Below are 49,333 nucleotides of genomic sequence, written 5' to 3'. Positions count from 1 at the left end.
GCGGGTTCTTTACGCCCGTGTCAGCACAAAAACCCAGTTGTTAGACCTTGACACACAAATAGAATTTTTAGGCAAAACTTACCCAGGATGTCGAGTCGTCAAGGATGTTGCTAGTGGCATGAACTGGAAGCGGAAAAACTTTCTTAAATTAATGACTCAAGTTGCCCAGAATCAAATCTCTGAAATTGTCGTGGGACATAAGGACAGGTTATGCAGATTTGGTTTTGAGTTCGTTGAGTGGTTTTGCAACCTTCACGGCTGCAAAATTGTTGTGGTGAACAATGCCAAGCTATCGCCGCACGAAGAGTTGATGCAGGATTTTATGGCTATCATGCACTGCTTTTCCTCCAAACTTTACTTTCTTCGGGCTTACAAGGAAAAAATAGCCGAAGAGCAAAATATTCATGAAACAAATAGTAGTCAATATGAGTCAATGGGGGTATAATGGTAAAAGACGTAGCAAACCAAGTCCATGAAACTCAAAGTAAAAAATCAGTTAACCGTTACGAGAATCGCTATTTTAGGGACTGAAAAACTAAATAACTGGAAATCTAACGAACTTGATTTAATCGCTTTGAGCTTGGGTAAACTGCGCTCTGACCTGTGGAATGAGTTCGGGTCGTTGAAAGCCTGGGGCATTTCTAAATTTGAGATTGACAAACAGCTACGCACGTAAAGACAGGCACAGGAAAAATTTGCGGAAGTTGAAGATTGGATTCATATCGGTAATGTATAAATTACTTACCCAATTCCTCAATATTCTTCATTGCTTGTTGATATAAGTCCTTATTTCCTTGTTTGTCAAAAATAGCTGCTGCCCGCTGTAAATCTTTTAATGCACCCCGTTTATCGCCAATTGCGGCATAGGCGTTACCGCGATTATTAAAAACAGCACCAAAATTAGGATTAATGCGAACGGCTTCATTATAATCGGAGATTGCTTTTTGCTGTTCTCCTCTTGCAGCATAAGCATTACCCCGATTATTATAGGCTACAGCATATTCCTGATCAATCCGAATCGCTTGAGTATAGTCCTCTAACGCCCCATTCTTATCACCTTGGTTAGCACGGGCATTACCTCGATTATTGTAAACCTCGGCAGATTTTGGTGCAATGCTAATTGCTTGATTATAATCCGCAAGCGCTCTTCTATAATCTCCGATAGAAGCAAAAGCATTAGCACGATTATTGTATGCTTCCGCATCCTTGGGATTGAGACGCAATGCCTGATTATAATCCGCGATCGCTCCCTCTTTATTACCAGTATCAAAATAAACTAATCCCCGCCCCTTAAATGCTGGTGCATACTCAGGATTAAGACTAATAGATTTACTATAGGCAGCAATAGCCGCTTGGGAATTACCTTTAAGATGTTGAGTTTGTCCCTGAACATAAAATTCCCCAGCTTTAGATGCTCTCCCTATCTGTGGATTGGGGGTACTTGCTCCCCTTTCCGTTACTAAAACATCTTGATTATTACTGCAAGAAACGCAAATAATACCACTGAAAATTGTAAACATTGCTATAGTGAATGCCCTGTTTACTCCTCGCTGTTTTTGTGTCAATAACTGCCATTTCATAATTTACCAAAAATTGCCATCTTACTGGGAGTAAATCATTCACTAAATTACTTACTTCTGCAATATGTTTGCTTTTTGATTAATATTCAAGTCAAATTATAAAATTCCCTGAAGTTATTGAGAATTAATGAATAAATTTATCCAGCCAATCACCGCATATTAGTAAATATTAAAAATAAAATCCTTACTATCTAGATTTAGATTATTACTAGATTCCCGCTGATAATTCTGTTAATTTTGTTAGCACTTTCATGAAAATTTTCATACCAGTATTCGGAAGTATGATTAAAGTTAGTTCACAGAGTTTTTCAATATTTGCTCTTAATCTTCCTGATCTTCCTGATTTTTAGGAGTGACTTTCCAATAAGTATTTGTATCAACATTTACAGTTAACTTTTCCAGATTTACCCCCAAATTTTTGCGAATATCTTCAGTTAAAGTAATAGTAAAATCTAAATCAACACCTTGATTTTCTACTAAATTTACCAATTCCTGAAACTGAGTTTTAAAAGTTTTTCGCTCATAACTTGTTAGTTTACAATGCGATGTTTCGGCAATATTTTGGACTAACATCGCTTTTTTTACCCGTTCTTGTAAATGCTCAAATTCTGACTTAAGTATTTTTTGTTGCTGTTCAATTTCTCTATATCTAGCAGTCAATAAGTTTAAATCTTCCTTAATTGGATCTACCTGAAAATTAGCCTCTAATTCTAATAATCTTAAATGTACTTGAGCCAAATAAATACAATCAAGATAAGCATATTCTAGTTGCGCTTCAGTTAATGGTCTTTTTCCCCAATCACTCCTTTGTTCTTGTTTATCAATATCATGAAAATTACAAAGTTCAGTTGCTAGAGTTTTCAGTTGATAATTAGGTAACGGTAGTAAATAAATAGGAATTTTCTTAGCCATTGCCAAAGTACAGGTAATATTTTTAGCTCTTTTACCTCCCAAATATTGCACATCATAACCAGCATTATGAAAAACTTTTTCAATAGCATCATTAGTCATAATCCTTTCCACAAAATCAGCAATTACATCTGATTTATCGAGAACATCTAACAAATAAACACTATTACCAGTCATATCCTCAGGATTATCCAACACCTGAATTAGTGATAATCTAGGATTACGAGTTTTATAATCAGCAACTTCTGTATCTATCCACAGAGTTTTAGCTTTGCTATGTTCAGTAATTAGGGAACGAATTTCCCCAGCAGTGATAAGATAAGGCATGGGTAGATGTCGGAAAATATGACTTAGTTATAGTTTTCTAAAGTAACATTTTATGACTAATCATGCTGACAAGTGCTGACCCCTAATTATGATAATATTTGTCCATAACTTGTGCCAATTTGCCAAAATATCTCTTTTGATGCCATTTTACCCTGGATTTATCACCAAAATTCTCAAACCCTCGTAAAATCTGGATTCTGGAGTTTCACACTGCATCAAAAATCAACCCAGTAAAAAATGCCGGAAACCGATTCTCTATACGGGTTATAGAAATTGCGATTACATTGTTCGTGAGAAATACGGGTTAAGTCAATATTGATCCTGTGCAGAAAATTTGCCATGAAAAAGCCCAGGAATTCACTCCTGAGCTTTTGTTAAACCTAATTATCCTCAAGGCGGATATTTATCGGCCTTAAATCTATGGATATTAGTAACGGTTACGGCTTCCACCGCCGAAGTTCCCACCACCCCGGTTTCCACCACCAAAAGGAGTACGTTCTTCTCTTGGTTTAGCTTTGTTCACTTTTAAATCACGTCCCATCCATTCAGCACCATCAAGTGCTTCAATGGCTTTTTCTTCTTCTGCTTCTGATTCCATTTCTACGAAACCGAAACCGCGAACTTTACCAGTTTCTCGGTCGGTAGGTAGCTGAACACGCTTTACAGTGCCATACTCCTTGAAAATTTCGCTTAAGCCGTCTTGGGTAACTTCATAAGAGAGGTTGCCTACATAAATTGACATAGATTTTCTCCAAAATCATAAGAGTGTAGAGATTTAGATTTCGGAGAAAAGTCTGTAAATACCAAAGGGAAAAAGCCTATCAATACTAAAAACAAACGAGGTCCACCGAATTACTTCTCGACTCCCATTATTGCATAATAAATGATATATCAACGGGTAAATTCCAAAAACTTGATAAAATATTTTTTTATACCTCAATTAGCGAACTGCTTGCAGCAGCACTTCCCTATCGCCGCATCAGCTTTTTAGTGCATTCTCTCGTTATACTAAATTTAACTATTTTTAGATGACAATTCCGAGGTTTTCAGCCTATTTCCTCATACAATTGTCAATAATGAATCTAAAGGCTCAATTTTAGGTTTTTTGTTCATGTTGCACTTTAAACATTCCTCAATCATTAACGCACCAGTTGAAGTAGTTTGGAAATTCCACGAAAGACCAGATATAGTCCAAATACTCACTCCACCTTGGCAACCTGTACAAATCGTTAGACGTGAAGGTGGGCTAGAAGCCGGGGCAATTACAGAATTTCGGCTTTTTCTCGGTATTTTACCTTTAACTTGGTTAGCACGGCACACAGACTATGAAAAATATCGCCTATTTACCGATGAACAGATATCTGGACCTTTTGAGTCCTGGGTACATCGTCATGAATTTACAGAAGAAAACGGCAAAACTAAATTAACCGATAATATTACTTATGCTATGCCCGGTGGTGATGGCATAGAATTTATGAGTGGTTGGTTAGTGCAAGCACAGCTAGAAGCCATGTTTCGCTATCGGCATTATGTGACTAAACGCGAATGTGAAAAATGAACAAAAAAACGCTCCCCATAATTGGAGAGCGTTTTCTATTTAACTAAACCGATTAACCGTTGATTGCAGGAGCGCTCAAAGCAACAGGAGCAACATCAGCAGCAGCCAAGTCTAGGGGGAAGTTGTGAGCGTTGCGCTCGTGCATTACTTCCATACCTAAGTTAGCGCGGTTGATTACGTCAGCCCAGGTAGCGATAACACGACCTTGAGAATCCATGATGGATTGGTTGAAGTTGAAACCGTTCAAGTTGAACGCCATGGTGCTGATACCCAAAGCTGTGAACCAGATACCAATTACAGGCCATGCAGCGAGTAAGAAGTGTAGTTGACGGCTGTTGTTGAAGGAAGCGTATTGGAAAATCAAGCGACCAAAGTAACCGTGAGCAGCTACGATGTTATAGGTTTCTTCTTCTTGACCGAATTTGTAACCGTAGTTTTGTGATTCGTTTTCGGTTGTTTCTTTAACTAAGGAAGAAGTAACCAAAGAACCGTGCATTGCGGAGAACAAAGAACCACCGAAGACACCAGCTACACCCAACATATGGAAGGGGTGCATCAAGATGTTGTGTTCAGCTTGGAACACGATCATGAAGTTGAATGTTCCAGAGATACCTAAAGGCATACCGTCAGAGAATGAACCTTGACCGATTGGGTAGATCAAGAATACTGCGGTTGCTGCTGCTACAGGAGCAGAGAATGCTAGGCAAATCCAAGGACGCATACCTAAGCGGTAAGAAAGTTCCCATTCACGACCGAGGTAGCAGAATACGCCGATCAAGAAGTGGAATACTACCAACTGGTAAGGACCACCGTTATACAACCACTCGTCTAAGGAAGCAGCTTCCCAAATTGGGTAGAAGTGTAAACCGATAGCGTTGGAGGAAGGAACTACTGCGCCGGAAATGATGTTGTTTCCGTAGAGTAAAGAACCTGCAACTGGTTCGCGGATACCGTCAATGTCAACTGGAGGAGCGGCGATGAATGCAATTACGAAGCAAGCGATCGCAGATAGGAGGGTGGGGATCATTAATACACCGAACCAACCGATATATAAACGATTGTCTGTGCTGGTGATCCAACCGCAGAAGCGATCCCACACATTAGCACTTTCGCGCTGTTGTAAGGTAGTTGTCATTTTATGATTGCTTTATTTTCTTATGATGTTGGTAGGTTGTTTTGCCTACCTGAATACAACATTAGAGGATAAGTTTAAATTTGTAAAGATAATTAAAATTAGTATTAGTTATATCAGTTATATGTTTTCCTAATGTGATGAGATTTACAGGAATTGCAGCAGAAAATTCACCTCTAAAAATCAAAGTATATATAAGGTAAACTACCCTCAGGCGCTAGTAACCAAACTGCATAAAAACATAGGGGAACAAAAACAATTTTAATTGGCCAGCTAAATTCTAATTTCATGCCTCGCTTAAAAGTATATGCTATGAACATTATTAAAGCTATGCCTATTAACAAATAAGAAAGTTGGTACTGACTTATATTTAAGGCTTCTACATAGATTTTTTCTGAAAATTGTTGATCACCGGCATGACCCCAAAAGTTTTTGATCACTAAAGCGGAGTCTTGGAGGTTGGGGAGACGAAACCAAATCCAGGATGTGAAAACCATGATTTGTGTTAAAAGCCAAGCAAAAATAACTCCTAGCGGATTTTGCCAAAATGAATTAAGAATTGTCAAGCGATCGCTTAGTAGAACTGTGAGACGATGAACTACTAAAGCGACACCATGCAATAGACCCCAAATAATAAAACCCCAAGCTGAACCGTGCCAAATACCAGCCACTAACATGACTATCAATAAATTTCCGCAGGTACGCATTAATCCGCGCCGAGAACCGCCTAAAGGAAAGTAAAGATAATTACGTAGCCAATCACCTAATGTAATGTGCCAGCGTCGCCAAAAATCAGCAATACTTGTACTGAAGTAAGGAAAATCAAAGTTTTCCGGTAAAACCAACCCAAATAGTAAAGCACTACCACGAGCAATATCAACATAACCATTGAAATCTAAATATAACTGTAAGCCATAAGCAAAGGTAGCTAACCACAAATCTGTACTACCTGCCCTTTGTAAGTTACCAAAACATAAATCTACAAATATACCCAAATTATCAGCGAGGATACCTTTTTTAACTGCACCTCTAGCAATTAACCACATTCCTTCAGCAACTCTATCAATGCTGGGAAATCTGAGGGTATCAAATTGAATCGCTAAATTATGGTAACGAGTAATGGGTCCAGAAATTAGTTTAGCAAAAAATAATTTATATGTGGCAAATTGGATAAATTTAGTAGCAGCCTGAGCGCCACGATAAATATCTATTAAATAAGCAATACATTCAAAGGTAAAGAAAGAAATTCCTAGAGGTGCAACTAACTTAATCAATGATTCTGGTGAACTTGTTGGCTGATTAAAAACTAAATTTAGAAAATGATTTATGTATTTAAAGCCTAAAAGAATAAAAACATTAAAACCTATGCCAATCCACAATACTTTAAGACGGCGTTGATTCCAGTCAGCTTGAGCAAATTGCCATTCCTCATTAGATAAATTCCAGTTTTGAGAATGTTTTCCTGGTGAAGTATTACTGCCAATTTCTAAACCTAGATGGAAGTTGATAAAAGTTAGTGTTAAAAGCAATGGTAAATATTGAATATTCAAAGATGCGTAAAATAAAAGACTAGCTATTAACAGTATCCATAATCTTATATTTGCTAAATTAACAGTCCAGTAGATGCCTAAAACACTCAATAGAAACAACCCATAAAAAATTGATATAAATTTCATTGTTTGTTAATTGATAATTCTGAATTTGTGATGAGGAAGAAAGAATACAAGTATTTTGTTATTTTTCGTAAGTTAGGAATGAGGATGAAGAATATTTTCTCATCTATTCTCTATTTCCTATTTAATCATTTTGTTGGCCAGCTAATCATTGGATCTATAGCTAGTTTATTGGATACTTCATAAGCACCATAACGATTGAGGTGACTAGGATCTGAAAAGTAATCATTTGCTTTTGTCCATAGCTGACTTAAATCACGATAGATAAATTGAGGATGATTGGTAAAGGTTAATAAATACTCTTGAAACTGTTGCTCATATTTCATGCGTACGGGATCTAAATAATCTGAAGTGAGAGGCATATTCACAAAGACGAGAGAGATATTATTATTTTTGGTAAACTCTAACATGGAATGGAATGCCTGATCTTGTTTACCTGCTAATTGGAAAGATTTATAATCATTATCGTAATCTCCAGAAACTTTGGGATGTTTTTGATAGTATGTGGTGGGATTATAGCGAATAGATAAAGGTAAGAATCCATCAAAATCAACTCCTTGGAGAGAAGAATTATTGTCTATTTCTGAATCATGAGTGATGTGGACTTTTGATTTAACTGGGGAATGTTGATAGCTAAAAGGTAGATATTGAAGTTGTTTTTGGAGAAGAATTTTAATTTGATCACGGCTTTTATAACTAGCAGATAAATTAGCTACAGACTGATTTAACCAATCGTTAGTGGTTTGATAGATATTAGTATCTGCTGTTTTAGGTTTATTACTAACTTTTTCTGTGGGATCTTTTAGATTTTTATTACCTTCATTAGCTTTGACTTTTGTTGGAGATTTCTGCAATATTTGTTTGTATCCTGGTGAAGATTCAATTGCATTGAAAGTAATATCTTCTCTCCCATTGTTAAAGGCACGAGAACCATCTGCCCATAAAATTATTTTTGGTAGTTCTTGGGGTTCTAAAACCTGACGGATGAGAACATCAACGACTTGGGCTGTTGCTCCATTAATGCCAAAGTTAAATATATCAATATTGCTATGATTCTGGGAGGATAAAGCTTTAGAAAGGGCGACAGGATCAACTCCTCTCAGTGCGCGAGAAGAACCAACAATTAAGACATCTGGTGGACGTTTTTTTGTAGATAACCGCTGTTTATATAGAGCTAATTGTTCATCTAATTGCCTAGCATTAAAAGTGGGTATTTGCGATCTGGCTGCTAATAAAATAGCTGTAGAAGTGGCTTTTTCTTTTAATGGTCCGGCTGGCAAATTTCCTGATTGAGCATTATTATCATTAATAAATCCAGAAGCATTAAAGGCGGAGGGATCATTATTAAGTAATTCTGTTGTCCCTGGTTGATTTGAAAATGATGTTTTCTGATTATTTGGTGATAGTGAGGATGCTTGTGCTTGTGAGGATAATGGTGAAACAATATTATTACTAGCTTTTGGTGAATTTTTAACAGTATGTGCGACGACGTAGCCTAACATAAAATCACTTTGTAAGGCGAGAAGTAATCCTAATGCTAACCAAATCATCCCGCTGCCAATTCCTTGATTATCGGGATTTTCGTCTATTTCCTGATTAGATGGTGTAAATATTTGACTGTTTAAAAGTAAATTTCTGATTAATTTATTGGTGTTTAGTACCCAATTCTTTGATGCTTCTTTGAGAAAAATTTTTACTTTTTCATTGGTTAAATCGGGACGCAAAATTTCTTCACTGTTTTCATCTATCATTAGGGAATTTACATATTCTGATGTAGCGGCAAATTCTGGTGTTGCTTCAGGAACTAATCGAGAACGTTCTTCTAGATCAGCCCCATGATGCCATACGGGTTCTTTATCACCAGCACGACGACCATAAACACGGACACCAGTAATACCAGAAATTTTCAGTTGGCGGATAAATTGAGTCACTTTACTAGAAACTTGATAGCGTGTAGGACAAACGGGAGCATCACACATTATGTGTAATAAATCTTCTTTGCGAACTAGTAGTACCCGGATACCACCTGTTTTCAATCGCCAATCTAGGTTGGGATTGAGTAGTCGCTCTAGTAAAAAAATCATGGCTGGTTGATCACCTGCACGGGCAAGCTCCAATGCAGATGTGAGTAGGAATGGATGCTCAGATGCTGGTAAAGATACCCAATCTATCCAAGTTGGTTGTTTGTCTGTGGTTTTTTGTCCGTATATGGCGGCTGAGATAATGGCTTGAGGAGCAATACTTTCGAGTAGGGGGACAATGGCTTGTAGTGCGGTCGTTTTATCCGGTGCGGGTGCGGTTTCTAAGGGGTCAAAAGCTGGGGTACAGAAGATGTGCAAGGTAGATTCTTTGAGGGAAGTTTGCAATGCTATTTCGAAGCCTAATAATTCTTCAGTTAATATTCTAGCGATCGCTTGCACATCTCCCCATCGCGCCCATTCTTTTAACATCACCTCTGGAGGTGTCAAATCTACTCTTACCCGCCAATCTGGCTCTGTTTCCCCTCGAACTTGGGCAACAATAATGGCATCCTGATAACCGACAAGCTGCAAATGTCTGAGCTTTTGGGCTACCGTTTCTGCCAATAATGATGAATCAGGGCTATAGCTAGACTGACAAAATACCCAAAGACGATTAGCGACAATCTGAGAGTTATTTTTCGCCGCAGAGGGTTTAATTTTTACCTGTATTGCTATACCTAAATGGCTGAGATGTTCGCTCAAATAGCGAGCAATGGCATCCCCATCCCCTTGACGTGCCAAACTTTCATTAGAGATAATCAGCGAGCCTCCAGGGCTTATAGGCGTTTCTGTCTGTGCCAATAGTGCCTGTTCTAAATGTCGTTCCAGTTGATTTAAATATACCCGATGGCACCATTCAGGACGGTGTTCCCCTTTTTTTCGACCATAAATTAATACTTGGTATATTGACGGTTGTTCGTCATTGGTGAGGGTATCTACATCAGTTTGCTGTAGTGCCTGCAATAACTCCGATAAGGTTTGCCAGCGTTGTGGACATTCAGCGTTTTCACAGAGAATATGTAGGTCATTACCTAGCAATCGGACTTTTACCCCGAAAGTATTTATACCCGTTGCTTGGCTTACCCATTGCACTAAGGAATTTTGACGATCATCAAGTAATACTGTTTTCATGGGCGGTGGGATTTAACAGCAAGGTTGTATGGGGGAATTTCGGCTGTACTTGTCAACTAGAATCATAGAACTATCACATTTTGCCATTTTTTTAAATAATTTAGGACTTACGCAGCTTGCAAAATTGACAAAGATGGTCTTGGAGAATGTTTGAAAAGTGGTATCCCGTAATTTTCATCACATTGTTACCCCCCGTTCTCCTAAAGGGGGGTAACAATAAAAATCTAGTTCCCTCCCCTTTATAAGGTTTTATCAATTTCAGGATTAACCCAACAATCATCAGTAACAATAAAAATCTAGTTCCCTCCCCTTTATAAGGGGAGGGTTAGGGAGGGGTAAAATATTTGATACAGCAATCATGACTTTTCAAACACCATCTTATGGAAGAATTTAGGAATTAGGAGGTAGGGGCGCAGCAGGGTTAGCGCATCTCAACCCCTATTGACAAAGGGATTTACTCGATATGTGGGAGGATGTTCAATTGACACAACTCAAGGTAGTTTAAGAGATAACCCATCTAACCACTGTATCTAAGTAATGTCAACGGGATTTAAGAAGAAGTGCAAAACCAAAACATCTGTTATACCCAGTGTAGACAGCAAAGAGATTACCAGTAAGTTTCTGCACCACTTTACGGGAATAAAAGATCCTAGAGCAGAAAGGACTCGAGTTTCACCATAAGAATACTCGGTAACTGGGAAACTCAGGTTTTAACCGCTTTGAATATTTTTTCATTACCGCCTTGGAGTTGGGAAATTTGGGGTGCTTTTGTAATTCACTTCAACGGGACAATTACCGATTCAAATTTCCCAACTCTGTACGCATAATGTTTTGCTCACTCATAGCCTCCCATTTCTGGGGTAATGTTAGCTGATGCCTACGGCACGCTGCGCGAACGACCTGTTATAAGAGCTTTTTAGACTTGCAACACTGTTTCACTGACCTTAAAACTGTTTAGTTGCAAATGACAGCGCAGGGAACTAGCTATGCCTACGGCAGGCTGGCGCGAACGCATTCGGTGGGTGTCGTGACTCAAATAACGGCTACCCTTCGACTCCCTTCGACTTCGCTCAGGGCAAGCCCGCTCAGGGTGGCCTGGTCAGTACGGCTTGCTTGATTTCTCTTACAGGCCCAGTCCATTTAGGGCTGGGTTACTGACTAATCTTTCCTCAGTTCAGCAACAAGCGATCGCTCACCGCACCCTACAATCAATCATACCATCTCCTATAATTGATCGGATAACCTGCACACCTACATTGAAACTGTGACCGAAACTGGAAAATACAAAGATACCGTCAACTTACCCAAAACCACCCACCAGAATAAGTAGTCGGACAAAATTAAATTCACTTGTTGAGAGAGGGAACAGGTGACAAGTGACAGAAAAATAAGTTGTGCAATTAATTCTGTCCCATTACTTATTATAATTAATGTTGGGTTTCCTTACGTCAACCCAACCTACGGGGTAAAATCAAGATTATAAAACACAACTTTAATCACAGGATATTTATAGTATGGAATATCGCCGCGCTAAAGTGGCAGGAGGAACATACTTTTTTACAGTGGTGACAGAGAAAAGACGAAAAATATTATGTTTACCAAAAAATGTTTCTTTATTAAGATATGCTTTTGGTTATGTAATACAGAAACATCCATTTATTATAGATGCTGTTGTTATTTTACCTGATCATGTCCACTGTATTTGGACTTTACCAGAAAATTATCATGATTTTTCTACCCGTTGGCGGTTAATTAAAAGTTATTTTAGTCGTAAATGTGAAACTATTTCACCAGAAGAAATATCCGTATCTAGAAAAAAGAAAAAACAACGGGCTATATGGCAATATCGGTTTTGGGAACATTTAATTAGAGATGAAATAGATTTTCAATATCATGTTGAATATATTCATTATAATCCGGTGAAACATGATTTGGTAACAGCACCAAAAGATTGGGAATATTCAAGTTTTTATCGCGCTGTGCGTCAAGGTATGTATGACATGATGTGGGGTGCGGGTGAGGAAATTATTTTTGATGATGATATTGGCAACGAGTAGGTTGGATTGAATGAAATGAAACCCAACATTTATGGTATACTACTGATGAGTAGTGTCGGGTTTTCTCAACCTAATCTATTACTAAACAATAACATTTTAATAATCACAACCACCAAATTAATTAAGTTTAAAAAGGTTTCAAGCCATGACTACAACAGTTCAAGCAATCTTCAAACAATTCAACTCTATTTTTGGTCATTCAGTTATTAAGCGTCGTCAAGAGGAATGGGAACAAAGTCCGGAAGGTTGGGTAGAACAAAGTTAAACCCAACCCACAATTACTTACGCTGTAACCATTTCCGGTACTAAATTAGGGGATTTTGGCTCAAAATGTAAAACCATTATTTGCTCTGGACGTAAACTAACAGATTGATATGTTTGTCCATTGCGTGAAGCGAAGCTATCCCGAAGGGAATCGCTAAATTCTACTTCAAACGCAGCACCATCGGCTAATAATTCAACTATTGTACCAACTTGACCACGTAACAAGTTATATTCAGGTAAATCAACTGTGAGTGCTACTACGTCTAGTAATTGGGGCATACTTTTAGTCATCTAGAATTGTCTTTCCTTCTTCATATTGAGCTATTGCTTGTTCAATTATTTCATTACTCACATCTGTCAGATCAGATTTAGAATAAATTGTAGTGAGTATAATTCCTTGAGCATTTTTCAGATAATAAATCACCCTATATCCTCCACTTTTTCCTTTTTGAATGTTACTATTTTTAATACGAACTTTGAAAACTTGATATTTAATTCCCGCAATTCTATCTCCAGGAATTTCACCTGCTTGTAGTTGATCAATTAAAGGTTGAACATCACTACGAATTGAACGATAGCGTTTAGCCAGTTCTCTTAAATCCCTTTGAAAACGAGGAGTAAGAGCAATTTCAATTAGTAGTGGTTCATTATTATTCTGCATCTATTCCTTCCCACATTTGTGAAAGGGGTATAGTTTGTCCACTTAATGCTTCTTTTATTCCCTGATGAATACCTTCAATGACAATTTCTGTGGGTGTTTCTTCAAGAGATGAATTTTTCTCTAATTGGAAAATAGATTTTTGGATAAGTTCCAATGTGTATGTTTCCACAGAAAGTCCTTGCTGTTGTGCTTCTTGTATTAAATACTGTTCTAATTCTGGTGGTAAGCTGAGGGTTAGTGTCATAAGTCTATTGTGGATGACTTTATATATTGTAAACCTGCAAAAATAAAAAATTGTAAGTTAGGAGAAAATTATTTTCGATACTCATAAAATCTGTTATATTATAGTACATACGAATTAAAAACATCAAATCCAGATAACTTACAAAATTCATAACTGACTGAGGTTAAATCATCATGTCTAGTATAAACACAGGTATTGAGTGGACAGATAAAACTTGGAATCCCACAACTGGTTGTAACAAAGTTAGTCCAGGTTGTGTGCATTGCTACGCAGAAGCTATTACTAAACGCTTTCCTAATAATTTTAAAAATGGATTTGATTTAACTCTACATCCAGAAAGATTGACAGAACCTTTAAAATGGCGTACTCCTAGTAGAATTTTTGTTAATTCAATGAGTGATCTTTTTCATGAAGAAGTACCTTTAGATTTTATTCAAAAGGTCTTTAAAGTGATTCATGCTACGCCTCATCACATATATCAAATATTAACAAAAAGACCTGAAAGATTAGTTGAATTAGCACCACATCTAGACTTTCATAAAAATATCTGGTTAGGTGTATCAGTGGAAAATCAAAGTTATGTTTCTCGTATTGATTTACTTCGTCAAGTTCCTGCAAATGTGCGTTTTCTTTCCTGTGAACCATTGTTAGGTTCATTAAATCTTGACCTCACAAATATTGATTGGGTCATTGTTGGTGGAGAATCTGGTCAAAAACATCGTCCAATGAATATTGAATGGGCTGAAGACATTCGTGACCAATGCCAAAAAGCAGAGGTTGCATTTTTCTTTAAGCAAATCGGTGGTAGAACTTCTAAAGCTGGAGGTAAGTTATTAGATGGTAGAATATGGGATGAAATGCCAGAAGCTTGGCAAGAACATCAGAAAAAATGGGGTCAATCTCCACGAAAATTAGCATTAAAAAAAGAAAGTTTGCAACTTACGGCTTAGGTGGAAATGTGACTTTAACAGAATCTCCAAAGGTATTTTTTCTTCGTTCATTAACAGGTGGTTATGTAGTACAAAACACAATTTTATTTAAAATAAATTTACAAAAAAATAAAGTTTTCTTATGAAAGATAAAATGTTTGTGATAAAATTAATCTAGTTTTATCAACTTACCAAAATTTTTGATAATGGCGACAAAAAACTATGACTAATCTCTTACAACAAGCTTATGCTGTCGTCTCCCGGCTACCTGAAGATGAACAGAATGAAATTGCTCAACTGATTTTCCAACAATTAGCACAGCGTCAACAACTACTGCATCCAAAAACTATAGATTTTATGCAATTTGCTGGTATTGCGAATGCTGAAGAAACTATACTTTTACAAAACCTCGAACATGAGATTGCAGAACAAAGATTACTAGACTTGAAAAGGCAAATTGAACTGTGAAAAAAGCTTTACTAGATACTAATATCCTCTCATATTTTCTGCGAGGTGAAACACAAGTTGTCAAAAAATTCCGTGAATATCAACAATTTCATAGTTATCTAACTTTTTCTGTTCTTACCTATTACGAAATCAAAAGTGGATTGCTGTATAAAGATGCTAGAAATCTTTTGCAGCAATTTGAAATTCTTGCCAATAGCAGCGAGATTTTACCCCTTGATATAGATACAGCTAATGTTGCCAGTATTATTTATCAAGATTTACGTCAGAGAGGTTTATTAATTACTCCCCTCGACTTACTGACTGGAGCATCAGCAATTCATCATAAATGCGTTTTAATCACTGCCAATATTAAGCACTTTCAAAATATCCCTAATTTAGAATATGAAAATTGGATAACACCTCCCTTATCCTAAAAATGTAACACCATTATTTGCTCTGGACGTAAACCAATAGATTCATAAGTTTGTCCATTGCGTGAAGCGAAGCTATCCCGAAGGGAATCGCTAAATTCTACTTCAAACGCAGCACCATCAGCTAATAATTCAACTATTGTACCAACTTGACCACGCAATAAATTATATTCAGGTAAATCAATTGTGAGTGCTACTACGTCTAGTAAATTGGGTGTATTTTTAGTCATTTAATATTCAAAACAATAGCTAAAGCATTACTAATTTCCTGCATAATTTCTTCCGCAACTATTCCCACTTTTTTAATTAGTCGTTGTTGAGAAACTGAACGAATTTGAAAAGTATCTGCTGTGGATAATTTGCTTAAATTATTCTCTGCTGTTGTTTCAATACGTATCATCCAAGGTACTTGTGCAAAAACTTCGTTCCATCCGGTAATAGGTACAATAACCTTTAAGCGTAAAGTACCTATATCATCATTATTAACAATGATACAAGGTCGGGTTTTGCTAATTTCATCCCCTACTGTGGGATCAGCATTATACAGCCAGATTTCACCTCTACGCATAATCTTGGTACTCATAAAAATCTTCATTACAAGTATCAACAAATTCTGTTAAACTGCTTTCTGTTTCATAATAAGAACGCATCATTTCCGCAGCAGCAGTTAAGCTCAGTTTTTGAGGATTTTGCATTTCTTCACGCATGAGTTTTAAGGCAAATTCTATTATCTCTAGTCTTTCGACATTAGGCATTTGTTTAATAGCTTCTAAAATTTGGGGGTTGATCATAATTTGTGGCAATTGTAAGTAGTTTCTATTTTAAAGTAAGAAAAGTAAGATATACTGACTCTGCAACCTTCGTAGGTTGGGTTGAGGAACGAAACCCAACACCATCCACCAGAATATTATAATTAATGTTGGGTTTCCTTGCGTCAACCCAACCTACGGGGTAAAATCAAGATCATAAAATACAACTTTAATTACAGGATATTTATAGTATGGAATATCGCCGCGCCAATGTGGCAGGAGGAACATACTTTTTTACAGTGGTGACAGAGAAAAGACAAAAAATATTATGTTTACCAAAAAATGTTTCTTTATTAAGAGATGCTTTTGGTTATGTAATGCGGAAACATCCATTTATTATAGATGCTGTTGTTATTTTACCTGATCATCTCCACTGTATTTGGACTTTACCAGAAAATGATCAGGATTTTTCTACCCGTTGGCGGTTAATTAAAAGTTATTTTAGTCGTAAATGTGAAACTATTTCACCAGAAAAAATATCTATATCTAGAAAAAATAAAAAACAACGGGCTATATGGCAATATCGGTTTTGGGAACATTTAATTAGAGATGAAATAGACTTTCAAAATCACGTTGAATATATTCATTATAATCCCGTGAAACATGGTTTGGTAACAGCACCAAAAGATTGGGAATATTCCAGTTTTCATCGCGCTGTGCGTCAAGGTATGTATGACATGATGTGGGGTGCGGGTGAGGAAATTATTTTTGATGATGATATTGGCAACGAGTAGGTTGGGTTGTAGCTTGCTTCCCGAAGGGTATGAAATGAAACCCAACATTAACATCAAAATTGTTGGGTTTCGTTCCTCAACCCAACCTACAAAAATTAATTTAATTAATTCTTTTTAGCCATATTTTTAATGCTTCATTAACAAGATTTTTAGTTTCATCAACAAATGTTTGGTGGTATACTCGTCCTAAATGTATAGTTTCTGAAAATAATCTTCCTGAATTTTCTGAAACAACATAACAGCCATGACCACCGACTTCTTTATTAGACCAAGATGTACTTTTTTCTTTCATAGGAATATACGCCTTATATGTGAGATATTCCTCTGTTGTATCAAGTTGCATTCTCACAATAGTTTTATTTTTACGATGGTGCATAGTTAGCCATAAAAATAATATGATCTTTTTCGACTTCCTATCAAAAGAAAATTCTGCACACCGTCTCAGCTTATCCTTGCCATATTTACTAGCATACACAATACTTTTATTAACGATAATTTCTTCTATTCTCTGATCAAAACTTAATATTTGCTGCCTGATTTGCGTTAAATTTTCTAATTCTGTATTTGTTAACGCCCCTAACCAATCTAATAATAATCTTGGTGGTTCAGGAATATGATCATTTTGTTGATTTTGTAAATTAACTTGTTGATAATTAATTTTTATCAGTTTCTCTTCTGATTGGTTATGAATGTGAGATAAAGAAAAATAAAATTCACTTTCCTTATATAGAATCGAGAAAGTAAATAAATCAAAATTTAAACGACTGTGTTTTTTGTCTATTAAATTATGACGATGGAAATTAGGACATATTGCAAATAAATTAATTTCTTGATTGTAATCAACATTATCTTTAAAAGGTTGTTCTTCTGCTAAATTTTCATAATAGCGTGTGAGTTGATTAATAACATAACGATCTTCTGTATTTTTTAATTCAATAATAGTCAGTTGATTATTTTTGCTAATTGCCACAATATCACAAATCTCTCCTTTTATATATAATTGGCGTGTTAAGGGTTTTAGTTGAAATATTTCTTCTAAATTCTCCCAAACAAAGGTTTCTAATTCAGACTCATCAATAAATTTCCAGCCTTGATCAGTTTTCTGTAATGCTACGTTGTTTTTCATTGTGGTGATAGGAGTAATAATATATTTAATTTATAATAAAAAGTACCTCATTATACTTGTTCAGTCCTGTAGGTTGGGTTGAATAAAGTGAAACCCAACATTAACTCCAAAATACCAATAAGCGTTGTTGGGTTTTCTCAACCCAACCGACGACTTATAATTGATCGGATAACCTGCACACCTACATTTAGGCATGAGATTGTGACCGAAACTGGAAAATACAAAGATACCGTCAACTTACCCAAGACTAACTTCGATATGCGGGCAAACGCAATCAAGCGCGAACCCGAAATCCAAAAATTCTGGGAAGAAAACCACATTTATTCTCAACTGGCTGAAAACAACCCCGGTGAATTATTTATACTGCACGATGGTCCTCCCTATGCTAACGGCCAGTTGCATATTGGTCATGCTTTAAATAAGATTCTCAAAGATATTATTAACCGCTACCATTTGCTCCAAGGTCGTAAAATTCGCTACGTTCCTGGCTGGGATTGTCACGGATTGCCCATTGAGTTGAAAGTTCTGCAAAATATGAAACAGGCAGAACGGCAAAATCTCACTCCTTTGCAATTGCGTCAAAAAGCGAAAGAGTTCGCACTGAAGACGGTGGACGAACAACGGGAAAGCTTTAAACGCTATGGGATTTGGGGTGATTGGGAAAATCCTTATTTAACCCTCAAACCAGAATACGAAGCCGCGCAAATTGGCGTTTTTGGGGAAATGTTCCTCAAAGGTTATATTTATCGCGGTCTAAAGCCTGTGCATTGGAGTCCTAGTTCTAAAACAGCTTTAGCAGAAGCTGAGTTAGAATATCCTGAAGGTCACGTTTCTCGCAGTATTTACGCCGCTTTTTCGGTGGTGAAGGTTGCTGAAGGGTTAAAGGCTAGTTTGGATGGCTTCTTGCCTGATTTGGGCGTGGCTGTGTGGACTACTACACCCTGGACTATCCCCGGTAATTTGGCTGTGGCTGTGAATGCTGCGTTGGAATATGTGGTTGTGGAGGTCTCACGCAAAGGCGCAAAGGCGCAAAGGGAATGCAGATATCTGATTGTTGCGGCTGAGTTGGTGGAACGGTTGGGAGAGGTTTTAGATTGTGAGTTGACTGTAAAGGCTAAATTCTCTGGTCAGGATTTGGAAGGGACTATTTACCGTCATCCTTTGTTTGACCGTGAAAGTCCGGTGGTGGTTGGTGGTGATTATATCACTACTGAGTCGGGGACTGGGTTGGTGCATACTGCTCCTGGTCATGGTCAAGAGGACTATATTGTTGGTCAGCGTTACGGTTTGCCGATTCTTGCCCCTGTTGATGATAGTGGGAATTTTACGGATGAGGCTGGTAAGTTTTCTGGCTTGAATGTTTTGGGTGAGGGGAATCAAGCGATTATTGACGCTTTAAGCGAGGCTGGTTCTCTGTTGAAGGAGGAGGCTTATCCTCACAAGTATCCTTATGATTGGAGAACGAAGAAACCGACGATTTTCCGCGCTACTGAACAATGGTTTGCTTCTGTGGCTGGTTTTCGGGATGAGGCTTTAAAGGCTATTTCATCTGTGCGGTGGATTCCGGCACAAGGTGAAAACCGCATCACGCCGATGATAGCAGAAAGATCCGATTGGTGTATTTCTCGTCAGCGTTCTTGGGGTGTTCCTATTCCCGTGTTTTATGATGAAGCAACTGGGGAAGTTTTGCTGAATGCGGACACGATTAACCACGTTCAAGCTATTATTGCCGAAAAGGGTTCTGATGCTTGGTGGGAGTTGTCGGTTGAGGAGTTGTTACCGGAACAATACTGCAATAATGGCAAGAGTTACCGCCGGGGTACAGATACAATGGATGTCTGGTTTGATTCTGGTTCATCTTGGGCGGCTGTGGCCAAGCAAAGACCAGAGTTATGCTATCCTGCTGATATGTATTTGGAAGGTTCTGACCAACATCGGGGTTGGTTTCAATCTTCTTTGTTAACCAGTGTCGCGGTTAATGGCATTGCACCTTATAAAACTGTGTTAACTCATGGTTTCGTCTTGGATGAAAATGGACGAAAAATGAGCAAATCGGTGGGGAATGTGGTAGACCCTCAGTTGATGATTCAAGGTGGGACTAACCAAAAACAACAACCTGCTTATGGTGCGGATGTTTTGCGGTTGTGGGTTTCTTCGGTTGATTATTCTGGTGATGTGCGGTTGGGTGGTAACATCATCAAGCAATTAGCGGATGTCAGAAATAAGATTCGCAACACAGCGCGGTTTTTATTGGGTAGTTTGCATGATTTTGATCCTCAGAAGGATGCTGTAGCTTTTGATGATTTGCCAGATTTGGATAAATATATGCTGCACCGCATTCGTGAGGTGTTTAATGAGGTGACGGACGCTTTTGATAGTTTCCAGTTTTTCCGCTTTTTTCAAACTGTGCAGAATTTCTGCGTTGTGGATTTGTCGAACTTTTATTTAGACGTTGCGAAGGATAGATTATATATCAGTTCTGCTGATGCTTTCCGTCGTCGTAGTTGTCAAACGGTTTTGCAAATTGCTTTGGAGAATTTAGCGATCGCCATTGCTCCCGTTCTATGTCATACTGCGGAAGATATCTGGCAATTTATCCCCTACGAAACCCAATATAAATCAGTTTTCCAAGCTGGTTGGGTGCAAGTGGATGATAAATGGGATAATCCCGAATTAGCGGAATTTTGGAAAACACTGCGACGAATTCGTGGTGATGTAAATAAGGTTTTAGAACAAGCGCGGACAGAAAAGTTAATTGGTTCTTCTTTAGAAGCTATTGCATTGATTTATCTTAGTGATGAAAAATTACGCGCTGCTATTGAACCTTTAAATGTTAGCGGGAATGGAATTGATGAATTAAGATATTTGTTCCTCACTTCTGAAGTCCAATTATTAGATACTCCTGAGACATTAAAAGGATTGAAAACCCTGCGAGTTCAAGGTGAAGATAATTGGGATATTGGGGTAGTTAATGCCGCAGACTATGAGGATGAAGGGAAATCTTATCACAAATGCGATCGCTGTTGGAATTATTCTACCCATGTGGGTGAATCAGCAGAACATCCTTTACTTTGTGAAAGATGTGTTCCCGCTTTAGCTGGAGAATTTTAAAATCATGTAAGGGTTTAGCAATGCTAAACCCCTACACGCAACAATGTTTTCCCTATCATACATAATCAGGACTTACGCACGAATCACGGAATATCTAACCACAGAGGCACAGAGGACACAGAGGAAAGAGGTTTTGAGGATATTTTGTGTAAGTCCTAATAATATGAAAACAAAAACTATGAAAACTCAAACAACTGTAGTTATAGAAACCTTACCAATGGTTTTGAAAATGCAACCAAATATTATTATAAGTGATGAGCAATTCTTTGAGTTTTGTCAATTAAACCGTGATTTAAGAATTGAACGTAATCAATTTGGAGATTTATTAATTATGTCACCTACAGATTTAGAAACAGGTGAACGTAATTTTAATTTAATTGGTGAATTAGGTGTTTGGACAAAGCAAAATGGTACAGGAGTAGGATTTGGTTCTAGTGGTGGTTTTACCTTACCTAATGGTGCAGTGCGTTCTCCTGACGCAGCTTGGATAAACCGCACAAAATGGGAAGCAATACCAGCAGAACAAAGGAAAAAATTTGCTCCTATTTGTCCTGAGTTCATTATTGAATTGCGTTCAGAAACTGATAATTTAAAGATTCTGCAAGAAAAGATGCAAGAATATATAGATAATGGTACACAATTAGGATGGTTAATTGATAGAAAACAACGGAAAGTATTTATTTATCGTCCCAATTGTGTAGTTGAAGAATTAGACAATCCCCAAACATTAACTGGTGAGAATTTATTACCCGGATTTGTTTTAGATTTAAGTCAGATTTGGTAATAAATAACAGTAGAACATAGATATTGTAAAAACTAATAAATCCATTAATTCATCTGCGTTCATCTGCGTACCCTTCGGGAAGCAAGCTACAATCATTCTTGAAATTTTATTTGGTAATAAATAAATTATATTCCAGCTTTAGCGAGAGAATTTTCCCTCTAATCTTGATTGAAAAGAATTTGGTTGAATTAAACAATAAGAACCAAGACGATATTCTGGGGGGGCGATTTTTTTAGTTAACTTTGCTAAAATGGGTCTTGGGACTTCAGCGGTATGACGTTGGGTTAATACAGGCATTTCTTGCCAACAACTGCGGCAAAACCAATAAGATTCAGTACCACGAATATGGTGTAAGAGTGAATCGGAACAACAAGGGCATTGAGGCATAATAGTTTTAAGTCCTTCTTTGCAAGCGGTTGGCTAAATGTAGTCATGTAATGAATTGAGATAAAATAAAACTTCTTATGTACATTCCTGAATTTTAACTCTCAAGGATGGGGGGATTGTGAGAATATTTGCAAGAACAATATATTACGTAATATTTCGCTATATTGCCTCTATATTTATTTACACTCTAAACTAGAGTAATCTTAAATGGATGAGACATCTGGTAGTAAATCCCGTCCCCTCCTCTATATCCTCGCAACATCTTTAAACTGTCCGTGCATAAACAGAATGGGTTCTGAATTAAATAACAGTAGCTATTTAAGGAATCTCAGAATATGTTGGAAATTAAACGCAACCAAGAAAATAGCCAAATTCATCAAGAAGCTTTAGTATTACCCTTTAATGCCGTAGGAATTGCAGATATTTCCCTAGTAGGTGGTAAAAATGCCTCTTTAGGGGAAATGATTCAAGAACTCAGTTCCCAAGGAGTGAAAGTTCCCACTGGATTTGCCACTACTGCTTATGCTTATAGATACTTTATTACTGCGGCTGGGTTAGAGGAAAAACTGAGGAAGATTTTTGCAGATTTAGATGTGGAAGATATGGATAATTTGCAGGAATGTGGGAAAAAAGCCAGATCATTGATGTTGGAAACCCCATTTCCGCTAGAATTACAAGGAGCGATCGCTAAATCCTATCAAAATCTTTGTGAAGAATACGATATTAATACTGATGTAGCTGTTCGGTCTAGTGCTACAGCGGAAGACTTACCAGATGCTAGTTTTGCGGGACAACAGGAAACCTACCTGAATGTTCATGGCATCAAAGGTGTATTAGAATCTTGCCATAAATGCTTTGCCTCTATTTTCACAGACAGGGCAATTTCCTACAGACAAATAAGAGGTTTCGATCATTTTGAAGTAGCCTTATCAGTCGGTGTCCAAAAAATGGTACGTTCTGATTTAGCATCTTCTGGAGTCATGTTTTCCATTGACACAGAAACAGGGTTTCAAAATGCCGCTTTAATTACCGCTGCTTATGGTTTGGGTGAAAACATCGTTCAAGGTGCAGTTAACCCAGATGAATACTTAGTATTTAAACCAACTTTAAAAAAAGGATATAAACCCATTCTCCAAAAGCGGTTGGGAACAAAAGAAATTAAAATGGTTTATGATCTAGGCGGATCAAAATTAACCAAAAATATTTCCGTTTCTCAACTTGAACGTCATCAATTTGCCCTAAATGATCAAGAAATCCTCCAACTAGCGGAATGGACTTGTATCATTGAAGATCATTATTCCCAAATTCGGGGAATATCCACCCCAATGGATATTGAATGGGCAAAAGATGGCATAACTGGTGAGTTATTTATCGTCCAAGCTAGACCAGAAACAGTTCAATCACAAAAATCAAAAACCGTTCTCAGAAGTTATCAACTCCAAGAAAAAAGTCAAGTTTTATTAACAGGTCGCAGCGTTGGCGAAATGATTGGTCAAGGACAAGCTAGAGTAATTTTAGATGTTCCTGACATTAATCTCTTTCAAGCCGGAGAAGTGTTAGTTACTAACCGCACAGACCCCGACTGGGAACCGATTATGAAAAAAGCTAGTGCTATTGTCACTAACTCTGGGGGACGGACTTGTTTTGATGGAGAGACAAAAATTCTCACCAATCAAGGTTTTATGACCATTCAGCAGATTTATGAACAAGGATATCAAGAATTATCAACTTTAGCCCTCAACACCAAAACCCATCAAATGGAATGGAAACCCATTACAGATGCTATGAAACGGACATCTAAAACAATTGGTGTGAGTGTATCTCAAACTGGGAGAGTCACAGATAATATCCTGCGATTAACTCCTGATCATAAAATGGTCAACTTGCGGAATGGTGAATATACCAAAACTGAGATTCAAGAAATGTTAGATACTCAGGAAATGGTGCTTGTATCTCAGAATATTCCCACATTAGGTGACAACAAAAATCAAGAAGCTGATTTAGCTTATCTGATTGGGGGAATCATCACAGACGGTTCAATTTACACTAGTCGAACTCATGGAGAAGTCCAGTTTATTCAAAAATGTTTACCAGAAAAACAAGCATTCATAGCTACTATGAATGACAAAATGAATGCTGTTTATGGTAAATCTTTTACTCCTTGTGAGAAAGCAGTATCTTCAGGTTACATCCGAAGAAAACAGGTAAAAGGACAAGCTACAGCTTACGACTTAAAACAAAAAGAACAACAAATTACTCAAATTCTCCTAGAAAACACTTCAGAAGTTTCTTATCACTTTTTAGGAGGTGTGATTGATGGTGATGGCTGCTATGCTAATAATCGCATTAGCATCTATATCTCTGAGGAGAACTTACTACAAGCTGTGATTATTGCTTGTTTAAAAATCAATACTGTTCCTCAAGTTACTAAAAATCGTCATATCTACAATGTCCAAATTGTAGAAAAATTAGAGGAAATTTTAGAATATACCCAACGAGTTAAGGGAGAAGTTACTCCAAGAACTATTCAAACCCGGTTTTTTGCTACTAATCAACTATTTGCTAACAATGTTACCGGACAAATCAAACTTAGAAAAGATAAAAATTTATTGATTTCCGAGAAACAACTGCGGGAAATAAGCCAATTTGCAGACCTTTTAAAAGGTGATTTCCGAATGCAACGAGTTATTAAAGTTGCAGATGCAGTAGACGCTGAAGTTTATAATATTACTGTTGCGGATCATCATAATTATCTGGTTTTTACGGATAAATATACTCCTGTAGTTGTTTGTAACTGTCATGCGGCAATTATTGCTAGAGAAATGGGTATTCCTGCTATTGTTGGTTGTGGAAATGCAACAGAAATATTACAAACAGGACAAGAGATTACTGTTAGCTGTGCAGAAGGGGAAACCGGTCAAGTTTACTCAGGTTTATTAAACTTTGAAATTCAAGAATTACCATTAGATAACTTGCCTCGAACCCGCACCAAAATAATGATGAATGTGGGTAATCCTGAAGAAGCTTTAGGTTTAACCGCAATTCCTAATGATGGTGTTGGTTTAGCGAGAATGGAATTTATCATTGCTAATCATATTAAAGCCCATCCTTTAGCATTATTACATTTTGACGAATTAGAAGATGAACTTGCCAAATATAAAATTACTGAATTAACAGCCCAATATGAAGATAAAGCCGAATTCTTTATTGCTAAATTGGCGCAAGGTATAGGTACAATAGCCGCAGCATTTTATCCCAAACCTGTAATTGTCCGATTATCAGATTTCAAAAGTAACGAATATGCAAACCTTTTAGGTGGTAGACAATTTGAACCCAAAGAAGAAAATCCCATGCTTGGTTGGCGTGGTGCTTCTCGTTATTATGATCCCCGTTATCGTGAAGGTTTTGCATTAGAATGTCAAGCTATGAAACGGGTAAGAGAAGAAATGGGTTTAACCAATATGATTCTCATGGTTCCCTTTTGTCGCACTCCCGAAGAAGGAAAACGAGTATTAGCAGAAATGGCAAAAAATGGCTTAGTTAAAGGCGAAAATGGCTTAGAAGTTTACGTTATGTGCGAGTTACCAAGTAACGTTTTATTAGCTGATGAATTTAGCCAAGTCTTTGATGGTTTCTCCATTGGTTCTAATGATTTAACCCAATTAACATTAGGATTAGATCGAGATTCTGAATTAGTGGCACATTTATTTGATGAACGCAACGAAGCTGTTAAAAGAATAATTGCCAAAGCCATAACTACTGTTAAACAAAATGGTCGCAAAATTGGTATTTGTGGACAAGCACCCAGCGATTATCCAGAATTTGCTCGTTTTTTAGTTGAACAAGGTATAGATTCTATTAGTCTCAACCCTGATTCTGTGATTAAGACAATGTTAGAAATTGCGAAAGCAGAAACAGGGGAATAACTAAGGGACTTCCAAATAAAAAAATACTCAACCACCTAACGCAAAAATCTCTCAAACCCTTATTCCTCTGGAGGAAAGAGGTTAGGAGAGAATTTTTCAAGATTTTTACTTTTTTGAAAGGATTAGTTAACAGTAGGTAAAAAGTGAATTTAAATGTCCGTTATAGTCCAATACAATTCAGTCAAGAATTTTTCTTCTCTCTGTGACCTCTGTGCCTGAAGTGGTTCGTTAAAAAAAGATTTTTAAATTAGTGGAGTTGAATTTATTAATATGCGGTCTACTAATATAGAGTTGGATTTATCTGATCCTTGTATTTTGCTTACCACATTACAAGAACTTCGTCAATCTGTTGATGAGGAAGGAAAAGAAATATTTCAAAGATGGAAAAAGCAAATTCACCGACAATCTTTTATTAATAGTAGTCTCAATCTTGCCTATTATTTGGCACTAAGAAGACACGATTTGCGACAACTGCAAGCGGCTTTAATGCCTTGGGGTTTGTCCTCATTGGGGAGGATAGAAGCTAAGGTTTTACCGACTTTAGATGCGGTGATTGCCACATTACAGGCAGTTTGTGGCACAGATAAGGATTCTATGATTATACATCCACCTTTGGACGCATTTTTTGAAGGCGATCGCTTACTTCAACAAAATACCGAAGATTTATTTGGCAACACCCTCGATAACCGTCGCGTCAGAATCATGGTAACGTTACCCAATGCAGCCGCTACCAATTACGAATTCCTGCGGGATATCATTGGGCAAGGAACAAACTGTGTAAGAATTAATTGCGCCCATGATACCCCGGTTGAATGGTTAGCAATGATTAACAATGTCAAACAAGCAGAATTAGAATTAGAATTAGAATCTTCTTGTAAAATTCTCATGGATTTGAGTGGTCCCAAAACCAGAATTAAATCTGTTCTTACCCCCAGTCCCAAACAACGAATATTTAAAGGTGAATCTCTTCTCCTTACCCATGAGTTACCCACGACTATTGATTCTGCCTTTTTTCAAGCCACTTGCACAATTCCCGAAGTATTAAAACAACTGACAATTGGTACAATGGTTTGGATTGATGATGGACGGATTGGTGCTTGTGTGGAGTCAATTACATCTGAGGGAGTGTGGTTAAAAATTACCCATGCCCGTCTCAAAGGTGAGAAAATATTACCAGAAAAAGGCATTAATTTTCCTGACACTGAATTACATTTGAGTTCTTTAACCACAAAAGATCAAGAAGATTTAGATTTTATCACCACCCATGCCAATCAAGTTGATATTATCGGTTATTCCTATGTGCAAACACCCGCAGATATTCAACTTTTGCAACAAGAATTAGCGACAAGATTACCAGAAAATTCTCCCACACCTGCCATAGTTGCCAAAATAGAAACACCCTTAGCAGTGAGTAATTTGCCAGAATTAATTATTCAAGCCGCCGGGAAACAACCCTTTGGAATTATGATTGCCAGAGGAGATTTGGCGCTGGAAATTGGTTATCAACGGCTGGCAGAAATTCAAGAAGAAATACTATGGTTATGTGAAGCTGCCCATATCCCCGTAATTTGGGCAACTCAAGTCTTAGAAAATCTTGTTAAACACGGAATGCCGTCACGGGCAGAAATTACTGATGCTGCCATGTCAGAACGGGCAGAATGTGTCATGCTCAATAAGGGTGATTATATTATTGAAGCCGTAGGCATCTTAGATGATGTCCTCACGAGAATGCAAGCCCATCAAGTCAAAAAAACACCTCAGTTACGGGCTTTACATTCTTGGTAAGGGACTTCCAAATAAAAAAATACTCAACCACCTAACGCAAAAATCTCTCAAACCCTTATTCCTCTGTGTCCTCTGCGCCTCTGTGGTTCGTTAATCAGGATAATTTATTTCTTGGAAGTCCCTAAGTAGGTTGGCGTTGAAAATTGTGGTTATGGCAAGGGAAGATGCAAGAGGCAAGAGGCAAGATGCAAGAGGCAAGATGCAAGAGGCAAGAGGCAAGAGACAAGAGGCAAGAGACAAGAAGCAAGAGACAAGAGGCAAGAGGCAAGAGGCAAGAGGCAAGAGGCAAGAGGCAAGAGTAAAGAAGTTTTCAGCGATTTTACGTTTTTTTACACAGTTTGATTTTATTGTGTATTCTGACTCCTGACTCCTGACTCCTAGCCCTCACAGACAACTTTTTCAGCAAACCCTACTTACTTTATTACCAATTTCTCTATTATTGCCAATAAAGGTGTAGAATAGGGAATGCTGTCTTTCATTAGATTAGGGAATTCATGGCGAAAAAGAGTATGATTGAGCGCGAGAAGAAACGCGCCAAAATGGTAGCTAAGTATGCTGAAAAGCGAGAAGCACTATTAGAAGAGTTTAGAACAGCAGAATCTCCGTTGCTGAAGTTAGAAGTTCACCGTAAAATTCAACAATTACCCCGTAACAGTGCGCCTACTCGTAAGCACAACCGTTGCTGGTTAACTGGTCGTCCTAGAGGCGTTTACCGTGATTTCGGCTTGTCTCGGAACGTACTCCGGGAATGGGCCCACGAAGGTCTTTTACCTGGTGTTGTTAAGTCTAGCTGGTAGAGTTAGTTGTCAATGGTCAGTGGTCAGTAGAAGGAGGCAAGAGGCAAGAGGCAAGAGGCAAGAGGCAAGAGGCAAGAGGCAAGAGGCAAGAGGCAAGAGAAATATCAATATCCCCCTATTCCCTGTTCCCTGTTCCCTGTTCCCTGTTCCCTGTTCCCTGTTCCCTGTTCCCTATTACCAATGACCAATGACCAATGACCAAGGTATTATTGCCCACAACAATAATCAATTCCCAGGCTATCTAAGAGTAGATCGCTAACGGCGTTGGCGATCGCAAACTCTCCAAAAAAACTTTTAGAAAAATCAAATGATTGCATCTCTGTAACAATAGCAATTACCAGAGAACCTAAATCATTTTCTCCCTCCATGCGTTGTCTCACAAAAATCTGTGATGCCCGCTGGGCAATATTTTGATTGATTGCTTCAGGAATAAACTCTTCATCAAGCCAATGTAACAGGTTTTGTTGTAACCATTCACCTTCTTGCTGGGGATTTTCCGAAGGAGGTAAGGTAATAGATGGAACTACTGAAGTCATTTTTGTATATTTTATATAGAATTTGTTTGCTAGGGTAATCTTAGAAGAAGATAATGGAATATGATGTTGCTGCTATTGTTCGGGGTTATGCTCAAGGTTATTTTCTCATGTCTGATGAAAGTAATAACCTGGGATGGTATGGAAGTAAGGAACGGACTCTAATCCCTTTGGATGAACGCTTTCGCTATCCTAAGTCATTACAGCGCGTCATTAACCAAGAAAGGTTTACAGTCGCCATTAACCGGGACTTTTTAGGAGTGGTTGCTGGCTGTGCTAACCGGGACACAACTTGGATTTCTCTAGAATTAGTCAAGATTTATGAGTTACTTTACCAAAATGGTTACGCTTATAGTTTTGAAACTTGGTTTGATGATAAATTAGCTGGGGGAATTTTGGGAATTGTCATTGGTGGTGCTTTTATTGGTGAATCCATGTTTTTCAACATTTCCGAAGGTTCTAAAGTAGCAATGGTGAAGTTAGTGGAAAGATTGCGTCAACGGAAATTTAGAATATTTGACGCACAAATGATGAATCCTCATTTAGCTAGATTTGGCGCTTATCATATTAGTAGTGAAGAATATGCAGTTTTACTTAAACAAGCTGTATCAAGTTCTTGTAACTTAATTTAAGGAGTCAGGAGGTAGGGGCGCAGGGCCTGCGCCCAGTCAGGAGTTTGAACAAAAAAAATTCATAAGGATTGCTATGTATAAGAAATGAAACATATAGCAATAATATTTGATTTATGAAAAGATACGTAGGGTGCGTCAGATATTACAAATCTGTTTATTGATACAATTTATGCAGTCTGACGCACCCTACAATACCTAATTTTTTTCAAGAATCAAATATGAGTTCTATATTTTTGAATATTATGGCAAAATATTCTCTGTTCCCTGTTCCCTGTTCCCTGTTCCCTTTTTTTTTGAGATAATTATAGTTTTTAAACTTTTGAGATTTTTGTCAATCATCGGGGAGTCAAATGAAGATATTAGTGCTGAGTTGGGAATTTCCACCGAGGATAGTTGGGGGAATTGCTCGTCACGTTGCTGAGTTGTACCCGGAACTAATCAAGCTAGGTCATGATATCCACCTAATCACGCCAGAATTCGGTCCAGCATCCTTGTATGAGGTGGTTGAAGGAATTCATATCCATCGTGTCCCAGTACCTGCTAGTAACGATTTTTTCCACTGGGTGGTAAACTTAAATGAGAGCATGGGAAAACATGGTGGTCAGTTGTTGACCGACAAAAGTCCATTTGATCTGATTCATGCCCATGATTGGTTAGTTGGAGATGCAGCGATCGCTCTCAAGCATACCTTTAAAATTCCCCTCATTGCCACAATTCACGCCACCGAACATGGACGCTATAACGGCATTCATAATGATACCCAACGCTATATTCATGATAAAGAATATGCACTAGCTCACAATGCTTGGCGAGTCATTGTTTGTAGTGAATATATGCGTCAGCAAATGATCCAAACACTACATATTACTAATGATAAAATTGACGTAATCTATAATGGCATCCGTCCAGAAAAGAAAATACATCATCAAGATTTTCATGCTCAAGATTTTCGGCGACGATTTGCCGCAGATTATGAAAAAATTGTGTATTATCTTGGTCGCATGACCTATGAAAAAGGCGTACCCATATTACTTAATGCCGCCCCCAAGGTACTATGGGAAATGGAAGGTAATGTTAAATTTGTTATCGTCGGTGGTGGTAATACTGACCATCTTAAACGTCAAGCTTGGGATTTGGGAATTTGGCATAAGTGTTACTTTACTGGGTTTCTGACTGATGAATACTTAGATAAATTTCAAACAATTGCCGACTGTGCAGTTTTTCCCAGTCTTTATGAACCCTTTGGTATAGTTGCCTTAGAAAGTTTTGCCTCTCGCGTACCAGTCATAGTTTCCGATACTGGTGGTTTACCGGAAGTAGTTCAACACGCAAAAACGGGAATTACCACTTGGGTAAATAACTCGGACTCTGTAGCTTGGGGAATATTAGAAGTTTTGAAAAACCCAGATTATTGTCAATGGTTGGTAAATAACGCTTATGCAGATTTAGAAAAAAGATTTAGCTGGACAAAATTAGGTAAGCAAACAGAAATGGTTTATAAAAGAGTAGTGCAAGAACGAGCAGAAATTGTCTGGTAACGAGAATCAAAGATTACGCTGATAATTTGCCATAAAAAAACACTACAAACCCTGTACGCTAGGAATTTAGCCTTGGACAATGCGAAAGTTAGAAATGATTGCTGTTTGCTTGACAAGATTTTAATATGATAAAGGCATTCCTAAATACATCCAAGCGTTTGCATAATGCAAAAAACAGCTTATTGAAGATGATAAATCGTATCCTAGATCGTTTAACAGCCAAGTTAAAACGGTTCTTTGAGGATATCATCGCCGATAGTCAGACTCCCACCGCCAAACCAGCTTATAAACTCCCTAAATTAGCTGGTCCTGTTCATAACTTAGGTGGAGGTGGTCCTGATGTTGATGACGCTATCCAATGGATGATTAATCAAGTCAGGGGTGGTAGTTACAGCGACAATAAAGTTAATGTTTTAGTCATTCGGGCTGCTGGTAATGATGATTACAATCAGTTAATTTATCCCATGAGAGGTGTCAAATATGTAGAAACTCTCATCATTCGTAATCGTCAAGAAGCGAACAGAACCGATATTTTTGATAAAGTCAGAAATGCTGGCGTAATTTTCTTTGCGGGTGGTGATCAATGTGAATATATTCGCCACTGGAAAAACACTAAATTAGAAGTTGCTATCAAGTCAGTTTACGATAAAGGCGGTGCGATTGGGGGTACAAGTGCCGGGGCGATGATTCAAAGTGAATATGTTTATGATTCCTGTGCTTGTGAAGATAGTATTGAAACTCATGAAGCCCTTGATGATCCTTACGGGAATATTACCTTTACCTATAATTTTTTCCAGTGGAAATATTTGCGCGGAACTATCATTGATACCCACTTTGATGAACGCAAAAGAATGGGAAGAATTATGGTTTTTATTGCCCGACAAATTCAAGATGGTGTATCTTCAAAAGCGTTAGGGATAGCAATTAGTGAACAAACATCTTTACTAGTTGATAAATATGGTATTGCTAAAGTTGTGGGTAAAGGTTCAGCCTATTTTGTCTTAGGAGATCATCTCCCAGAAATTTGTGAAAAGGGGACTCCTCTCACCTATCACGACTACAAAATCTGGCGAGTTCCTAGAGGTGACACTTTCGACTTAAATAAATTACCGTCACGGGGTTATTATCTCAGAAGTGTGAAGCGGGGAAGGTTTGATTCCGATCCTTATTAATACCATTTCTCTACACAAATCTACCTCATAAGCCCACTCATGTAGTTTCTAGTGAGGGCTTCAGCCCTCAAATTTGGACTAAAGTCCTCACTACAAACTTTGGCTTTGTAATTATTGGTGTGTCATAATTTCTAGTGTATTTGCTATTGTGGCAACCAATTTTCATCTAAAATTAATTCTAAAGCATAAACATATTCTTCGGGAAATGTAGAAATTATCAATCCTGTTTGTTTAGCTGCTTGACGACGGGCTTTTTCATAGCTTTCTGATAATCAATAATCAGTGAGTCATTTCATTTAAAGCTATATTAATTATTTCTTCACTAACTCCATGATGTTTTAAATTTTCAATAAAAGTAGAAACTCCTTGATTACGACTTTCTAAATAATATAATATGGCTGCGATAGGAGATGGAGGATCAATAGGATAATTTTGTTGTTCATAAACTTCTACTAAAGTCGTTAAAATATCTAATTTTTCATATTCTGGTGTATCAGGTTCAGCGTTAAAAATTTGTTCGATTTCTTTTAATGCCTGTTGATAATCTGATTCTGTTCTAATGGGTTTTAAGTTCATAATATCAAACCTCCTTAAACAATAGTAGCATCTATTTTGTCATATTCTTGATGAGTACCAATAAAGCGAATAAAAATAATGCCAATTTCATAACGAATATGGATAATTAAACGATAATTATTACCTTTAATATTAAAAACTACTCGGTTATTGGCAATAATACTGACATTAGCATAAACTTCTTTAATATCTGATGGAATTTGCCAATTTGCACGGGAAGCATCATCAAACCATGCTTTTAAAGGCTGTTCTATATCAGGATGTTTTTGCCAATATTCTCTTAGGGTACTCCGAGCAATAATTCTCATTGTTATAATTTTTATTAAACTGAATTGTTGTTTTAGACTTGACAGGTTTTCAGGATCTAATTCTTGAGTTTTACCTGCTTGATCTTCTGCTAATGCTGCTGTTGCAAGTTTGGCAAGTACATCATGAGATTTAGCAAATGCTTGATCCCAACGAGTTTCATCTTCTATTTCTTCGAGGATGAGTAAAGCAATTCTATCTTGTTCGGTTTCAGGAAGTTGCTTTATTTGTGCAATGGCTTTTTCTAGTAATTGAGTCATAGTTTTTACTGTTAATCATTATCTATTGTAGTAGATATGAGACAGCCAGGGAATAAATTCCCTGTCTAAAAGCAAAAGTCGGTTTTAACCGACTAATAATTATCTCTTCCTCTTTGCGTCTCTGCGCCTCTGCGTGAGAAAACTCTAAAAATCCTCATCATCAACAAAAAACTCTGCATCTTCATCTATTCTAGATTGAGACTCTCCCAACCCCCAGAGAGGCTGCAAAACTGCTGTACCTAATAAACCGACAGCCACACTAAAAGCTAACATTAACCCAAAGGGAATTTGTATGGATTGAAAGACCAAAAACCGTAAAGATACAGGAGTAGCATTTTGGACAGAAATTAGAGCGATCGCCACTACCCAAACAGCTATAATTACTAATATGAAAAAATTTGCCAAAATTTTGAATATCATAACTGGAAAAATCTTTCCGTGATAGCGCAGCGTAACGTAAGTCATGGGTTAGGAGTCAGGAGTCAGGAGGAAGAAGAAAAAAATTTTTCCCCAAACAACTGACAACTGACAATTATTTGTATCCCTTCCAATACATAACTTTTAATTCTCCCTTGGGTGTAAATACTACCTGAAAATGAGCTAGAGGTTGTTTATTATCAGGTGCAGCTACATTTGAGCCATAAACTGATTGAAACATCTGAGGTAGAGGAGTTTCCCGGAAATGATCAAAAGCAACTTGATTAAGTGGTTCATAGTCAGCTATTACGCCTTCTTTATTCACCGCTACTCGATATTTTAAATCCTTAGCAAAGGTAGGAGTAACACTCCAATTTTGACGAATTGTACTATACAGCTTTTGATTTAAATCCTTAATTTTACTGGTATCAGTAATTTTTTCGCCAGTTACTTCTGGTGTTTTAGCGTATCCTAACCAGGGACTAATTTCTAGAAACCCTTTTTGGGTAAATACGACTTTGAATTGAGCAATAGGTTCATTAGGGACGCGATTAGCAGGATTATAAAGTAGTTTAGGCAGTGGTGTTTTCTCGATTGCGTCACTAGCTTTCTGATTTACTGCTTTATAACCAACGACACTACCATCGGCAGCGACACCTAAACGATACACTAAATCCTCTGGTAATCCTGAGCGATTTGTCCAAGCTGGATGAATTTGATTGTAAACTTGGCGATTTAATGCCCGTAATTGAGATGGATCTGTTATTTCTGGAACTATCTTTAAAAGTGCTTCCAAATCCTTGGTAACGGGGGTTTCTGATGCGATGGGTGTGGTTGTAGGGGTGGCTGCTGCTGTGGGTGTAATTGAGGGTGATACTGACGCTGTGGGAGTGGAAGTACTGGACTGTATTTCTGGTTTGACTTGAGGTGGACGGAGTTGGGGTGCAGGAATTAAACTAAAGGCTACGGCGGCTACGGCGAGGCTGGATATGCCGACGGTAGCGGGGATTGCTTGTTTGATTAAGATTTGACTAGAACCACCATAACTGCGATGAACTGGGTGTAGTTCTAGGGATAATTCTGGTAAGGTCTGGCTATCAGCAAAAAACTGATCTACGGCTTCAACTAAATCAAATAATTGGACTGTGTTGAGGACGATTTGCAGCGGTTGTCCGGGGTTGTTGTTTCCCCCTTGATTGTCTGCTGTGATTTCGGAGTGAACAATTAATTTGTGTCTGTTGCTGTCAATTTTTTGTAATTCAACTAACTCTGAATTTTGATGTTCAAATTTTTTGCCTTGGGGATTGGGTATATTGCTTAAGACTTCTTGAGCGTAAGCACTAACGGCTCTAACTAAGCTTTCAAAAAATTCCCTACCTCCACTTATGGGTTGATCGTAATTAGATAAATAGCATTCTGCATTCACTAATATGGATAGTTCGGGACGGAGTTCTTGAAAGTTAACTGTCCGTGTCATGTCACTCAACCCTTGTAGGAGCAGGGTGCAATTAGGTAAACTATATTTACGTTGGATATTCATTTTATTTGCAAGAAAATGGGCTGAAAGCCCCGGAATTAAAACCTAAAAAACCTAAAAATTTTTAGGCTTTAATGTCTTTTAAGCCGGGGATGAAAGCTACAAGAGGAGATTTATCCCCCAGTGACTTATGGTGTTACACTATTTGTAACAGGAAAGGTAATCAATCTACTTCACCGTCAAAAAGAGAAATCCAGTACCGCTGCATTCCCGCCGTACCTGTGCAGAATAGTAATTTTCCTAATAAGTCTATAGCTAGTTCATCTAATTTTTCATCAGAAGTTAATGCTAGTACACCGGAACGCCGGGAATTCATCCGACTTTTAAAGTGGGTTCTAAACCTTTCTAGGTAATTAGCTAATCTTAAATTTTGTTCTGGGGGAATCTGTTTTTGGGCTAATTGTTGATATATGGTTAGTAATTGCCGAATAACGACTGTTAACCGCCGAGCGATGTAACAAGCAATGACTACTAGAGCTTTGGCTTCTAAAATATCTAAGGGACGGCGACTATGCGCTCTCCTCATGGGGTTAGAGGCTCGCATTCGCCAAAGGTTTACCCGATTTTTGATGATTCCTTGGAGGTCTAATTCTTCCGCAAAGGATAAAATGGCTTCAGAACCGCCTAGTTCTAAGGCTTCAATGGCTAGTAACATTAAATCTATTTGCAATCTAGTTCTGGCTGGACATACTTGGCCTGCGATCGCTGGATCTGGTAGAGTATCCAAAATCATCGGCGTTCCCTGGGCGTTTGGGCTGTTTAAAGATGGGATACTAGCGGAGACATTCATTCTAAAAAATACCTTATGCGTTTCCAATAAAGTGATTGATATTAACCTCTTATGGCTAATCGCTGGCGCGATATGGCAGTTCAATTATATACATTACGACCTATGATTTTTGACTTTTGACTTTTAATTTTCGACTTTTGACTTGCACTTTGCGGTACTAGTAGTCTGTCAAATAAATTTTGACGGATAAAGAAGAAATGAACCACGAAGGACGCAAAGAGCGAGTTAGCGAAGCGTCCCGTTAGGGATAGGAAGAAGGAAGAGGAAAAATTTATTTACCCGTCAATTAGTTCTTGACAGACTACTAAGTAGGTGAACACAATAAAACCAAACTGTGTAAAGAAATGTAAAATCGCCCAAACCCTCTTCACTCTTGCCTCTTGCCTCTTGCCTTTTGCCTTGCCATAACGACAATTTTCAACGCTCACCTACTTAGTACACAAAGGCGTAAATAAACCAACCATGATAAATATCCCGAAAGCCTGTACCGTATTCGGTTTGACTTTTGACTTCCGAGAAAGCGGCGTTAGTCTCTAGGTTATGACATTATAGGGTAGGATTTGGCAGGGATTGGGGAAATTTTTCGCCTCTTACCCTTTGTTTCTTGATTGACCACTAACTACTCACAAATATGGATTTAAAATCTCTGATTCGTGATATACCAGATTTTCCTAAGCCGGGAATTTTATTTCGAGATGTCACTACTCTATTAAGCGACCCAGCGGGATTGCGATATACTATTGACCTTTTAGCACAAAAATGTTCAGAAATTGAACTTCAGGTGGATTATATTATCGGCATGGAGTCGCGGGGGTTCATTTTTGGTGCGCCTGTGGCTTATAAATTAGGTGCGGGGTTTATTCCTGTTCGCAAAAAAGGGAAATTACCAGCAGCGGTTCACTCTATTGAATATCAACTAGAATATGGTACGGATACATTAGAAGTACATCAGGATGCTTTAAACCCAGGTTGCAAAGTTTTAATTGTGGATGATTTGATTGCTACTGGTGGTACTGCTAGTGCAACAGCAAAGTTAGTACAAAAGATTGACTGTGAACTTGTGGGGTTTGGGTTTATCATCGAACTACAAGATTTGCAAGGACGGAAACATTTACCTGATGTCCCTATTATCTCACTGGTTGAATATTAGTCAGTCAGGAGTTCAGGAGTATGGCTAACGCCACGCTTCGCTATCAGGAAGTAGGGGCGCAGGGCCTGCGCCCATTCAGGAGAAGAAAGAAGAAAGAAAATTATTCAATTACCAATTACCGATTACCAATCATAAATGACAAATACAAAAATTTCCTTGGAGACAAGTCGAGACTGGCTGATAAGGTCAGTTACGAATGAAACTTTTATTTATGTGATGAAACGGCTTTTACAGGCGCTATTGACGATTTTTTTAGCGTCGGCTTTGTCATTTTTTATTATGAAGTTTTCTCCAGGGGATTATGTAGATACCCTGCGACAAAATCCGAAAATTTCCCCAGAACGGATTGAAGAAATTAGACAGCAATTTGGTTTAGATAAATCTTGGCCAGAACAGTTTGGATTTTGGTTGCAGCAAATCGTCACTAAAGGTGATTTTGGCACAAGTTTTGTTTATCAACGTTCTGTGTCGTCGCTGTTATGGGAAAGAGTTCCAGCCACGTTGTTATTAGCGATCGCTTCTTTAATTATCACATGGGCGATCGCTATTCCTTTGGGGATTCTCGCGGCTGTGAAACAAAATCGCCGCACTGACCAGGTTTTACAGATAATTAGTTATGCTGGTCAAGGTATTCCCAGTTTTATCACTGTCTTATTTTTGCTATTTTTTGCTCAACTGACTACGCCACTTTTTCCAGTGGGTAATATGACCAGTATTGATCATGCCGACCTGACATGGTTAGGTAAAATTCTTGATATTGCTTGGCATTCGATTTTACCATTAATTGCTTTAAGTATTACTAGTTTTGCTGGTTTACAACGGATTATGCGTGGTCAATTATTGGATGTTTTACGCCAAGATTATATTCAAACTGCTCGCGCTAAAGGACTTCCAGAAAACCGAGTTATTTATGTTCATGCTTTGCGAAATGCTATTAACCCATTAATTACTTTATTGGGTTTTGAATTAGCAGGTTTGTTAGGTGGTGCATTTATTACAGAAAATTTCTTCAACTGGCCAGGTTTAGGGAAATTAACTCTACAAGCTGTTTTAGCCAAAGACCAATATTTAGTTATGGCCAGTTTGGTAATGAGTGCCGTATTATTAATCATTGGTAATTTAATCGCTGACTTAATTTTAAAAGCAGCAGATCCGAGAATCAAATTAGAAGACTTAAATTAAGAAAGTAGGGGCGCAGTCCCTGCGCCCTTAACTCCACCAATCACCAATTACCAATCATCAATCACCAATGATTTATTATATTATTCGTTCTAGAAGTGATGGTAAATATCTCACAGCCCGCGTTGATGATGATACATCAGGATATTTATTATTGTTTAAAGAAGATTTCGAGGCAATGAGTTATCTAAATACTCATGCTGCCGATTTAGCAAACCGCTTGACAGTCGAACCTCTTGCTAGTAACCAAATAGGTAGTTTGCTCAAACGTTGGGGTTTTGCAGGTGTGGGAATTGTCAACGATCCCTTATTACCTGAAATTGAATTTTTACAGCATATTTAAATATCAACAAAGCAGTAAAAGTATGAACATGAAATTAGCGATTTATACTACATTATTGACGATAGCCTTGCTGTTAATGCCAATTAACTATAGGATAACATTAGCAGGGACTTGTGCTTCTCGTTGTGGTTCTGCACCCCTACATTTTACGCCAGGACAATATATTCGGGTGAAAGTTGTGAATCACAGTTATGGATCTGTGAAATTAGAACAGTTACCAGAAATAAGACAAACAACCTTAAATCCGGGACAAAAATTACAATTTGACCTACGAGGGGACGAACTTACCGAATTTTCTCTGATGTTTTGGGATGATGGGGGAAGATATGTAAAAGGTGTGGTGTCTAAACCGAATTTTGGAACATTGGTTTTGGAAATTCGTCCTAACAGTCGAGACTATCCAGGCGATTCCTACGGAGCGCTTCGCTATCGCTCTCTTTATATTCGCAATAATGGACAAGTTAGTTTATTGTAGTGTAAAAGAGCTTATATTTAACATAAATCTTACAATATGGTAATATCGGCTCTAGTAAAGGCAGGGAATTTACCGCTATTGGTGATGGTGTTAATCTCGGTTTCTGGATATTATTATCTACAGGGAAAATATACAGGAACTTTTGCCTTTTTGTTGTATAGGAATGGAATAGACGGAAAATGAAGGTATAATAAATAGTTAGGCTTGTCAATTTAATGACCTTTAATTGAATACTCAAAAAGAATTTACTTTTATTAAGATAAGTAGGTGAACACAATAAAACCAAACTGTGTAAAGAAATGTAAAATCGCCCAAACCCTCTTCACTCTTGCCTCTTGCCTTTTGCCTTGCCATAACGACAATTTTCAACGCTCACCTACTTATATGCTTACGAAAGAATTTTACAACGTAATTGATAGCAACCTTAATATACTTTTAGAAAAATACAAAGATGATGAATTCATCAAAAAACATAAAAGTACAAATGCTATCAACAATCGAAAATCTTATGCCCTCTTAATTTGGTTTCTTGAATTTTACGGTAGAAAATCTAACTATAAAGATTTCATTACAGATGGTGACAAAGATAGTTCTTGCGACATTGTTTTTGATAACACAAACAATCAAGGAGATAAAATTTTTTATGTCGTTCAGTCAAAATGGAACAATGCTGATAATTCAGAAAAAGAAACTGATAAAGATGAAATATTAAAAGCACTAAATGATTTTGACACCATTTTAGAAGGCGAAAAGCAAAATGTTAATGAAAAACTAAAAGCAAAATTGGAGGATTTAGATAATCACCTCAAAGCTAATGGAGAGGTTAAATTTATATTTTTGACACTTTCTCAATATAAAGGAGGTGCAGATGAAAACATTAGTGCTTTTAAAAAATCTGATGAAAAACTCAAATTTGAAGTAATTGATATAAATCGCATAAAAGTAGATTATATTGACAGAACATATAAAAAAATAGAACCTTTAAATCCTCTAGAAAGTTATCAAAATCCAGAAGAAAATCCTGTTACTCTGGAAATAGTTCAAAAAAATGGAGTTGTTAAAATAGAGAAGCCTTTTGAGGCATATATGTTTTTACTTCGCCCCAAAAGTATCTATGATTTATTTGAAAAATATGGATTTGCTCTCTTTTATAAAAACGTCAGAAATCCTCTCCTGCAATCACAATTCAATAAAGACATAGAAAGAACTGCGGTGGACAATCCTGCCTATTTTTGGTATTACAATAATGGTATTACAGCAATTACTTATCTCTTACCTACTATTGGCAAAAAAGCTGAAAAAATAGAATTAACAGGATTGCAAATTATTAATGGCGCACAAACTGTTTATGCCATTTATCGAGCTTACAAAGATGCCTCACCAACAAAGCGCAAGCAGATGGATAGTGAATCTTTGGTAACTTTACGCTTATTAAAATCAGGCGGAAAAGACTTTGATTTGAATGTTACGAGGTATACTAATTCCCAAAATCCTGTAGATGATAGAGATTTCTGTGCTAATGACGATATACAGATCATGCTGCAAAACGCATCCTATCAAACAAATATTTGGTATGAGAAAAGACGTGATGAATTTAGAGAGATTCCAGAAAATATAGAAGAAGTTCCAAATTCTGTGTTTGCAAATGCTTATTTAGCTTATTATTTGCAAGATCCTTCTAATGTTTTAAAGAACTATAATCAACAACGAAAAACTGGTAAAGACTTGAATTTTATTTCCCATAAAGAACATAAAGATGGTCTTTATGAAAAAATCTTCAATGATAAAACAACATTTGAAAATATGCTGTGTGCATTATATATTTTTGATGTAATTTATAATGCTACACCTCTTCAATATGAGGATACCTTCAAAGCTGGTTTATATCATTTATTGGCTTTATTTAAAGTCGGGTTTACAAAATATTTAAAAGCAAAATTCGGTGATAGGATAAATGTAAACAAATATGTAATCAAAATTTATGAACAAAATGACGAAAAAATTATAATTCAAACTTTCAAGTTTATTAGTCAATTTGTTAAGCAGCAAATTGAAGTAAGCAACAATGAAAACAAAACAATAGAAAGAATGAAAAAATTCTTATTTGAACCGGCTCACTATGAGAAAATTAAAGAAGCCTTAGAAGATTTAGATATTTCCGTCGAGGATATTGAAAATGTGATTATTGAAGATAACGAACAACTTATTGAGGGAGAACCCGATGAAGAAAATAATAGCGAAAACAATGATTGATACACAATTGTAGGGGCGGGGTTTCCCCGCCTCCATTGTATTTTATGAGAACGAGAATTGCTGTATCAAATAGGAAACTGATAGATAAGCACCTTGCCTTGCCAATTTTCCTCTACAAATACAAGATATTCATCATTAGCACGACGGAAAGCACGGATACCATAGGGAATATCAACCCAACCACTTTCTTTACCAACTTCTGCACCTGGAGTCATTTTTTTCACGAGTTCTCCCGTAGCAGTTTTGTAAACATATACCTCTGCGGTTTTTACACCCACTGCAAACACATAATCACCAGCTACACTCATAGCTGCGGTAGCAACTAATCCTTTACCTGTAGTGTCGTAGGGAACGACAGTGCGCCATTTGGGAGTGCGATTTCCTTTACTCCAATTATCAAAGCGAGCAATTTCTGATCCTATGACTTTGGCATCATCAGCAAATGCCGGATGTTCAATCGTAAAACCGGATAAATACATAGTATCTGTTTCGGGAAAATACTCAATCCGTCGCAAGTCTTTGAAGGTGCTAGGAGTTTTGAGTTTTTTCATCGAACTATAGGTGTAAATGGGATTTCCTTTACTATCTAATCCCTGTAAAGGATAATGACGAATGCCATCTTCAGTTCGCAAAGTTTTCCAAACATCTCCTTTGCTATCTACCCACCAACCTCCGATATAGGGATAGTCTTTACTGCTATCATATTCATTTTTTTCAAATGCACCATTGCCATTACTATCGCGCCAAATCCATTCTCCGTTTGCAGGTTGATTGGGTGGCCAATTGCCACCAATAGATTGTTTATTCTGATCATTAGTACCAACAAACATCCCAGCAGGAATTGCAATTTCACCATCTGTATTCGGTTGAAACCGATAAATTTGCAAAAAGCTATTGTACATATCTGTCAGGAATACAAAAGGTTTACCTTGAATCCGCCGCACAAAAGTTCCATCTGGTGATGTATGTAGACGTGGATCTTGAGCGTATTTAAAAGGATTAAGTGTGTAGGCTTTATAAGTCCACTGTTTACCAGCAGACTTGCTATAATCCATGACATATTTTTCTTGTTTGGTGAATATATTTACACCATCTGTTTTTGGATCTGTATCTGCATTATCTACAAATATTAATCCTAGTAATTGCCATACTATTTTTCCTGATGGCGAAAATTTTCTTAAATCTGTTCCCGATGTATTAAAGCCATTATTATTTACATAAATATTGCCTTTGGCATCTGTACCGACTCCAGTAATGCCGTAGAGTTTGGATGTTTTGACTTCTCCAGGTACACCACTAAAAATACCTTTTTTATCCCCAAAAGTATCCACACGAACTGGCTGATTATTAATATTGTAAATTATCAATTGTTGATTAATCCCATTTTCTGCTACTAACAGTCTGCCGAGATTATCAATGGCTAATGCTGATGGTTTATCAACATCTGTAATTTCTTTAGGTAATTTCTTTCCGGCTGGAGAATAATTGACAATTTTTCCAAATTTAGCACCTTTTTGATTTTGAATAATCCACAAACTACCTTTTTTATCAATGGTAATTTTTTCGGGACTATTAACGGTAAATTTGTTTATTTCTGCCATTGTTTCGGTGTTATAAACCCGAACAATATTCTCCCCAGCATTGCTAACAAATAGGTGATTATTTATTGTTGCTATTCCTGTGACTTCATGACTTTTGCTGGTAATTAACATACTTTTATCCCAGCCATTCCCTTTCTCAAAAGGTGCAGGTTTTCCTGTTAAGTCATAACGTCTGACGCAATACCAAGTTTGTCCTTGGGGAGGATAATCTTCTTTTGTTTGATCTACTCCACCTTGAATCATAGAAATATAAATATATTTGCTATTTACTGTTATTGCTTTACCCCCTAAACGATTCCAACCATGTGTATCTTCGAGGATAAAAATTGGTTTACCATCTTTATATATTCCTGCTTCACTACCAGCTTCATCCCAAGCACTATTTGTATAAATTGTTCCATCATCTTTGACATACATTCCTTCTATATTATTTTGTACTCGCAATTTACCATTACCAATGGTATTTCCTAACCAAGAAGTAATATATGTAATTTCAGGAGTTCTGACTGCTTTGGATTTTTTAGTTGTGGCTAAATCCATTGTCATACCGACAAATGTTACGAGTAGTCCACAGGTTAAACCCAATAAAATATTGAAAGTTATTTTTTTTCGCCAATATCCCCTCGAAAATAAGTTATGAAGATATTGATAAAGTTTGTAGCAAGTTTTACTAATCTGCATAAATAATTCGGTTGCTGTAAGTAGGTTGGCGTTGAAAATTGTCGTTATGGCAAGGCAAAAGGCAAGAGGCAAGAGTGAAGAGGGTTTGGGCGATTTTACGTTTCTTTACACAGTTTGGTTTTATTGTGTTCACCTACTTAATATGCTTTTTGAATTTTTAATTTATCCCTGTGGGATAGGCTTTTAAATTCTTACTCATAAATTATAAGGAAATTTTATCTTGCATTTAATTTCATCAAAACTTTATTAATTAAATATATTTTCAAAATGCAAAAATTCAGGAGTAATACAATTGAGGGTGGGGAAACCACGCCCCTACGGATTTGATGATTTTCTGAATATATCTCACTAAATTGATACTGCTATACATAAATAATTTCTCGGTTAATATTTTTACAACTATCTATAATTTGTTATGCAAATATATTTTTTTGATATATTTTATTTATAGAAATGGAATAATTTTTATATTTAAACTGGTTTTGATTCTCAGCGTCGTATTAAAGGATCATGCTGAAAATAAATTATTTTGGCATCGGTAACATAAATAAAAGCGTAAATCAAAATCACTAATTTAAATTTATCTATCACAAGGAAGATAATTACGTGAAAAGTAAAGATATGAAATTAAGTTCAGCGTCAGCATCTATTCTAACTTTGGGTACGGGTTGGTTTCCTAGCCATCCTGGAGGGTTGGAAAGGTATATTTATGAACTAACCCATAAATTAGCAGCATCTCAAGACCAAGTAGAATTATGTGGAGTGGGTTTACCTGTAGATGCTAAAAATACACAAATTAAGTTAACTAATTTAGCTTGTCCAGATAGTAAGATTGGTGCTAGGTTATGGTCAATTCGTAATAATTTTCAGAAAACAAGATTAGGTAAACCTGATGCAATTAATCTGCATTTTGCATTATATAGTTTTCCGATTTTAGATATTTTGCCTAAAGGAGTACCGGTTACTTTTAATTTTCATGGACCTTGGGCTTCGGAAAGTCAGGAAGAAGTAGTTAATCAGAAATTCAGTGTTTGGTTAAAGGAACAAATAATAGAACAAAGCACTTATAATCGGTGCGATCGCTTTATTGTTCTTAGTAAAGCTTTTGGTCAGATTCTCCATCAAAAATACCAAATTCCCTGGGATAAAATTCATATCATTCCCGGTGGAGTTGATATTAATCATTTTCAGAATAATCTCTCACGTCAAGAGGCTAGAATCAAACTAGGGTGGCCAACTAATCGTCCCATATTATTTACTTCCCGACGCTTAGTTCATCGCATGGGAATTGATAAGTTATTGCAAGCTGTAGCTATGATTAAATCTGGCATTCCTGACGTTTGGTTAGCGATCGCTGGTCGGGGACATATTCAAGCTTTACTACAACAACAAGCTAGAGAATTGGGTTTAGAAAACAATGTGCAATTTTTAGGTTTTTTACCAGAAAATGATTTACCTGTGGCTTATCAAGCGGCGGATTTAACTGTGATGCCGAGTCAATCTTTTGAAGGGTTTGGATTAGCTATTGTGGAGTCTTTAGCCTGTGGTACTCCTGTTTTATGTACTCCTGTGGGGGGAATGCCAGAAATCTTAGAGAAATTTTCCCCAGATTTAATTACTGAGGCGATTACTGTGGAAAGTATTGCTGATAAATTAGCACAAGTTTTGCTAGGAAAACTGCCTTTACCTGCTAGGGAAGAATGTCGTCATTACACGATTAAAAATTATGATTGGACAAATATTGCCCAACAGGTACGGCAAGTTATTTTAGCTTAAGTAGGTTGGCGTTGAAAATTGTCGTTATGGCAAGGCAAAAGGCAAGAGGCAAGAGGCAAGAGGCAAGATTGAAGAGGGTTTGGGCTATTTTACGTTTCTTTACACAGTTTGGTTTTATTGTGTTCACCTACTTAGAGGATATTTTAAAAGTGGTATTCCGTAATTTTCATCACATTGCTACCCCTCTTTCCCCTTGTAAAGGGGGGAAACAATAAAAATCCAGTTCCCTCCCCTTTACAAGGGGAGGGTTAGGGAGGGGTAAAAAATATTTGATACATCAACCATAACTTTTCAAACACCCTCTTAAATTGATGATAAAAATTGTATGAAAGTTCTATTTTTAGACCAAAGTGGTAAACCCGGTGGTGCTGAGTTGTGTTTAGTTGATATTGCTAAACCTTATGGTGAAAATGCTCTGGTTGGTTTATTTGCAGATGGTGATTTTAGAAAGCTACTTGCAGAAAATCAAGTCCCGGTGGAGGTTTTGACAACTCAAGCCATTAAAGTTGGTAAACAAAGTGGTTTATTTCAAGCATTAGGTAGTTTAGGGCAAATAGTTCCTTTAATTAATCAGGTTGTGCAACGAGCAAGGAAATATGATTTAATTTATGCTAATACTCAAAAGGCTTTAGTCGTGGGGGCGGTAGCTAGTTTCTTGGCTCGTCGTCCTTTGGTTTATCATTTACATGATATTCTTTCTTTAGAACATTTTAGTAAAACTAATTTGCGAGTTGCTGTTAATTTAATTAATCGTTGTGCTGCTTTGGTGATTGCTAATTCTCAAGCTAGTAAGATGGCATTTTTAGAAGCTGGAGGAAAATCAGATCTAGTTCGGGTTGTTTATAATGGCTTTGCGGCGAAAAATTATGAAGTTGATGAATTAGAAGTTAGAAATTTAAGAGAACATCTCAGGTTGGAAGGCAAGTTTGTAATTGGACATTTTAGCCGTCTTTCTCCTTGGAAGGGACAGCATATTTTAATTGATGCCCTTTCCCAATGTCCACAAGATGTGGTAGTAATTTTAGTTGGTGATGCTTTATTTGGTGAACAGGAATATGTCAAGGATTTACACCAAAAGGTTGCTGGATTGGGACTGGAAAATCGAATCAATTTTTTAGGTTTTCGCGCGGATATTCCCCAATTAATGACAATGTGTGATTTAATTACCCATACTTCTATTGCGGCTGAACCTTTTGGTAGGGTTATTGTTGAGGCTATGCTGTGCGGTAAACCTGTGATTGCGGCTGAAGCTGGTGGTGCTATGGAATTAGTGGAAGATGGAATTAATGGCTTTTTAGTCACACCTGGAGAACCTCAAAAATTAGCCCAGGTGATTCATAATTGTCGGCAAGAATCTGTAAAAACTGCGAATATTGCCAATAATGCCAGAATTAGTGCTAGTGAACGTTTTGATGTCAGGATTATTAATCAACAAATTCAAGAATTGCTAAAATCAATCAGATCCCCAACTTCTTGAAGAAGTCGGGGATCTGGAAGTCGGGGATCTTGGTCTTGGGAAACAACGTATAATATGGTAGTGTATGGGTGGAAATTTTCCGCTTCTATAAATTAATAAATTTTAAAGTGAATTCTCGTGGCACAAGTTGTATTAGAAAACGTTTATAAAAGTTTTCCCAGTCGCGGTGGGGAAGGGGCAAAAGCGCAACAAGACGGCACAGATGGTGTAAGTGTCTTGCGACGGATTAATTTAACCATTGCTGATGGTGAGTTTATGGTGCTGGTGGGACCCTCCGGCTGCGGTAAAAGTACGCTGCTGAGGTTAATTGCTGGCTTGGAGGTGATGACTGGTGGTAATATTTGGGTAGGCGATAGCGCTAGTGCGCCTCCAGGGCTTCGCTTGATTAATGACTTACCCCCCAAAGCCAGAGACATCGCTATGGTATTTCAAAGTTATGCACTCTATCCCCACATGACTGTATATGACAATATCGCTTTTGGCTTACGTCGTCAGTTTCCCGATGAGGAAGCTGGGAAAAAAAGACTGACTCAATGGGGGGAAAATCTACTGGTAGGATTGACAAAAAAGTTACCTGTGGGATTGCGCTATATTTCTCCAAAAGAAAGAATTGTTGATCAACAGGTGCAAAAAGTTGCAGGTTTGTTACAAATTGAAACTTTGTTAAATCGTTTACCGAAACAACTTTCTGGGGGACAAAGACAACGGGTAGCATTAGGAAGGGCGATCGCTCGTAATCCCCAGGTATTCTTAATGGATGAACCATTATCTAATTTGGATGCTAAGTTACGGGCTGAAACCCGCAGCCAAATTGTCAAATTGCAACATCAGTTGGGAACAACGACGATCTATGTCACCCATGATCAAACTGAAGCTATGACTATGGGCGATCGCATTGCGATTATGTCAGAAGGTAAAATACAGCAAGTTGCAGCACCCTTAGAACTGTATAACCGTCCTGCGAATCGTTTTGTGGCTGAATTTATTGGTTCTCCACCCATGAATTTTATCCCGGTGGAATTTCATGCACCTTTATTAATTACTCATGCTAATTTCCGCTTCACGCTTTCATCTGTTTGGGGAAATGCACTGCAATCTTATGACGGACAAACTTTAATGTTGGGTATTCGTCCAGAACACCTGAGTTTGGGTGTACCTGCTACGAAAAATTTGCCAGTCAAAGTAGACTCAGTAGAAAACTTAGGAAATGACACTTTTCTATCTGTAAAAATTGCTGATCCTGATTTACAAAATCTAGACGGACAAACTTTACAAGCAAGAATTCCACCTGATAGATTCATCACCATAGGTGAGCAACTTTGGCTATCTTTAACTCCTGAGAAACTGCATTTTTTTGACCCCAAAACCGAATTAGCAATATTTCCAAAATAGGGAGAAACAGCGATCGCATTAAGTAGGTTGGCGTTGAAAATTGTTGTTATAGCAAGGCAAGAGGCAAGAGGCAAGAGGCAAGAGTAAAGAAGTTTTCAGCGATTTTACGTTTCTCTACGCAGTTTGGGACGGTCTAGGTAGAGTCGAGGACGGGTATTATCCCGCGCCCCTCTCTGTTAAATCTGGGCGTGCGACTTTCACCGCACCCAGCTTCCGATGTTCTTAGCTTTCGCTTTTGCTCATGTGAATATAATCGTGGCAGCTTTCGTGAATGGCTAAAAGGTTCTTTATTTTCCAGTTTTCGTGGTTTCCATCAACATGATGCAGATGTACCTTTTCATCACTAAGCATTTTTAATCCACAATGTCCACATTTATGGTTTTGCCGTTTGAGGGCTTTAGAGGTATGACTGTCATAGAGCT

General features: G+C 37.4%; 47 protein-coding genes and 2 pseudogenes. 25 read left to right on the top strand and 24 right to left on the bottom strand.

Translation table 11 applies throughout. From position 1 onward, the window contains the following. The coding region (locus AN486_RS11650; protein WP_290600735.1) for an IS607 family transposase at positions 1 to 445 on the top strand (445 nt) is incomplete at its 5' end. 27 nt (positions 446 to 472) lie between these two features. Beyond that, positions 473 to 676, top strand: coding sequence for a hypothetical protein (locus AN486_RS11645; RefSeq protein WP_053539957.1), 204 nt, complete (start codon positions 473 to 475; stop codon positions 674 to 676). A 61-nt stretch (positions 677 to 737) separates the two neighbouring features. On the opposite strand, the gene AN486_RS11640 is transcribed toward AN486_RS11645, so the two are convergent. The 3 genes from AN486_RS11640 to AN486_RS11630 all read right to left on the bottom strand — a co-directional run bounded on the left by AN486_RS11640 (position 738) and on the right by AN486_RS11630 (position 3,558). Then, entirely contained in the window at positions 738 to 1,580 is an 843-nt protein-coding gene (locus tag AN486_RS11640; protein ID WP_039200631.1) for a tetratricopeptide repeat protein, read from the bottom strand. A 321-nt stretch (positions 1,581 to 1,901) separates the two neighbouring features. After that, positions 1,902 to 2,816, bottom strand: coding sequence for a 3'-5' exonuclease (locus tag AN486_RS11635; protein ID WP_053539958.1), 915 nt, complete (start codon positions 2,814 to 2,816; stop codon positions 1,902 to 1,904). A 427-nt stretch (positions 2,817 to 3,243) separates the two neighbouring features. Next, on the bottom strand, positions 3,244 to 3,558 hold the full coding sequence (locus tag AN486_RS11630) for an RNA-binding protein (RefSeq protein ID WP_053539959.1): 315 nt from the start codon (positions 3,556 to 3,558) through the stop codon (positions 3,244 to 3,246). Between the two features lie 369 nt (positions 3,559 to 3,927). On the opposite strand from AN486_RS11630, the gene AN486_RS11625 reads away from it, so the two are divergent. Beyond that, positions 3,928 to 4,374 (top strand): SRPBCC family protein, encoded by a 447-nt coding sequence (locus AN486_RS11625; RefSeq protein ID WP_053539960.1) that lies wholly within the window; start codon positions 3,928 to 3,930, stop codon positions 4,372 to 4,374. Between the two features lie 52 nt (positions 4,375 to 4,426). Here the strand turns inward: AN486_RS11625 and psbA are convergent, their stop codons facing one another. The 3 genes from psbA to AN486_RS11610 form a co-directional block, all read right to left on the bottom strand. After that, a complete protein-coding gene (psbA, locus tag AN486_RS11620) occupies positions 4,427 to 5,509 on the bottom strand; it encodes a photosystem II q(b) protein (protein ID WP_039201305.1) in 1,083 nt (360 codons plus the stop codon). 173 nt (positions 5,510 to 5,682) lie between these two features. Next, positions 5,683 to 7,182, bottom strand: a complete 1,500-nt coding sequence (locus AN486_RS11615) for an MBOAT family protein (protein WP_053539961.1) — start codon at positions 7,180 to 7,182, stop codon at positions 5,683 to 5,685. Positions 7,183 to 7,307: 125 nt separating this feature from the next. Continuing rightward, on the bottom strand, positions 7,308 to 10,331 hold the full coding sequence (locus AN486_RS11610) for a hypothetical protein (RefSeq protein ID WP_053539962.1): 3,024 nt from the start codon (positions 10,329 to 10,331) through the stop codon (positions 7,308 to 7,310). A 1,514-nt stretch (positions 10,332 to 11,845) separates the two neighbouring features. On the opposite strand from AN486_RS11610, the gene AN486_RS11605 reads away from it, so the two are divergent. Continuing rightward, positions 11,846 to 12,388: a transposase gene (locus AN486_RS11605; protein ID WP_053539963.1), complete on the top strand. Its 543-nt coding sequence runs from the start codon at positions 11,846 to 11,848 to the stop codon at positions 12,386 to 12,388. Positions 12,389 to 12,670: 282 nt separating this feature from the next. Here the strand turns inward: AN486_RS11605 and AN486_RS11600 are convergent, their stop codons facing one another. Genes AN486_RS11600 through AN486_RS11590 form a run of 3 tightly spaced genes read right to left on the bottom strand, consistent with a single transcriptional unit; the run spans position 12,671 to position 13,557 of the window. Then, positions 12,671 to 12,943 (bottom strand): DUF4926 domain-containing protein, encoded by a 273-nt coding sequence (locus tag AN486_RS11600; protein ID WP_053539964.1) that lies wholly within the window; start codon positions 12,941 to 12,943, stop codon positions 12,671 to 12,673. Beyond that, a complete protein-coding gene (locus AN486_RS11595; RefSeq protein ID WP_039202178.1) occupies positions 12,936 to 13,313 on the bottom strand; it encodes a type II toxin-antitoxin system RelE/ParE family toxin in 378 nt (125 codons plus the stop codon). The genes AN486_RS11600 and AN486_RS11595 overlap by 8 nt, the downstream gene beginning before the upstream one ends. Continuing rightward, complete coding sequence (locus AN486_RS11590; RefSeq protein ID WP_193964919.1) at positions 13,303 to 13,557, bottom strand: hypothetical protein; 255 nt, start codon at positions 13,555 to 13,557, stop codon at positions 13,303 to 13,305. The genes AN486_RS11595 and AN486_RS11590 overlap by 11 nt, the downstream gene beginning before the upstream one ends. Positions 13,558 to 13,730: 173 nt before the next feature. On the opposite strand from AN486_RS11590, the gene AN486_RS11585 reads away from it, so the two are divergent. The 3 genes from AN486_RS11585 (at position 13,731) to AN486_RS11575 (ending at position 15,367) form a co-directional block, all read left to right on the top strand. Beyond that, positions 13,731 to 14,507 carry a DUF5131 family protein gene (locus tag AN486_RS11585; protein ID WP_053539965.1) on the top strand — a complete coding sequence of 259 codons (777 nt, stop codon included), beginning with the start codon at positions 13,731 to 13,733 and terminating at the stop codon, positions 14,505 to 14,507. Positions 14,508 to 14,708: 201 nt separating this feature from the next. Beyond that, positions 14,709 to 14,954 (top strand): hypothetical protein, encoded by a 246-nt coding sequence (locus tag AN486_RS11580; RefSeq protein WP_053539966.1) that lies wholly within the window; start codon positions 14,709 to 14,711, stop codon positions 14,952 to 14,954. Then, positions 14,951 to 15,367: a type II toxin-antitoxin system VapC family toxin gene (locus AN486_RS11575; RefSeq protein WP_053539967.1), complete on the top strand. Its 417-nt coding sequence runs from the start codon at positions 14,951 to 14,953 to the stop codon at positions 15,365 to 15,367. Before AN486_RS11580 ends, AN486_RS11575 begins: the two co-directional genes overlap by 4 nt. Here AN486_RS11575 and AN486_RS11570 read toward each other — a convergent pair. Genes AN486_RS11570 through AN486_RS11560 form a run of 3 tightly spaced genes read right to left on the bottom strand, consistent with a single transcriptional unit; the run spans position 15,364 to position 16,155 of the window. Further along, the gene (locus AN486_RS11570; RefSeq protein ID WP_053539968.1) at positions 15,364 to 15,594 is read right to left on the bottom strand and encodes a DUF4926 domain-containing protein; all 231 of its coding nucleotides are present in this window, start codon (positions 15,592 to 15,594) and stop codon (positions 15,364 to 15,366) included. The two genes, AN486_RS11575 and AN486_RS11570, sit on opposite strands and share 4 nt — an antisense overlap. Continuing rightward, complete coding sequence (locus AN486_RS11565; protein WP_254433040.1) at positions 15,591 to 15,947, bottom strand: type II toxin-antitoxin system PemK/MazF family toxin; 357 nt, start codon at positions 15,945 to 15,947, stop codon at positions 15,591 to 15,593. Before AN486_RS11565 ends, AN486_RS11570 begins: the two co-directional genes overlap by 4 nt. Further along, a complete protein-coding gene (locus AN486_RS11560) occupies positions 15,925 to 16,155 on the bottom strand; it encodes a hypothetical protein (protein ID WP_015079878.1) in 231 nt (76 codons plus the stop codon). Before AN486_RS11560 ends, AN486_RS11565 begins: the two co-directional genes overlap by 23 nt. A 209-nt stretch (positions 16,156 to 16,364) precedes the next feature. Here AN486_RS11560 and AN486_RS11555 point away from each other — a divergent pair, with 209 nt between their 5' ends. After that, the gene (locus tag AN486_RS11555) at positions 16,365 to 16,907 is read left to right on the top strand and encodes a transposase (protein WP_290600725.1); all 543 of its coding nucleotides are present in this window, start codon (positions 16,365 to 16,367) and stop codon (positions 16,905 to 16,907) included. A gap of 100 nt (positions 16,908 to 17,007) precedes the next feature. Here the strand turns inward: AN486_RS11555 and AN486_RS11550 are convergent, their stop codons facing one another. Continuing rightward, entirely contained in the window at positions 17,008 to 18,033 is a 1,026-nt protein-coding gene (locus AN486_RS11550) for an endonuclease NucS domain-containing protein (RefSeq protein ID WP_290600723.1), read from the bottom strand. A gap of 201 nt (positions 18,034 to 18,234) precedes the next feature. Here AN486_RS11550 and ileS point away from each other — a divergent pair, with 201 nt between their 5' ends. Both ileS and AN486_RS11540 read left to right on the top strand, forming a co-directional pair. Then, the gene (gene ileS / locus AN486_RS11545; RefSeq protein ID WP_290600721.1) at positions 18,235 to 21,144 is read left to right on the top strand and encodes an isoleucine--tRNA ligase; all 2,910 of its coding nucleotides are present in this window, start codon (positions 18,235 to 18,237) and stop codon (positions 21,142 to 21,144) included. Between the two features lie 178 nt (positions 21,145 to 21,322). Beyond that, positions 21,323 to 21,928 (top strand): Uma2 family endonuclease, encoded by a 606-nt coding sequence (locus tag AN486_RS11540; RefSeq protein WP_290600720.1) that lies wholly within the window; start codon positions 21,323 to 21,325, stop codon positions 21,926 to 21,928. A 138-nt stretch (positions 21,929 to 22,066) separates the two neighbouring features. On the opposite strand, the gene AN486_RS11535 is transcribed toward AN486_RS11540, so the two are convergent. Next, on the bottom strand, positions 22,067 to 22,315 hold the full coding sequence (locus AN486_RS11535; protein WP_039204343.1) for a hypothetical protein: 249 nt from the start codon (positions 22,313 to 22,315) through the stop codon (positions 22,067 to 22,069). A 335-nt stretch (positions 22,316 to 22,650) separates the two neighbouring features. Between AN486_RS11535 and ppsA the strand changes: the two genes are divergently transcribed. From ppsA to rpsN, 3 genes are all read left to right on the top strand, one after another. Then, on the top strand, positions 22,651 to 26,241 hold the full coding sequence (gene ppsA / locus AN486_RS11530; RefSeq protein WP_290600719.1) for a phosphoenolpyruvate synthase: 3,591 nt from the start codon (positions 22,651 to 22,653) through the stop codon (positions 26,239 to 26,241). A 270-nt stretch (positions 26,242 to 26,511) separates the two neighbouring features. Next, positions 26,512 to 28,026 carry a pyruvate kinase gene (locus tag AN486_RS11525; protein WP_290600718.1) on the top strand — a complete coding sequence of 505 codons (1,515 nt, stop codon included), beginning with the start codon at positions 26,512 to 26,514 and terminating at the stop codon, positions 28,024 to 28,026. Between the two features lie 494 nt (positions 28,027 to 28,520). Continuing rightward, the gene (rpsN, locus tag AN486_RS11520; RefSeq protein WP_027404105.1) at positions 28,521 to 28,823 is read left to right on the top strand and encodes a 30S ribosomal protein S14; all 303 of its coding nucleotides are present in this window, start codon (positions 28,521 to 28,523) and stop codon (positions 28,821 to 28,823) included. A gap of 206 nt (positions 28,824 to 29,029) precedes the next feature. Here the strand turns inward: rpsN and AN486_RS11515 are convergent, their stop codons facing one another. Further along, positions 29,030 to 29,359, bottom strand: coding sequence for a hypothetical protein (locus tag AN486_RS11515; protein WP_053539975.1), 330 nt, complete (start codon positions 29,357 to 29,359; stop codon positions 29,030 to 29,032). A 53-nt stretch (positions 29,360 to 29,412) separates the two neighbouring features. On the opposite strand from AN486_RS11515, the gene aat reads away from it, so the two are divergent. From aat to AN486_RS11500, 3 genes are all read left to right on the top strand, one after another. Further along, positions 29,413 to 29,988, top strand: coding sequence for a leucyl/phenylalanyl-tRNA--protein transferase (aat, locus tag AN486_RS11510; RefSeq protein WP_053539976.1), 576 nt, complete (start codon positions 29,413 to 29,415; stop codon positions 29,986 to 29,988). Positions 29,989 to 30,338: 350 nt separating this feature from the next. Then, on the top strand, positions 30,339 to 31,526 hold the full coding sequence (locus AN486_RS11505) for a glycosyltransferase family 4 protein (protein ID WP_290600717.1): 1,188 nt from the start codon (positions 30,339 to 30,341) through the stop codon (positions 31,524 to 31,526). Between the two features lie 125 nt (positions 31,527 to 31,651). Then, positions 31,652 to 32,698, top strand: coding sequence for a cyanophycinase (locus AN486_RS11500; protein WP_190383816.1), 1,047 nt, complete (start codon positions 31,652 to 31,654; stop codon positions 32,696 to 32,698). 143 nt (positions 32,699 to 32,841) lie between these two features. Here the strand turns inward: AN486_RS11500 and AN486_RS11495 are convergent. The 7 genes and pseudogenes from AN486_RS11495 to AN486_RS11465 form a co-directional block, all read right to left on the bottom strand. Continuing rightward, a pseudogene (locus tag AN486_RS11495) lies at positions 32,842 to 32,955 on the bottom strand (DUF29 family protein); the annotation flags it as partial. 22 nt (positions 32,956 to 32,977) lie between these two features. Continuing rightward, positions 32,978 to 33,274: a type II toxin-antitoxin system HigA family antitoxin gene (locus AN486_RS11490; protein WP_053539979.1), complete on the bottom strand. Its 297-nt coding sequence runs from the start codon at positions 33,272 to 33,274 to the stop codon at positions 32,978 to 32,980. Between the two features lie 14 nt (positions 33,275 to 33,288). Next, positions 33,289 to 33,582: a type II toxin-antitoxin system HigB family toxin gene (locus AN486_RS11485; protein WP_053541325.1), complete on the bottom strand. Its 294-nt coding sequence runs from the start codon at positions 33,580 to 33,582 to the stop codon at positions 33,289 to 33,291. 42 nt (positions 33,583 to 33,624) lie between these two features. Then, a pseudogene (locus AN486_RS11480) lies at positions 33,625 to 33,840 on the bottom strand (hypothetical protein); the annotation flags it as partial. 144 nt (positions 33,841 to 33,984) lie between these two features. Further along, positions 33,985 to 34,260, bottom strand: a complete 276-nt coding sequence (locus AN486_RS11475; protein WP_053539980.1) for a lipopolysaccharide assembly protein LapA domain-containing protein — start codon at positions 34,258 to 34,260, stop codon at positions 33,985 to 33,987. 112 nt (positions 34,261 to 34,372) lie between these two features. Further along, entirely contained in the window at positions 34,373 to 35,797 is a 1,425-nt protein-coding gene (locus AN486_RS11470; protein WP_290600716.1) for a DUF4335 domain-containing protein, read from the bottom strand. Positions 35,798 to 35,957: 160 nt separating this feature from the next. Further along, on the bottom strand, positions 35,958 to 36,584 hold the full coding sequence (locus tag AN486_RS11465) for a DUF3038 domain-containing protein (RefSeq protein ID WP_053539982.1): 627 nt from the start codon (positions 36,582 to 36,584) through the stop codon (positions 35,958 to 35,960). A 631-nt stretch (positions 36,585 to 37,215) separates the two neighbouring features. On the opposite strand from AN486_RS11465, the gene AN486_RS11460 reads away from it, so the two are divergent. The 6 genes from AN486_RS11460 (at position 37,216) to AN486_RS11435 (ending at position 41,984) form a co-directional block, all read left to right on the top strand. Continuing rightward, on the top strand, positions 37,216 to 37,734 hold the full coding sequence (locus tag AN486_RS11460; protein ID WP_027404117.1) for an adenine phosphoribosyltransferase: 519 nt from the start codon (positions 37,216 to 37,218) through the stop codon (positions 37,732 to 37,734). 20 nt (positions 37,735 to 37,754) lie between these two features. Continuing rightward, positions 37,755 to 37,934: a hypothetical protein gene (locus AN486_RS11455; protein WP_190383830.1), complete on the top strand. Its 180-nt coding sequence runs from the start codon at positions 37,755 to 37,757 to the stop codon at positions 37,932 to 37,934. Beyond that, positions 37,870 to 38,916 carry an ABC transporter permease gene (locus AN486_RS11450; RefSeq protein WP_190383814.1) on the top strand — a complete coding sequence of 349 codons (1,047 nt, stop codon included), beginning with the start codon at positions 37,870 to 37,872 and terminating at the stop codon, positions 38,914 to 38,916. Before AN486_RS11455 ends, AN486_RS11450 begins: the two co-directional genes overlap by 65 nt. A 67-nt stretch (positions 38,917 to 38,983) precedes the next feature. Beyond that, positions 38,984 to 39,256: a hypothetical protein gene (locus AN486_RS11445; RefSeq protein WP_039200884.1), complete on the top strand. Its 273-nt coding sequence runs from the start codon at positions 38,984 to 38,986 to the stop codon at positions 39,254 to 39,256. A gap of 22 nt (positions 39,257 to 39,278) precedes the next feature. Continuing rightward, positions 39,279 to 39,731, top strand: coding sequence for a hypothetical protein (locus AN486_RS11440; RefSeq protein ID WP_168636528.1), 453 nt, complete (start codon positions 39,279 to 39,281; stop codon positions 39,729 to 39,731). Between the two features lie 267 nt (positions 39,732 to 39,998). Continuing rightward, complete coding sequence (locus tag AN486_RS11435; protein ID WP_290600715.1) at positions 39,999 to 41,984, top strand: AIPR family protein; 1,986 nt, start codon at positions 39,999 to 40,001, stop codon at positions 41,982 to 41,984. Between the two features lie 65 nt (positions 41,985 to 42,049). On the opposite strand, the gene AN486_RS11430 is transcribed toward AN486_RS11435, so the two are convergent. After that, the gene (locus AN486_RS11430; RefSeq protein ID WP_290600737.1) at positions 42,050 to 44,266 is read right to left on the bottom strand and encodes a hypothetical protein; all 2,217 of its coding nucleotides are present in this window, start codon (positions 44,264 to 44,266) and stop codon (positions 42,050 to 42,052) included. Between the two features lie 621 nt (positions 44,267 to 44,887). Between AN486_RS11430 and AN486_RS11425 the strand changes: the two genes are divergently transcribed. The 3 genes from AN486_RS11425 (at position 44,888) to AN486_RS11415 (ending at position 48,911) form a co-directional block, all read left to right on the top strand. Continuing rightward, entirely contained in the window at positions 44,888 to 46,042 is a 1,155-nt protein-coding gene (locus tag AN486_RS11425; protein WP_290600714.1) for a glycosyltransferase family 4 protein, read from the top strand. 325 nt (positions 46,043 to 46,367) lie between these two features. Beyond that, entirely contained in the window at positions 46,368 to 47,519 is a 1,152-nt protein-coding gene (locus AN486_RS11420; protein ID WP_290600713.1) for a glycosyltransferase family 4 protein, read from the top strand. 117 nt (positions 47,520 to 47,636) lie between these two features. Then, positions 47,637 to 48,911 (top strand): ABC transporter ATP-binding protein, encoded by a 1,275-nt coding sequence (locus tag AN486_RS11415; RefSeq protein WP_039200873.1) that lies wholly within the window; start codon positions 47,637 to 47,639, stop codon positions 48,909 to 48,911. A gap of 222 nt (positions 48,912 to 49,133) precedes the next feature. Here the strand turns inward: AN486_RS11415 and AN486_RS11410 are convergent. After that, positions 49,134 to 49,333, bottom strand: a 200-nt coding sequence (locus tag AN486_RS11410; protein ID WP_367142434.1) for an HNH endonuclease, incomplete at its 5' end; no start/stop codon positions are given.

The sequence above is a fragment of the Anabaena sp. AL93 genome, from assembly GCF_001672085.1.
Taxonomy (GTDB): domain Bacteria; phylum Cyanobacteriota; class Cyanobacteriia; order Cyanobacteriales; family Nostocaceae; genus Dolichospermum; species Dolichospermum heterosporum.
Note: the sequence above shows the minus strand (reverse complement) of the source record. Positions and strands in the feature narration are given on the sequence as shown.

Bases quoted from the DNA above. Each gene is read 5' to 3' on its own strand.
- AN486_RS11645 (WP_053539957.1), top strand. From the start codon at position 473: ATGAAACTCAAAGTAAAAAATCAGTTAACCGTTACGAGAATCGCTATT.
- AN486_RS11640 (WP_039200631.1), bottom strand. From the start codon at position 1,580: ATGAAATGGCAGTTATTGACACAAAAACAGCGAGGAGTAAACAGGGCA.
- AN486_RS11635 (WP_053539958.1), bottom strand. From the start codon at position 2,816: ATGCCTTATCTTATCACTGCTGGGGAAATTCGTTCCCTAATTACTGAA.
- AN486_RS11630 (WP_053539959.1), bottom strand. From the start codon at position 3,558: ATGTCAATTTATGTAGGCAACCTCTCTTATGAAGTTACCCAAGACGGC.
- AN486_RS11625 (WP_053539960.1), top strand. From the start codon at position 3,928: ATGTTGCACTTTAAACATTCCTCAATCATTAACGCACCAGTTGAAGTA.
- psbA (WP_039201305.1), bottom strand. From the start codon at position 5,509: ATGACAACTACCTTACAACAGCGCGAAAGTGCTAATGTGTGGGATCGC.
- AN486_RS11615 (WP_053539961.1), bottom strand. From the start codon at position 7,182: ATGAAATTTATATCAATTTTTTATGGGTTGTTTCTATTGAGTGTTTTA.
- AN486_RS11610 (WP_053539962.1), bottom strand. From the start codon at position 10,331: ATGAAAACAGTATTACTTGATGATCGTCAAAATTCCTTAGTGCAATGG.
- AN486_RS11605 (WP_053539963.1), top strand. From the start codon at position 11,846: ATGGAATATCGCCGCGCTAAAGTGGCAGGAGGAACATACTTTTTTACA.
- AN486_RS11600 (WP_053539964.1), bottom strand. From the start codon at position 12,943: ATGACTAAAAGTATGCCCCAATTACTAGACGTAGTAGCACTCACAGTT.
- AN486_RS11595 (WP_039202178.1), bottom strand. From the start codon at position 13,313: ATGCAGAATAATAATGAACCACTACTAATTGAAATTGCTCTTACTCCT.
- AN486_RS11590 (WP_193964919.1), bottom strand. From the start codon at position 13,557: ATGACACTAACCCTCAGCTTACCACCAGAATTAGAACAGTATTTAATA.
- AN486_RS11585 (WP_053539965.1), top strand. From the start codon at position 13,731: ATGTCTAGTATAAACACAGGTATTGAGTGGACAGATAAAACTTGGAAT.
- AN486_RS11580 (WP_053539966.1), top strand. From the start codon at position 14,709: ATGACTAATCTCTTACAACAAGCTTATGCTGTCGTCTCCCGGCTACCT.
- AN486_RS11570 (WP_053539968.1), bottom strand. From the start codon at position 15,594: ATGACTAAAAATACACCCAATTTACTAGACGTAGTAGCACTCACAATT.
- AN486_RS11565 (WP_254433040.1), bottom strand. From the start codon at position 15,947: ATGAGTACCAAGATTATGCGTAGAGGTGAAATCTGGCTGTATAATGCT.
- AN486_RS11560 (WP_015079878.1), bottom strand. From the start codon at position 16,155: ATGATCAACCCCCAAATTTTAGAAGCTATTAAACAAATGCCTAATGTC.
- AN486_RS11555 (WP_290600725.1), top strand. From the start codon at position 16,365: ATGGAATATCGCCGCGCCAATGTGGCAGGAGGAACATACTTTTTTACA.
- AN486_RS11550 (WP_290600723.1), bottom strand. From the start codon at position 18,033: ATGAAAAACAACGTAGCATTACAGAAAACTGATCAAGGCTGGAAATTT.
- AN486_RS11540 (WP_290600720.1), top strand. From the start codon at position 21,323: ATGAAAACTCAAACAACTGTAGTTATAGAAACCTTACCAATGGTTTTG.
- AN486_RS11535 (WP_039204343.1), bottom strand. From the start codon at position 22,315: ATGCCTCAATGCCCTTGTTGTTCCGATTCACTCTTACACCATATTCGT.
- ppsA (WP_290600719.1), top strand. From the start codon at position 22,651: ATGTTGGAAATTAAACGCAACCAAGAAAATAGCCAAATTCATCAAGAA.
- AN486_RS11525 (WP_290600718.1), top strand. From the start codon at position 26,512: ATGCGGTCTACTAATATAGAGTTGGATTTATCTGATCCTTGTATTTTG.
- rpsN (WP_027404105.1), top strand. From the start codon at position 28,521: ATGGCGAAAAAGAGTATGATTGAGCGCGAGAAGAAACGCGCCAAAATG.
- AN486_RS11515 (WP_053539975.1), bottom strand. From the start codon at position 29,359: ATGACTTCAGTAGTTCCATCTATTACCTTACCTCCTTCGGAAAATCCC.
- aat (WP_053539976.1), top strand. From the start codon at position 29,413: ATGGAATATGATGTTGCTGCTATTGTTCGGGGTTATGCTCAAGGTTAT.
- AN486_RS11505 (WP_290600717.1), top strand. From the start codon at position 30,339: ATGAAGATATTAGTGCTGAGTTGGGAATTTCCACCGAGGATAGTTGGG.
- AN486_RS11500 (WP_190383816.1), top strand. From the start codon at position 31,652: ATGATAAAGGCATTCCTAAATACATCCAAGCGTTTGCATAATGCAAAA.
- AN486_RS11490 (WP_053539979.1), bottom strand. From the start codon at position 33,274: ATGAACTTAAAACCCATTAGAACAGAATCAGATTATCAACAGGCATTA.
- AN486_RS11485 (WP_053541325.1), bottom strand. From the start codon at position 33,582: ATGAGAATTATTGCTCGGAGTACCCTAAGAGAATATTGGCAAAAACAT.
- AN486_RS11475 (WP_053539980.1), bottom strand. From the start codon at position 34,260: ATGATATTCAAAATTTTGGCAAATTTTTTCATATTAGTAATTATAGCT.
- AN486_RS11470 (WP_290600716.1), bottom strand. From the start codon at position 35,797: ATGAATATCCAACGTAAATATAGTTTACCTAATTGCACCCTGCTCCTA.
- AN486_RS11465 (WP_053539982.1), bottom strand. From the start codon at position 36,584: ATGAATGTCTCCGCTAGTATCCCATCTTTAAACAGCCCAAACGCCCAG.
- AN486_RS11460 (WP_027404117.1), top strand. From the start codon at position 37,216: ATGGATTTAAAATCTCTGATTCGTGATATACCAGATTTTCCTAAGCCG.
- AN486_RS11455 (WP_190383830.1), top strand. From the start codon at position 37,755: ATGGCTAACGCCACGCTTCGCTATCAGGAAGTAGGGGCGCAGGGCCTG.
- AN486_RS11450 (WP_190383814.1), top strand. From the start codon at position 37,870: ATGACAAATACAAAAATTTCCTTGGAGACAAGTCGAGACTGGCTGATA.
- AN486_RS11445 (WP_039200884.1), top strand. From the start codon at position 38,984: ATGATTTATTATATTATTCGTTCTAGAAGTGATGGTAAATATCTCACA.
- AN486_RS11440 (WP_168636528.1), top strand. From the start codon at position 39,279: ATGAACATGAAATTAGCGATTTATACTACATTATTGACGATAGCCTTG.
- AN486_RS11430 (WP_290600737.1), bottom strand. From the start codon at position 44,266: ATGCAGATTAGTAAAACTTGCTACAAACTTTATCAATATCTTCATAAC.
- AN486_RS11425 (WP_290600714.1), top strand. From the start codon at position 44,888: ATGAAATTAAGTTCAGCGTCAGCATCTATTCTAACTTTGGGTACGGGT.
- AN486_RS11420 (WP_290600713.1), top strand. From the start codon at position 46,368: ATGAAAGTTCTATTTTTAGACCAAAGTGGTAAACCCGGTGGTGCTGAG.